At 71.5% G+C, this 57,671-nt stretch carries 38 protein-coding genes and 2 tRNA genes; 8 read left to right on the top strand and 32 right to left on the bottom strand.

Annotation, left to right across the window (positions count from 1 at the left end):
• Positions 1-286 precede the first annotated feature (286 nt).
• The 5 genes from wecB to ACIHAR_RS03360 all read left to right on the top strand — a co-directional run bounded on the left by wecB (position 287) and on the right by ACIHAR_RS03360 (position 7,111).
• Positions 287-1,363: a non-hydrolyzing UDP-N-acetylglucosamine 2-epimerase gene (gene wecB / locus ACIHAR_RS03380; protein ID WP_365454095.1), complete on the top strand. Its 1,077-nt coding sequence runs from the start codon at positions 287-289 to the stop codon at positions 1,361-1,363.
• Positions 1,364-1,510: 147 nt separating this feature from the next.
• The gene (locus ACIHAR_RS03375) at positions 1,511-2,836 is read left to right on the top strand and encodes a glycosyltransferase (RefSeq protein ID WP_365454092.1); all 1,326 of its coding nucleotides are present in this window, start codon (positions 1,511-1,513) and stop codon (positions 2,834-2,836) included.
• A complete protein-coding gene (locus tag ACIHAR_RS03370) occupies positions 2,833-4,494 on the top strand; it encodes a hypothetical protein (RefSeq protein WP_365454089.1) in 1,662 nt (553 codons plus the stop codon). Before ACIHAR_RS03375 ends, ACIHAR_RS03370 begins: the two co-directional genes overlap by 4 nt.
• A 20-nt stretch (positions 4,495-4,514) precedes the next feature.
• Positions 4,515-5,636 (top strand): acyltransferase family protein, encoded by a 1,122-nt coding sequence (locus tag ACIHAR_RS03365; RefSeq protein WP_400016945.1) that lies wholly within the window; start codon positions 4,515-4,517, stop codon positions 5,634-5,636.
• Positions 5,637-5,908: 272 nt separating this feature from the next.
• On the top strand, positions 5,909-7,111 hold the full coding sequence (locus tag ACIHAR_RS03360) for an IS110 family transposase (protein WP_400016510.1): 1,203 nt from the start codon (positions 5,909-5,911) through the stop codon (positions 7,109-7,111).
• A gap of 96 nt (positions 7,112-7,207) precedes the next feature.
• Here the strand turns inward: ACIHAR_RS03360 and ACIHAR_RS03355 are convergent, their stop codons facing one another.
• From ACIHAR_RS03355 to ACIHAR_RS03270, 18 genes are all read right to left on the bottom strand, one after another.
• Positions 7,208-8,491 (bottom strand): nucleotide sugar dehydrogenase, encoded by a 1,284-nt coding sequence (locus tag ACIHAR_RS03355; RefSeq protein ID WP_365471872.1) that lies wholly within the window; start codon positions 8,489-8,491, stop codon positions 7,208-7,210.
• 9 nt (positions 8,492-8,500) lie between these two features.
• Positions 8,501-10,213 (bottom strand): glycosyltransferase, encoded by a 1,713-nt coding sequence (locus ACIHAR_RS03350; protein ID WP_400016505.1) that lies wholly within the window; start codon positions 10,211-10,213, stop codon positions 8,501-8,503.
• Between the two features lie 110 nt (positions 10,214-10,323).
• Positions 10,324-11,343 (bottom strand): Gfo/Idh/MocA family oxidoreductase, encoded by a 1,020-nt coding sequence (locus tag ACIHAR_RS03345; RefSeq protein WP_365471878.1) that lies wholly within the window; start codon positions 11,341-11,343, stop codon positions 10,324-10,326.
• Positions 11,340-12,455, bottom strand: coding sequence for a DegT/DnrJ/EryC1/StrS family aminotransferase (locus tag ACIHAR_RS03340; protein WP_365471881.1), 1,116 nt, complete (start codon positions 12,453-12,455; stop codon positions 11,340-11,342). Before ACIHAR_RS03340 ends, ACIHAR_RS03345 begins: the two co-directional genes overlap by 4 nt.
• Positions 12,456-12,905: 450 nt before the next feature.
• A complete protein-coding gene (locus tag ACIHAR_RS03335; protein ID WP_400016502.1) occupies positions 12,906-17,138 on the bottom strand; it encodes a ribonuclease E/G in 4,233 nt (1,410 codons plus the stop codon).
• 272 nt (positions 17,139-17,410) lie between these two features.
• Positions 17,411-18,175 carry a TIGR03936 family radical SAM-associated protein gene (locus tag ACIHAR_RS03330; RefSeq protein WP_400016500.1) on the bottom strand — a complete coding sequence of 255 codons (765 nt, stop codon included), beginning with the start codon at positions 18,173-18,175 and terminating at the stop codon, positions 17,411-17,413.
• Positions 18,176-18,223: 48 nt separating this feature from the next.
• A complete protein-coding gene (locus ACIHAR_RS03325; RefSeq protein WP_400016497.1) occupies positions 18,224-19,324 on the bottom strand; it encodes a hypothetical protein in 1,101 nt (366 codons plus the stop codon).
• Between the two features lie 131 nt (positions 19,325-19,455).
• Positions 19,456-21,405 carry a TIGR03960 family B12-binding radical SAM protein gene (locus tag ACIHAR_RS03320; protein WP_365471892.1) on the bottom strand — a complete coding sequence of 650 codons (1,950 nt, stop codon included), beginning with the start codon at positions 21,403-21,405 and terminating at the stop codon, positions 19,456-19,458.
• 90 nt (positions 21,406-21,495) lie between these two features.
• Positions 21,496-23,205, bottom strand: a complete 1,710-nt coding sequence (locus ACIHAR_RS03315) for a CHAD domain-containing protein (protein ID WP_400016494.1) — start codon at positions 23,203-23,205, stop codon at positions 21,496-21,498.
• A gap of 64 nt (positions 23,206-23,269) precedes the next feature.
• Entirely contained in the window at positions 23,270-24,469 is a 1,200-nt protein-coding gene (gene rodA, locus ACIHAR_RS03310) for a rod shape-determining protein RodA (RefSeq protein ID WP_400016491.1), read from the bottom strand.
• Positions 24,466-26,727 carry a penicillin-binding protein 2 gene (gene mrdA, locus ACIHAR_RS03305; protein WP_365471901.1) on the bottom strand — a complete coding sequence of 754 codons (2,262 nt, stop codon included), beginning with the start codon at positions 26,725-26,727 and terminating at the stop codon, positions 24,466-24,468. The genes rodA and mrdA overlap by 4 nt, the downstream gene beginning before the upstream one ends.
• A 155-nt stretch (positions 26,728-26,882) precedes the next feature.
• Entirely contained in the window at positions 26,883-27,551 is a 669-nt protein-coding gene (mreD, locus tag ACIHAR_RS03300; RefSeq protein WP_365471904.1) for a rod shape-determining protein MreD, read from the bottom strand.
• Positions 27,552-27,564: 13 nt separating this feature from the next.
• Positions 27,565-28,506, bottom strand: a complete 942-nt coding sequence (gene mreC, locus ACIHAR_RS03295) for a rod shape-determining protein MreC (protein ID WP_365471906.1) — start codon at positions 28,504-28,506, stop codon at positions 27,565-27,567.
• A 163-nt stretch (positions 28,507-28,669) separates the two neighbouring features.
• The gene (locus ACIHAR_RS03290; RefSeq protein ID WP_030779466.1) at positions 28,670-29,689 is read right to left on the bottom strand and encodes a rod shape-determining protein; all 1,020 of its coding nucleotides are present in this window, start codon (positions 29,687-29,689) and stop codon (positions 28,670-28,672) included.
• Between the two features lie 1,931 nt (positions 29,690-31,620).
• Positions 31,621-32,034, bottom strand: a complete 414-nt coding sequence (gene ndk / locus ACIHAR_RS03285) for a nucleoside-diphosphate kinase (RefSeq protein WP_365471594.1) — start codon at positions 32,032-32,034, stop codon at positions 31,621-31,623.
• Between the two features lie 63 nt (positions 32,035-32,097).
• Complete coding sequence (locus ACIHAR_RS03280) at positions 32,098-32,463, bottom strand: DUF4233 domain-containing protein (protein ID WP_365471591.1); 366 nt, start codon at positions 32,461-32,463, stop codon at positions 32,098-32,100.
• Positions 32,464-32,471: 8 nt separating this feature from the next.
• The gene (locus ACIHAR_RS03275) at positions 32,472-33,992 is read right to left on the bottom strand and encodes a folylpolyglutamate synthase/dihydrofolate synthase family protein (RefSeq protein ID WP_365471588.1); all 1,521 of its coding nucleotides are present in this window, start codon (positions 33,990-33,992) and stop codon (positions 32,472-32,474) included.
• Positions 33,993-34,160: 168 nt separating this feature from the next.
• Complete coding sequence (locus tag ACIHAR_RS03270) at positions 34,161-36,785, bottom strand: valine--tRNA ligase (protein WP_400016482.1); 2,625 nt, start codon at positions 36,783-36,785, stop codon at positions 34,161-34,163.
• A 136-nt stretch (positions 36,786-36,921) separates the two neighbouring features.
• On the opposite strand from ACIHAR_RS03270, the gene ACIHAR_RS03265 reads away from it, so the two are divergent.
• Positions 36,922-37,908, top strand: a complete 987-nt coding sequence (locus ACIHAR_RS03265; RefSeq protein ID WP_400016477.1) for a hypothetical protein — start codon at positions 36,922-36,924, stop codon at positions 37,906-37,908.
• Positions 37,909-38,455: 547 nt separating this feature from the next.
• Here the strand turns inward: ACIHAR_RS03265 and clpX are convergent.
• From clpX to ACIHAR_RS03240, 5 genes are all read right to left on the bottom strand, one after another.
• The gene (gene clpX, locus ACIHAR_RS03260; protein WP_150949225.1) at positions 38,456-39,745 is read right to left on the bottom strand and encodes an ATP-dependent Clp protease ATP-binding subunit ClpX; all 1,290 of its coding nucleotides are present in this window, start codon (positions 39,743-39,745) and stop codon (positions 38,456-38,458) included.
• A gap of 192 nt (positions 39,746-39,937) precedes the next feature.
• Positions 39,938-40,618 carry an ATP-dependent Clp protease proteolytic subunit gene (locus tag ACIHAR_RS03255; protein WP_365471578.1) on the bottom strand — a complete coding sequence of 227 codons (681 nt, stop codon included), beginning with the start codon at positions 40,616-40,618 and terminating at the stop codon, positions 39,938-39,940.
• 50 nt (positions 40,619-40,668) lie between these two features.
• Entirely contained in the window at positions 40,669-41,274 is a 606-nt protein-coding gene (locus ACIHAR_RS03250; RefSeq protein WP_031476850.1) for an ATP-dependent Clp protease proteolytic subunit, read from the bottom strand.
• 370 nt (positions 41,275-41,644) lie between these two features.
• Positions 41,645-43,021, bottom strand: a complete 1,377-nt coding sequence (gene tig, locus ACIHAR_RS03245; RefSeq protein WP_365471575.1) for a trigger factor — start codon at positions 43,019-43,021, stop codon at positions 41,645-41,647.
• A 187-nt stretch (positions 43,022-43,208) separates the two neighbouring features.
• A tRNA-Pro gene (locus ACIHAR_RS03240) sits at positions 43,209-43,285 on the bottom strand.
• A gap of 167 nt (positions 43,286-43,452) precedes the next feature.
• Between ACIHAR_RS03240 and ACIHAR_RS03235 the strand changes: the two genes are divergently transcribed.
• Positions 43,453-43,526: transfer RNA gene (locus tag ACIHAR_RS03235), tRNA-Gly, on the top strand.
• Positions 43,527-44,111: 585 nt separating this feature from the next.
• Here the strand turns inward: ACIHAR_RS03235 and ACIHAR_RS03230 are convergent.
• Positions 44,112-44,306, bottom strand: a complete 195-nt coding sequence (locus ACIHAR_RS03230) for a hypothetical protein (RefSeq protein ID WP_073491582.1) — start codon at positions 44,304-44,306, stop codon at positions 44,112-44,114.
• A 407-nt stretch (positions 44,307-44,713) separates the two neighbouring features.
• Here ACIHAR_RS03230 and ACIHAR_RS03225 point away from each other — a divergent pair, with 407 nt between their 5' ends.
• The gene (locus tag ACIHAR_RS03225; protein ID WP_365471572.1) at positions 44,714-45,859 is read left to right on the top strand and encodes an acyltransferase family protein; all 1,146 of its coding nucleotides are present in this window, start codon (positions 44,714-44,716) and stop codon (positions 45,857-45,859) included.
• A 73-nt stretch (positions 45,860-45,932) separates the two neighbouring features.
• Here the strand turns inward: ACIHAR_RS03225 and ACIHAR_RS03220 are convergent, their stop codons facing one another.
• From ACIHAR_RS03220 to ACIHAR_RS03185, 8 genes are all read right to left on the bottom strand, one after another.
• Complete coding sequence (locus ACIHAR_RS03220) at positions 45,933-47,363, bottom strand: DUF6177 family protein (protein ID WP_400016471.1); 1,431 nt, start codon at positions 47,361-47,363, stop codon at positions 45,933-45,935.
• Between the two features lie 4 nt (positions 47,364-47,367).
• Positions 47,368-51,345, bottom strand: coding sequence for a type VII secretion protein EccCa (gene eccCa / locus ACIHAR_RS03215; RefSeq protein ID WP_400016468.1), 3,978 nt, complete (start codon positions 51,343-51,345; stop codon positions 47,368-47,370).
• A 34-nt stretch (positions 51,346-51,379) separates the two neighbouring features.
• On the bottom strand, positions 51,380-52,978 hold the full coding sequence (locus ACIHAR_RS03210; protein WP_400016465.1) for a hypothetical protein: 1,599 nt from the start codon (positions 52,976-52,978) through the stop codon (positions 51,380-51,382).
• A gap of 60 nt (positions 52,979-53,038) precedes the next feature.
• Entirely contained in the window at positions 53,039-54,394 is a 1,356-nt protein-coding gene (gene eccD / locus ACIHAR_RS03205; RefSeq protein WP_365471561.1) for a type VII secretion integral membrane protein EccD, read from the bottom strand.
• Between the two features lie 76 nt (positions 54,395-54,470).
• Positions 54,471-54,776, bottom strand: coding sequence for a hypothetical protein (locus tag ACIHAR_RS03200; RefSeq protein ID WP_365471558.1), 306 nt, complete (start codon positions 54,774-54,776; stop codon positions 54,471-54,473).
• Positions 54,777-54,871: 95 nt separating this feature from the next.
• Positions 54,872-55,315 (bottom strand): HD domain-containing protein, encoded by a 444-nt coding sequence (locus tag ACIHAR_RS03195; protein ID WP_384652645.1) that lies wholly within the window; start codon positions 55,313-55,315, stop codon positions 54,872-54,874.
• Between the two features lie 300 nt (positions 55,316-55,615).
• A complete protein-coding gene (locus tag ACIHAR_RS03190) occupies positions 55,616-55,987 on the bottom strand; it encodes a toxin-antitoxin system YwqK family antitoxin (protein WP_400016460.1) in 372 nt (123 codons plus the stop codon).
• Positions 55,987-57,585, bottom strand: a complete 1,599-nt coding sequence (locus tag ACIHAR_RS03185) for a YwqJ-related putative deaminase (protein WP_400016458.1) — start codon at positions 57,583-57,585, stop codon at positions 55,987-55,989. The genes ACIHAR_RS03190 and ACIHAR_RS03185 overlap by 1 nt, the downstream gene beginning before the upstream one ends.
• Between the last annotated feature and the right edge of the window lie 86 nt (positions 57,586-57,671).

The raw sequence follows: 57,671 nt of genomic DNA, 5'->3' as shown, positions 1-57,671 counted from the left end.
ATATATACGTGTGCCTTTCGTGATCTGAAGCTTCTGGCACGTTGCAGGAGCCCGCACGGAGGATCGAGCTCGCACACCAGTTCCGTTCAAAGCGGGCGTCTCGTGCATTGCACTTGCGCGCAGACGGCACGGCCACATAACCCGGCCCGCATCAAAGCATACCGTCAGTGAGCCACAGCCCCCCGGTGCGGGCCGCTACCCGCCATGGCCACGGGCCGTCAATCGCCGACACGCCCGTATGATCGGGGTCCGGCCGTCAGTCGCTAATTTGGCAGGAGCAGTACACGTGAAGGTCATCAGCGTCGTGGGCGCACGCCCTCAACTGGTCAAGCTCGCCCCCATCGCGGCGGCTTTCGCCGACACGCCCCACCAGCACGTCATCGTGCACACCGGCCAGCACTACGACGCCAACCTCTCCGACGTCTTCTTCTCCGGCCTGGGCATCCCGGACCCCGACGTGCACCTCGGCGTGGGCTCCGGCAGCCACGGCGCCCAGACCGGCGCGGTGCTCGCCGCCATGGACAAGGTGCTCGAGGCCGAGAAGCCCGACTGGGTGCTCGTGTACGGCGACACGAACTCGACCGTGGCCGGCGCGCTCTCCGCGGTGAAGCTGCACTACCGCGTCGCCCACCTGGAGGCCGGCCTGCGCTCCTTCAACCGGCGGATGCCCGAGGAGCACAACCGCGTCCTCACCGACCACGCCGCCGACCTGCTGCTCGCCCCGACCGAGGAGGCCATGCGCCACCTCGCCAACGAGGGTCTGGCCGAACGCTCCACGCTCGTCGGCGACGTCATGGTGGACGTGTGCCTGCGCATCCGCGACGCCGTCCTCGCCGGTGAGCACCCCCGCCCGGCGCTGCCCGAGGGCATCGACGCCGACGCCCCCTACCTCGTGGCGACGCTGCACCGCCCGGACAACACCGACGACCCCGAGCGGCTCGCCGCCATCATCGACTCGCTGGCCGCCCTGCCCGTCCCGGTGGCGCTGCTGGCGCACCCGCGCCTGGTGGCCCGCGCCGAGCAGCACGGCCTCAAGCTCGACCAGGGTGCGGTGAAGGTCGGCAGCCCGCTCCCCTACGCCGGCCTCGTGGGCGCCGTCCTCGGCTCCGCGGGTGTCGTCACCGACTCCGGCGGCCTGCAGAAGGAGGCCTTCCTGCTGGGCCGCGCCTGCACCACGATCCGTCCGGAGACCGAGTGGGTCGAGACCCTCGAGGGCGGCTGGAACGTGCTGGTGCCGGACCCGCACGAGAGGCCCGACTTCACCGAGCTCGCCACGCGCCCCGCGCCCGAGGCCGAGCGCGGCACGCCGTACGGTGACGGCAACGCCGCGGTGCGGGCCGTACAGGCGATCGTCGAGGGCTGATCCGCCGCCCGTACCGTCACCGTTCCATCAGTCTCTCGGAGCACTCCTTTGCGAAACGTGATCAAGCGCCTCAGCCCGCCGGCTCCGGGTGCGATCCCGTCCGGCACCCGGACGACGGGGCCGCGGCCCGACGGAGTCCGACCGCACATGATCTACCTCGCCATCGGCTTCCCGCCGGCGGCGAAGAGCTGTGCGTACCGGATGCGCGAGACGGCGAACAAGTTCGTCGAGCTCGGCTGGGACGTCACCGTGCTCACCATCGCGGAGGAGTCCTGGGAGCGCGAGTACGGTCTCGACCACACGCTCTCCGACCCGGTGGACCCGCGGGTGCGGATCGTCGAACTCCCCCTGGCCCGTGAGGACCTGGAGACCGACATCCGGCTGTTCACCGAGGACCGGGCGCTGAACCCGATCCGCTGGATGCAGCGGGAGCGGGAGCGGCACCTGGAGCACTTCCCCGAGCCGGTGTTCGGCGGCTGGCGCGCGGCCCTGGAGCAGGGCGTCCTGGACATCCACCGGGAGTTCCCGGCCGACCTGCTGCTGGCGAGCTGCGCCCCGTACGTCAACCTGGCCGCCGCGTGGAAGCTGTGGGAGGTCCACAAGGTCCCCTACGCGATCGACTTCCGTGACGGCTGGTCGGTCGACGTCATCGGCGGCGGGGAGGCCTTCACGCGTGACTCCGTGGCGGGCGTCTGGGAGGACCGCGTCCTGTCGGAGGCCGTCGCGATCTGGTGCGTGAACGATCCGATCGCGGACTTCTATCGGGAGCGCTACCCCGAGCTCGCCGACCGGGTCCACGTCGTGCGCAACGGTTTCGACCCGGACAGCGTCCCGGAGGTGCACGGCGAGCCGGACCCGGAGGAGGGCCTGACCTTCGGCTACCTGGGGTCGGTCAACTTCAAGCCCGCCTTCCTGGCCACCGTCCTGGACGGCTGGCGGGCGGCCCGGGAACGCGACCCGCTCCTCGCCCGCTCCCGGTTCGAGATCCGCGGGCACATCGGCGCGGGCGCCAGCCGTGAGGCCAACGCCCACATGACGCTGATCCGTCAGGCCGAGTCCGACGGGGTGCTCTTCGGCGGCCCCGTGCCGAAGGCGGAGGTCGCCTCGACCTACGGCCGTTGGGACGCGCTGGTCCTGATGCTCGTCGGCGGCCGTTTCGTCACCTCCGGCAAGGTCTACGAGTTCATGGCCTCCGGGCTGCCGGTGGTCTCGTGCCACGAGGTGGACCACGACGCCTCCCACGTGCTCGCGGGACACCCGCTGTGGACCGGCGCCGTCGGCCTGGACGCGGAGGGCATCGCGGAGTCGTTCGTGAAGGCGGCCCGGATGGCCGTGGAGGCCACCCCGGAGCAGCGGGCCGAGGCCCGTGCCCACGCCAACAGGTTCACGCGCGGCGAGCTGATGGCCCCGGCCGCCCGGCAGCTGACCCAGGCCGTCCGCCCCGCGCTCCTCGCGGAGGGTTCGTCGGCATGACGACGGTCAAGCGGCGGGTGCTGGGGTTGCCCGCAGCGGTGGCCCGGGGGACCCTGCACCCGAAGGTACTGCGGACCGGCGCGGGTGCCCGTGCCTGGCGGCTCGTGGTGACCGCGCCCGGTCTGAGCGACTCCGTGCGCTCCCGGCTCGCCCGCCGGGTGGGTGGCGGCCTCGACAGGGCCAACCGGCCCGAGGGCGCGGTCCTCACCCTCAGCTCCGCCGCACGCCGTACCACCGGGGCGCGCCACCGGGCCGACCTGCTCGGCGAGGCCGCCCGGATCGAGCTGGCCCGCGGCCGGGTCCCGCGCGCCCTGACGGCCGCGGTCACCGCCGAACTCGCCTGCGGGGACGCGCGGTTGGCCGCCGGTGACACGAAGGCGGCCGCGGCCTCCGTGATCAGGGCCTTGCGGCTCGCCTTCCACCGGGTGCTGCACTTCGACCGGACGACCTCACCGCTCGCCGACGACCCCCGGGCGTACACGGCGCCGCTGCGGGGCAGCGCGACCGTCCGCGCGCTGTCGGAGGGAGCGGGCCGGGCCACCGAACCCGCCGCCGCCCCGGCCGGCCGGCCGATGCGCCTGCTGTTCGTCACCCGGGGCAACGCGAACTTCCTCCAGCAGATCCGCGACCACTACGAGGCGCACCCCGGTGTCGAGGTCCGGTCCCTGGACCTGAAGGACGAGCCGGAGCTCGACGGGCTGGCCACCTCACTGGCCCGCATCGCCGCCCACCGCCTCGGCGGAGACGCCGAGTTCGGCCGGCAGGCCGAGGAACTCCTGCGTCCCCACCTGGACTGGGCGGACACCGTCTTCGTCGACTGGTGCGTCGGCCCCGCCGCGATCTTCACCTCGGTCGATCCGGGGGACACGCGGATCGTGGTGCGGCTGCACAGCGCGGAGACCTTCAGCCTCTGGCCGTTCCTGGTCGACTTCTCCCGCGTCGACGACCTCGTCTTCGTCGGCGCCCACCTGCGCGACCTGACGGTCGCGACGGTGCCGCAGCTGTCGTCGGAGCGCGTACCGAGGCTGCACGTCATCGCCAACGCCATGGACCTGGCGAGCCATGTCCGCCCGAAGTCGGACGACGCCCGCTTCACCCTCGGCCTGACGGGCATCTCGTCGGTGGCCAAGGATCCCCGGTGGGCGATCGAGGTGCTGCGGATCCTGCGCGCCGAGGACTCCCGCTACCGGCTCTTCCTGCTGGGCGAGGACGTGGACGGGAAGCTCAGCGCCGCGGCCCGCTCCTACGCCCGGCAGTACCGCCGTGACGTGGCCGAGCTGGAGCCCTCGGGGGCCGTCCGGAGGCTGGGCCAACTGGATGACGTCCCCGCCGCGCTGACCGACGTCGGCGTCATCCTCAGCGCCTCCGTGCGGGAGAGCTTCCACTGCGGGTTCGTCGAGGGCGCCGCGAGCGGCGCCGTACCGGTGGGCCGGGACTGGCCGTTCTTCGCGGGCAAGGCCAACGGCGCCCGCACGCTGTTCCCGGCCGACTGGGTCGTCGGTACGGCCCAGGAGGCGGCCGACCGGATTTTGGAGGTCACCGCGACCCCGGAGCGCTGGCTGAAAGCGGGTCAGGCGGCGTCCGCGCACGCGCTGGCGGCCTGGGACTGGCCGGTCGTCCGCGAGGAGTTCGACCGCCTCCTGCTCCCCGACCACTGAAGGATCACACCTTGACCTCCGTGCCGGCGCCCGGTCGCGACCGCCTGCCCTCGCTGACCGGGCTCCGCTTCTGGGCTGCCCTGCTGGTCGTCCTGTACCACCTGTCCCGTCAGGTCGGGGCCGTCCCCGGCCTGAGCGAGACGGTCTGGTACGGCCGCAGTGGTGTAACGTTTTTCTTCGTTCTGTCCGGAGTCGTCCTCGCCTGGACGTACGACGGCGCGCGCGTGCCCACCCGGGTCTTCCTGTGGCGGCGCTTCGCCCGCATCTGGCCCCTGCTCGCGGTCAGCGTCGCCCTTTCGGTCGCCGTGTGGGCCCTCATGGACCGCGCCGTGTCGCTCAAGGCGGTGGCCGCCACCCTGCTGCTGGTGCACGCTTGGTTCCCGCAACCGGTCATGTTCACCGGCGGCAACCCGGCCGCCTGGTCGCTCACCGACGAGGCGTTCTTCTACCTGACCTTCCCCGTCCTGCTGGCACTGCTCGCCGGCCGCCGCGCCCGGGTGTGGCTGTGGACGGCGGTCGCCGTCACCTGCGCCGCTCTGGTCCTGTGGCCCGCCCTGTCCGGCCTGCCCCCCACCACCCGCAGCTGGGCCCTCGATTACCTGCCGCTGACCCGATCCCTCCAGTTCGTGCTGGGCGTGGTGGCCGGGCTCGCGCTCAAGCGCGGCTGGCGGCCGCCGGTCTCCCTGCCGGTGGCGATCGGGCTGGTCATCGCCTGGCACCTGGTGCTGATCCCCTGGTCCGACGCGGTACCGGACGCCCTCTGGTACAGCCCCTACACCGCCTCCCAGTGGCTCTCCGGACCCCTGTTCGCCGCCCTGATCTGCGCGGCCGCCCGCGCCGACCTGGACGGCCGGCGCACCGGACTGGGCGGGGCCTGGATGATCCGGCTGGGGCACTGGTCGTTCGCCTGGTACCTGCTGCACGAGATCGTGATCCGCGCCGCCGTCTTCCACTGGGGCAAGCCCGCCGCGGGCACCGGGACGCTCGTGTTCTGGGCGGGCGTGCTGGTGGTCAGCCTGGCCGCCTCGGCCGCCGCCTACCACTGGGTGGAGCACCCCGCCGAGCGGTGGCTGCGCCGCCTCGGACCGTCCGTGCGCCGGGCCCCGCTGCCCGAGACCCCGCCGGCCGTGGGCGCACGCTAGCCCCCCTTCCCCCGTTATCTTTTTCGCGGTCCTGCAAGAGGGCCGCTGGCCTCCGGGCCCGGCATGACTGTTGCCCCCTGTCGATGGGATGACCTGGGGGGTGGTGTCACCGGGTCCGAGGGGTGCCGTCGGAGACGCTGATCAGAGGTCCGGCCGCTGCCCGGCCCGGCGCAATGCCGGGCAGCTCGCGGGCGGCAGGTCTGCATAACGTGGATGCGCGCGAACGGCCCCACCGCCGAGGCCGGCACAGCATCGACGCATGTGGGGGCACGGTGATCGACATCGACGAGACGGGCGTCTTCCTCGGCCTGGACGTCGGCAAGAGCAACCACCACGGCCACGGACTCACCCCGGCCGGGAAGAGGGTCTTCGACAAGGCCCTGCCGAACGGCGAACCCCAGTTGCGGGCCGTCTTCGACAAGCTCAAGGCCAAGTTCGGCACTGTCCTGGTGGTTGTGGACCAGCCCGCCTCCATCGGTGCCCTGCCGCTGACCGTCGCCCGCGACGTCGGCTGCAAGGTCGCCTACCTGCCCGGACTCGCGATGCGCCGGATCGCCGACCTCTACCCGGGTGAGGCCAAGACCGACGCACGCGACGCGGCCGTCATCGCAGACGCCGCCCGCACCATGCCCCACACCCTGCGCTCCCTGGAACTCGCCGACGAGATCACCGCCGAACTGACCATGCTGGTCGGCTTCGACCAGGACCTGGCCGGCGAGGCCAACCGCACGTCCAACCGCATCCGCGGCCTGCTCACACAGTTCCACCCCAGCCTCGAACGCGTCCTGGGCCCCCGCCTGGACCACCCCGCCATCACCTGGCTGCTGGAGCGCTACGGATCTCCGGCCGCCCTGCGAAAGGCAGGCCGCCGCAAGCTCGTCGAGGTCGTCCGGCCCAAAGCGCCCCGCATGGCTCAGCGGCTCGTCGACGACATCTTCAACGCCCTCGACGAACAGACCGTGGTCGTTCCCGGCACCAACACCCTGGACGTGATCGTGCCGTCGCTGGCCAAGTCGCTGGCCGCCGTCCACGAACAACGCCGGGCACTGGAAGCCCGGATCGAGGCCCTGCTGGAGGCCCACCCTCTTTCCCAGGTCCTGACGTCGATGCCCGGCATCGGCGTCAGGACCGCCGCAGTCCTTCTGACCACCGTCGGCGACGGCAGCTCGTTCCCAAGCGCCGCCCACCTGGCCTCCTATGCCGGCCTTGCACCGGCCACCAAATCGTCGGGAACCTCGATCCACGGCGAACATGCTCCACGAGGCGGGAACCGACAGCTCAAACGCGCGATGTTCCTCTCTGCGTTCGCAGCCCTCCACGATCCCGCCTCCCGCAGCTACTACGACCGCTGCCGAGCCAGAGGCAAAACCCACACCCAGGCCCTCCTCCGCCTGGCCAGACAACGGATCAACGTGCTGTTCGCCATGCTTCGAGACGGAACCTTCTACGAACCCCGAACCCCACGCCTCGCTTGACGAAGGACATAGAGGCACCCCCCCCCCGCGAACGGCTCCGGCCCCCGCCCCGTACGGATACGGGGCGGGGGCCGGAGCCGTCTGCTATGCGGGTGTTCAGCCGCCGATGACGACGCGACGGACGCCCTTCCAGGCCTCCGGGTCGGTCGTACGGCGACCGTCGACCAGGACGGTGACGTCCGGCAGGTCGGCCGGGGTCAGCGTGCGGTACTCCGCGTGGTCGGCCTGGAGGATCGCGGCGGTGACCTTCTCACCGTTGTGCGGGGTGAGGCCGTGCGCCACGAGCTCGTCGTCCGTGTACATCGGGTCCGAGACGAACGGGACCGCGCCGCGCGCCTTGAGCGCCTCGACGGTCGGGAACACACCGGAGAACGCGGTCTCCTTGACGCCACCGCGGTAGGCGGCGCCCAGCACCAGCACGTTGACGCCGGTCAGGTCGCCGTAGGCGGCGGCCAGCAGGTCCACGGCGTACTCCGGCATCGCGGCGTTCGCCTCACGGGCGGAGCGCACGACGGTCGCGGCCGGGTCGTTCCACAGGTACATCCGCGGGTAGATCGGGATGCAGTGGCCGCCGACGGCGATGCCCGGCTGGTGGATGTGGCTGTAGGGCTGCGAGTTGCAGGCCTCGATGACCTTCTTGACGTCGATGTTGTTCTGGTCGGCGAAACGCGCGAACTGGTTCGCCAGGCCGATGTTGACGTCCCGGTAGGTGGTCTCGGCGAGCTTCGCCAGCTCGGAGGCCTCCGCGGTGCCCAGGTCCCACACGCCGTTGGGCTGCGGCAGGTCGGTGCGCTCGTCGAAGTCGAGGACCTGCTCGTAGAACTCCACACCGCGCTGCGTGGACGCCTCGTCGATGCCGCCGACGAGCTTCGGGTAGCGGCGCAGGTCGGCGAAGACCCGGCCGGTCAGAACGCGCTCCGGGGAGAACACCAGGTGGAAGTCCTCGCCCGCGGTGAGGCCCGAGCCCTCGGCCAGCATCGGCGCCCAACGGGTGCGCGTGGTGCCGACCGGCAGCGTGGTCTCGTACGACACGAGCGTGCCGGGCTTGAGGCCCTGGGCGATCGCCTTCGTCGCGGAGTCCATCCAGCCGAAGTCCGGGGTGCCCTCGGCATCGACGAACAGCGGGACGACCACGACGACGGCCTCGGACTCGGCGACCGCGGACGCGGTGTCCGTCGTCGCGCTCAGCAGCCCGGCGTCGACGGCCTGCTTCAGCTTGACGTCGAGGTCGTGCTCACCCGGGAAGGGCTCGACACCGGCGTTGACCAGCTCGACGACCTTCTCGTTGACGTCCGCGCCGATGACCCGGTGGCCCTTGGACGCGAACTGCACGGCCAGCGGAAGCCCGATCTTGCCGAGCGCTACTACACAGATGTTCATGGACGGTCGCTACTTCCTTTTCGAACCGTTCGGCTTCTTGAAACCGGCGGACTTCAACTTCCTGGCACCGATCGACCTCAAGCCGACGGCTCGGGACTTCACCTTCCCGGCGATGCCCTTCAGCACCCTGAGGACGAGCGCCCTCTTCGGCGGGTACATCCGGGCCGTGTCGATCACCACACGGCCCTTGTCGTTCACCACGGCCGACGCCCGGTACGGGTCCGCCTCCCGGCCCCAGCGCCGGGCCAGCGGCATGGGCAAGCCCTCACCGCGCACGGGAATCTCGTACGTCCGGCCGACGAGGTCCAGGTAGACCCGGACACCCCGCTTGGCGGTGACGTACGCGAGCGGGATCCGGGCGTGGAGCACGGTGGCAGCGCCGTCCTCGGTGGGCTCCACGCGCATCTCCCCCACCGGGGCCGGCAGGGTGTGGCCAGGCTTGAGGCGCCGCGCGCCGGGCTTGTCGGCCGACTTGGGCATGGCGCCGTCGACGAGCCGCAGCACGACCCCGGCCCGCCCGACGTCGCCGACGACCGGCACCCGCACGGACGCCGTGTAGGTGAGCCCGTCGCCCTCCTGCTCCCAGGCGGAGGCCAACAACTCGGTCCCTCGGGCGAGTTGCCCGGGGACCGACTCCTCCAGCAGCTGGAAGGTGCGGTCGGGCAGGCCGATGCGCGCGTCGCGGAAGCCAGGGTAACGGGCGAAGACGTGTTCGCCTTCGAGGACGAACGACGGGGCCCCGTGCTCCTGCTCGGAGGTGATCGCCCGGCACAGCTCGTCGATCGCGCCGGCGTGCGCCAGCGCGATCCGCACCCGGCGCTTGACGTCCATCGCGTCACGGATGCCGTCGGTGAAGTAGGTGTCGGCGAGCCGCGCGATGCCCGCGCAGATCTGCCGCTGAAGCTCGCGGTCCAGGCCGGGGAAGTCGGTCTGGACGAGCTTGGCCAGCTCCCAGGTGAAGTGCCGGCGCAGCACCGCGTCCCGCCGCGGGCCCGCCTCGATGAGGCCGGCCGCGAAGTCCATGATCTCCGCGGTGCACCGCAGCCGCGCCAGGTGGTCGGCGCGGTAGGTGATGTTGCTCGCGTCGCCGCGCTTGACGGCGAAGTAGCAGATGTAGTCGGCCACCACCGAGATCCTGCGCGCGCGGACGCACGCCTCGAGGGTGAACGGCTGGTCGCTGCCCACGGGCAGGTGCTCGGGGAAGCGCAGCTTGTGCTTCTCGACCAGCTCCCGCCGGAACAGCTTGGTGTTGGCCAGGGTGAACGGCAGCGCCGAGTCGTACAGGCTGACGTCCGGGTCGTTCTGCTTGAACAGCGCCTGGTGGACGTACCGGCCGTTGGTGCCGACCATCTTGCCGACGACCACGTCCGAGCCGTGCTTGTCGGCGTACTTCACCATGCGCTCCAGCGCTTCCTCGCCGAGGTAGTCGTCGGAGCCGATGAAGTACACGTACCGGCCCGTGGCCACCTCCAGCGCCCGGTTGCTGGGCGCGGCGGGGCCACCGGAGTTGGGCTGGTGAATCACCCTGACGGTGTCCGGGTACAGGGCCGCGAACCGGTCGAGTTCGCGGCCGCTGTCGTCGGTGGAGCCGTCGTCGACGGCGACGATCTCCAGCCGGTGCCGTCCGATGCTCTGCCCGAGGAGCGAGTTCAGGCACTCCGTCAGGTAGGGCATCGTGTTGTAGACGGCAACGATGACGCTGACGTCAGGCGCAGCACTCATTCTCCGGCTCCTGGTCTCCGACAGCCGACGGCCGGCTGGGTCCTGCGGGGAAGGTCTCACAGAACATAGGAGTCCCACCGAGCACGCACCGTTCCCCCGATGGGTGACGCTCAGCTGCCATGGACGGCCAGATCCTCCGGCTGCAGGGACACGCTGCGGTTGCTGGTGGCCGACTCCAGGACCGCGGCCGCGACCTCCACCGTGCGCATGCCCTGGCGCAGGGTGCAGATGTCGGCGGCCTTGCCGAGCACGGCGTCCCGGAAGAGCTCGTGCTCCACCAGGAGCGGCTCGCGCTTCGGGATGGCGTACCGGATCATGTCGCCCTCGGAGACACCGCGGAATGCCTGCAGGGCCTCCCACTCGGTGGTCACCGCCGCGTTGGAGTGGAACGTCAGGTCGGCGGTGAGGGTGTCGGCGATGAAGCAGCCGCGCTCACCGGTGACCGAGGTGAAGCGCTCCTTGAGCGGGCTCAGCCAGTTCACCAGGTGGTTCACCATGGTGCCGTCGTCGAGGCTGGCGACGGCGGAGACCATGTCCTCGTGCTCACGGCCGCTCTTGGAGACGGTGTGGGCGGCGATGGACACGTACTGGCGGCCCGTCACCCAGCCGGTGAGGTCGATGTCGTGCGTGGCCAGGTCCTTGACCACGCCGACGTCCGCGATGCGGTGCGGGAACGGCCCCTGACGGCGGGTGACGACCTGGTAGACGTCGCCCAGTTCGCCGGACTCCAGGCGGGCGCGCAGCGAGCGCAGCGCCGGGTTGCACCGCTCGATGTGGCCGACGCCGGCCACCAGGCCGCGCGACTCGAACGCGTCGACGAGCCGACGGGCGCCCTCGACGGTGTCGGCGACCGGCTTCTCGATCAGCGCGCAGACGCCGGCCTCGGCGAGCGCCAGGCCGACCTCCTCGTGCAGATGGGTCGGGCAGGCCACGACGGCGTAGTCGAGCCCGAGAGCGATGAGCTCCTGGACGGTGTTCAGGACGGGCGCGCCCTGCGCGGCACCGAACTTGTCACCCATCGGGTCGACGACACCGACCAGCTCGACGCCGTCCAGACCGGACAGCACACGGGCGTGGTGACGCCCCATCGAACCGAGGCCGACGAGTCCGGCCCGCAGCGGCTTGCTCACAGCTGCTCTCCCAGCGCGTTCACAGCGGTCACGATGCGCTCCAGGTCCTGCGCGGACAGGGCGGGGTGCACGGGCAGCGAGACGACCTCGGCGGCCGCGCGCTCCGTCTCCGGCAGGTCCCAGGAGCGGCCGGCCTTCTGGTCCGGCTCCCAGTACGGCTTCAGGCGGTGGATCGGGGTCGGGTAGTACACGGCGTTGCCGATGCCGGCCTCGGTCAGCTTGGCCATGGCGGCGTCCCGGTCACCCCGGATCCGCACGGTGTACTGGTGGTAGATGTGCCGCGCGCCCTCGGCGACCGTCGGCGTCACCACGTTCGCCGCGGTGATGTGCTCGGTGAGGTACGCGGCGTTGGCGATGCGCTGCTCGGTCCAGCCGGCCAGCTTGGCGCGCTGCACCCGGCCGATCGCGGCGGAGACGTCCGTCATCCGCACGTTGGCGCCGACGATCTCGTTGGCGTAGCGCTGCTCCATGCCCTGGTTGCGCAGCAGGCGCAGGGTCCGGGCGACCTCCGCGTCGGCCGTGCTGATCATGCCGCCCTCGAGGCTGTGCATGTTCTTCGTCGGGTAGAAGCTGAAGGTGCCCGCGGAGCCGAAGGCACCCACCGGGGTGCCGTGCAGCGCGGCCGCGTGGGCCTGGCAGGCGTCCTCGAGGACGGCCAGCCCGTGCTGCCCGGCGATCGCCATGATCCGGTCCATCGCGGCCGGGTGGCCGTACAGGTGGACCGGCATGATCGCCGCGGTGCGCGGGGTGATCGCCGCCTCGACGGCCGCCGGGTCCAGGCAGTAGGTGTCGGCCTCGATGTCGGCGAAGACGACGTCGGCGCCGACCAGCCGCACCGCGTTGGCGGAGGCCGCGAACGAGAACGACGGCACGATGACCTCGTCACCCGGGCCGATGCCGAGCGCCATCAGCGCCAGGTGCAGCGCGGAGGTGCCGGAGTTGACCGCGACGCAGTGGCGCCCGTCGACCAGCTCCGAGAACTCCTCCTCGAAGGCGGCCACCTCGGGACCCTGGACGACCCGGCCGCTGCGCAGCACGCGCACCGCGGCCTCGATCTCCTCCTCGTCGATCACAGGTTTGGCGGCCGGTATGAACTCATGGGCGTCGGTCATCGACATCCCCTCCTCTACGGCGACCTCGAAGGCGCGTCGTGCATGGTCGGGAAGGGGCCGCGTCGAACCCGGCTCGGCCGCATCCCTGGGTGTTCACCGCTGCCTGTGGGCGGGCGAACGGCTTGTACACAGGACCCCGCCCCCGAGGGTTCCTTGCGGGAAGACAGCCGTATCCGGGCTGGAGGACCGGACGTGCGGTTCGGCTGCAGTCACGGTGTGCATGGCTGTGGCCACCGAGACCGCAGTTCACGTTACCAGCATGGGCACGACGATTTTCCCCAGGGTTACCACAGTGAAACCCCCTCGGCGGGTGCGGTCCATCACAAGCGAAACACAGGGTAACCCGCCTGGTGACGCTGAGCGACGCGGCCGGCGGCGCGGGCCGCCCGGTGTTCGAACCGGGTGCCCCGCGCCGCCTACGCGACGCCCGTCCTGCGGACCGCGGGACGGTCAGTCCTCCGTCGTGGCCGAGACGGACGGGACGCTCTGCTGCGCCGCCGCCGTCTTCTTCGCCGTGGACTTCGCGGCCTTCTTGGCCGTCGTCTTCTTGGCCGCCGCCTTCTTCGCGACCGTCTTCTTGGCCGCGGTCTTCTTGGTGGCGGCCTTCTTGGCGGTGGCCTTCTTGGCCGTCTTGCGGGCGGCCGCCTTCTTCGCCGGAGCGGCCTCGGCCGGCTCCTCGCCCGCCTCGGCTTCCGCCGGGGTCTGCGCGGGAGCCTCCGCCGGGGTCTCGGCGGGGGCTTCGGCAGGGGCTTCGCTCTCCGCCGGGGCCTCCGCCGCGGCCGCCGGGACGACCACGACGGCCGTCTCCTCGGGCGCGGTGGGCGCGGTGGCCTTGCGCACGGCACGGCGGCGCGGACGGGCCGGAGCCGCACTCTCGACGACCGGCTCGGCGACCGCCTCGGCCTCGGCCTCGGTCGCGGCTTCGGCGGGCTGCTCCGCGAGCGCCTCCGCCGGCGCTACTTCGGGGACCGTCACCACGGCGGCCTCCGCCCCGGCGGGCGAACCGGCCGGCGCGGACACCTTGCGGGTGACCCGACGGCGCGTACGGCCCTTGGGCGCGGCCTCCTCGACGGCGGGAGCCTCGGCGGTCGGCGCCTCGGCGGCCGGCGCCTCGACGACCGGGTCCTCCACGGCGACCGGCTCGGCGTGCGCGGCGACGGCCTCCGCCGGCTGCACCGGACGCTCCACCTCTTCCTCGGCGGTGACGTCCTGCGCCGTGGGAGCCTGCGCCGGCACCTCGGAGACGACCTCCTGCCGCTTCGCGGCGCCCTTCGGCGAGCCCGCCGGAGCCGAGGCGCGACGGCTCGCCCGGCGACGGCCGCGACCACGGGTGGCGGCGGCCTCCGCCTCGGCGACGCTGCTGTACAGCTCCTCGTCGGGGGCGAAGTCGGGCGCCTCCAGCGCGACCGGCGCGGCCACCTCGGCGGCGACCTCGGCCTCGCTCTCGGCCTCCTCCGCGACGGCCACCACGGCCTCGGCGGTCTCGGCGGCCACGGCCTCGTGCTCGGGCACCTGCCCGTCCCCGCCGCGGCCGCGCTTGCGGCGCTTGCCGACGCCGGCGGCGGACGGCTGGTCGAGGTGGACGATGACGCCCCGGCCGTTGCAGTGCACGCAGGTCTCGGAGAAGGACTCCAGCAGCCCCTGGCCGACCCGCTTGCGGGTCATCTGCACGAGCCCCAGCGAGGTCACCTCGGCGACCTGGTGCTTCGTACGGTCACGGCCCAGGCACTCGAGGAGGCGCCGCAGGACGAGATCCCTGTTGGATTCCAGCACCATGTCGATGAAGTCGATGACGATGATGCCGCCGAGGTCGCGCAGCCGCAGCTGGCGCACGATCTCCTCGGCCGCCTCCAGGTTGTTCCTGGTGACCGTCTCCTCGAGGTTGCCGCCCTGACCGGTGAACTTGCCGGTGTTGACGTCGATGACGACCATCGCCTCGGTCCGGTCGATCACCAGCGAACCGCCGCTGGGCAGCCATACCTTGCGGTCCAGCGCCTTGGCGAGCTGCTCGTCGATCCGGTAGGTCGCGAACACGTCGACCTCGGAGGTCCACCGGGACAGCCGCTCGGCCAGGTCCGGCGCGACGTGCGCGACGTACCCGTGGATGGTGGACCAGGCGTCGTCACCGCTGACGACGACCTTGGAGAAGTCCTCGTTGAAGATGTCGCGCACGACCCGGACGGTCATGTCCGGCTCGCCGTACAGCAGCGTCGGGGCGTTGCCGCTCTTGGCCTTCTTCTGGATGTCCTCCCACTGCGCCTGCAGCCGCTCGACGTCACGGCGCAGCTCGTCCTCGCTCGCGCCCTCGGCGGCGGTGCGCACGATGACGCCCGCGTCCTCGGGGACGATCTTCTTGAGAATGGACTTCAGCCGGGTCCGCTCGGTGTCGGGCAGCTTGCGGCTGATGCCGGTCATCGAGCCCTCGGGCACGTACACCAGGTAGCGGCCGGGGAGGGAGACCTGGCTGGTCAGACGGGCGCCCTTGTGACCGATCGGGTCCTTGGTGACCTGCACGAGGACCGACTGGCCCGACTTCAGGGCGGACTCGATACGGCGCGGCCCGTTGGCCATGCCCAGCGCCTCGAAGTTGACCTCACCGGCGTACAGGACGGCGTTGCGCCCCTTGCCGATGTCGATGAAGGCGGCCTCCATCGACGGCAGCACGTTCTGGACCTTGCCCAGGTAGACGTTGCCGACGTAGGAGGTCGACTGCTCCTTGTTGACGTAGTGCTCGACGAGCACGCCGTCCTCCAGGACGCCGATCTGCGTACGGTCGCCGTTCTGCCGGACGACCATCACGCGCTCGACGGCCTCGCGGCGGGCCAGGAACTCGGCCTCGGTGATGATCGGGACGCGGCGGCGGCCCTGCTCACGGCCTTCCCGGCGGCGCTGCTTCTTGGCCTCCAGACGGGTCGAGCCCTTGATGGACTGCACCTCGTCGGACGGCTCGCTCGCCTTGCGGGGCTCACGCACCTTGACGACGGTGCGCTCCGGGTCGCCCTCGCCCGGCTCGGTGTCGACGGAGGTGTCCCCGGCACGGCGGCGACGGCGACGACGACGACGGCTGCCGGCGGTGGAGCCGCCGGCCTCGTCGCCGTGCTCGTCCTCGGCGTCCTCTTCCTCCTGCTCGGCGGTGTCCTCGGCGTCCTGCGCGGCCTGCTCGGCGGCGAGCTCCTCGGACTCGGCGTCACCGGCCTCGCCCTCAAGGGCCTCACCGCGACGGCGACGACGGCCGCCCCGGCGACGACGACGGCGCGAACCGCCCTCCTCGGCCTCGTCCTCGCCCTCGCCCTCGACGACGTCCTCGGCCGTCTCGTCGGCCTCCTCCGGCTCCGCCTCGTCCTCGAAGGCGGCGGGCTCGGCGGCGGCGGTCTGCACGGCCTCGGCGCTCTCCTCGCCCTGGGCCGCACCCCGGCGACGGCGGCGACGCCGCGACCCGGTCGGCTCCTCGGGGAACTCCTCGACGGCCTCGGGCTCCACGGCCTCCGGCTCGACGGTCTCCGCCTCGGCGGCGGCGGCCTCGGCGGCGGCGCGCTCCGGCGTCTGGAACCTCGGCTCGGTGAACACGGGCGCCTGGAACACGGCGACCGCGGGGCGCGCGGGGCGCCTCGGCGCCTCGGCGTCGTCACCGGCCGGGCGCGCGGGCTCGGAGAAACCGACCGCGGCCTTGCGGACGACACGCCGACGCGCGCGACGGGGAGCGGCCTCCTCCTCGGCCTGGGCGGCGGGAGCCTCGGCGGCCTGAGGGGCTGCGGGCGCCACCGGAACCTCGGCGGTCCGGGACGCCTCGACGGCCTTCGCCGGCTCGGCGGCGGGCACCTCGGCCTCGACGGTCTCGCTGACCTCGGCGGCCTCGGCGGCCTCGGCGGGCGCGGACACGCGCCGGGTGGCCCGGCGACGGGTGCGGCGCGGGGCCGCCTCCTCGGCGGCGGGGACCTCGGCGGGCTCGGCGGCGACCGGCGTCTCCGCCTCGGCGCCGGCGGTCGCCTCGGCGGCTTCCGCGGTCTCGGCGGCCCTGGGCTCGCCGGCGGGCGCGGAGACCCTGCGGCTGGCGCGACGGCGCGGGCGCGCGGGCGCGGCCTCGGCGGCCGGCTCTTCCACGGGCTCCACGGCGGGCTCCTCGGCGGCTTCGGCGACCGGCTCGGCGGCGGCGGTCACGGGCACCACGGTCTCGGCGACCTCGGCCGGCGCCGGAGCACCGGCGGGCGCGGACGCGCGCCGGGTGGCACGGCGACGGGGACGCGCGGGCTCCTCGGCGACGGCGGCGGTCTCCTCGGTGGGCGTGCCCTCCGCGACCGGCTCCGGCGCCTCGGCGGCGGGGGTCACGGGCAGCACGGTCTCGGCGACCTCGGCCGGCGCCGGAGCACCGGCGGGCGCGGACGCGCGCCGGGTGGCACGGCGACGGGGACGCGCGGGCGCCGGCTCCGCCTCCGCGGCGGTCTCGGCGGCCTCGACGGTCTCGTCCGTCTTCTCCTCGTCACTGTCGTCGGCGACGAGATCGGCGACGGAACCGGCGGCCGGTATGGCCGGCGCGACGGTCTCGGCCGGGGTGTCGGTGCCGGCGGCCGGCGGACCGGCCGGGCGGGAAGCGGCCCGGCGCCGACGACGCGGCGGCAGGGTGTCGCTGGGGGTGTTCGATTCGGAGTCCGTGACGGACTCGGTGGTTTCGATCGGCTCGAGCATGCGGGTGTGTCTCCCGTCAGGCTCCCGGGCGCCGCACCTGGTCCGGCTTCGACCTCGTCGAAGCCGTTGACGTCCGCGGCTCGCGCTGTGCGCGGTACCGCCGTCCGGGGCGCGGCCGCCGCACGGAAGCTCTCTGTGTCTTGTCTCGCCGGTTCCGTACGCCATGTTGCGTACGGCCTGGCGAAAGTCTTCTGGTCGGTGCGCTGCCCGACCCAGGTGGCTCCCGAGTACGAGGGCGGCGCTACGACGTCCGTCCCTGTGCGGGACCTTCCTTACGCCGGCGCCTTCGCGGCGGCAGTCGCATCGGCCGTCAAAGGGGCCTCGGCTGCCTCGCGGTCGGGCGCGAGCGGGTCGGTCACCGCGCCGGTCTCTTCATCGAACAGCCCCTGCGCCAGCCTGGTCACCGCTGCGGGGACCGGCGGCGCCAGGTCGGCCACGGCGCGGAGACCGGACAGGACGTCGTCGGGTCGTACGGCAGGCGTCACGTGCCGAACAACCAGCCGCAGTATCGCACAGGGCTGGTCGATAGGCCTATCAGCCTGTGGAGAGTGCGTTTCCAGCCGTACGACGGCGGAGCGGGCGTCGAAGGTACGGACGCCGTTCTTGGTGAGGCGTTGGACCTCGACGGTGTCGGCCGCGTTGAAGGCGGCCACCGCGCGGTCGGCGTCCGCGGGGTCCACGCCGTCCAGGCGCAGTTCCCACACGGAAGCCGTGAGCCGGTCGGCGAGCCCCGGGGTGCGGGCCTCGACCGCCTCGATGACGTCGAGCCCGGCGGGCAGCGACTCGTCGAGGAGCCTGCGCAGCTTCTGCGGATCACGCGCCTCGGTGAGCGCGATCTCCAGATACTCGGCCTCACTGCCCGTGCCGGTGGGTGCGGCATTGGCGTACGACACCTTCGGGTGCGGCGTGAACCCCGCCGAGTACGCCATCGGCACCTCGGCACGGCGCAACGCGCGCTCGAAGGCACGCTGGAAGTCACGGTGGCTGGTGAACCGGAGGCGGCCGCGCTTGGTGTAGCGCAGTCGGATGCGCTGCACCGCGGGTGCGGGCGGCGGGCCTTCGGGCTGTCGCTTGCCCAGTGTCGTTCAGTCCTTCGTGAGAGCGGTCGTACTGCTACCAAGAGTACGTGTCTCGCGGGCCGAAGGTTCCCTCCGGGCCACGGCCTCCCGCTCCCGCGGCTCCCCGAAGAGCATCCGCCGGAGGTCGGCGCGGGCCTGCCGTGCGGACTCCCGGGCCGCGGTCAGGGCCTGGCGGCCGGCCCGGCCCACGGCGCGGGCGGCCTCGGCGGCGGGGCGCAGGACGGTGTCGCGGACGACGTGCCCGAGGGGGGTCAGCACGGTGCGGTACACCCAGCGCACCGGCTCCACGAAGATCCACCGGAAGAGCGTCCCCAGGAAGCGCCCGACGGCGAGCGAGATGCGCCCCGCGATCCGCCAGGCATGCCCGAGGGCGTCCCCCACCTCCCGCCCGACGAGGGCGAGGAAGCGGCCGGCCGGCGCGAGGACCCAGCGCCACAGCGTGAGCGCGGGCAGGACGAGGAGGATCCGCGCGGTCCAGTACAGAGCCCAGCCGATTCCGGTGACGAGCAGCGCGAGGAGCGTCACCACGCCCCGCGCGCACCAGGCGATCGCCCGGCCGGCCGGCGCGAGGACCCACGTGTGGCACCAGCGGGCGGGGACGACGACCAGGTATCGCGCGAGCCAGGTCAGCGCCGTGAGGAAACCGACCCCCACGGGGGTCAGCACGCGCGCGTACAGCCAGGAGAAGACGGCGAAAGTGCCACCGGCCAGCCAGGCGAGGACGGCGAGGGCGCCGCGGGCCAGCCAGGCGAAGGCGTGGCCGACGGGGGTGAGGACGTGCCGGTAGCACCATGCCAGGGGGACGACGACCAGCACCTTCCCGAGCCAGGCGAGCGCCCTGCCGGTGGGGGCGACGACGTACCGCCACAGGCCGACCAGGGGCCACACGAGCAGGACCTCGCCCAGCCACAGCAGGGCCCGGCCGAGGGGCCTCAGCACCGTGTCCTTCAGGAGGCGGCCGGCGACGACCAGGGCGTCCCACGCCATCCGCACCGGTACGACCAGCACGAGCACGACGATCCGCACGGGCAGCCGGATCGCGACCACGAGACACCCCTCGGGCGGCTCCTGCGCGGGCTGCCGGGCGGCCGGCTTGTCGAGGTCCATGTACACGTAGACGCCACGGCCACCCGGCCGGATCCCGCATCCGCGCGCTTTCGACGCCCGACACGACGAAGGGGTGTCCCGAAGGCCCGCCCACCGGCCCGGGACACCCCTCACGTGTCGTCACCGCGGGGTCAGTGGCTGTGCCCGCTCCCCGCAGGCTGCTTCACCGACAGCGGGAGCAGCTTCTTGCCCGTCGGGCCGATCTGGATGTGGGTGTCCATGGCCGGGCAGACACCGCAGTCGAAGCACGGCGTCCAGCGGCAGTCCTCGACCTCCGTCTCGTCGAGGGCGTCCTGCCAGTCCTCCCAGAGCCAGTCCTTGTCCAGGCCGGAGTCGAGGTGGTCCCAGGGCAGGACCTCCTCGTAACCGCGCTCACGGGTGGTGTACCAGTCGACGTCCACGCCGAAGTCGGCCAGCGCCTTGTCGGCGCAGCTCATCCAGCGGTCGTACGAGAAGTGCTCGCGCCAGCCGTCGAAGCGGCCGCCGTCCTCGTAGACCGCACGGATGACGGCGCCGATGCGGCGGTCGCCGCGGGAGAGCAGGCCCTCGACGATGCCGGGCTTGCCGTCGTGGTAGCGGAAGCCGATCGAGCGGCCGTACTTCTTGTCGCCGCGGATCTTGTCCCGGAGCTTCTCGAGACGGGCGTCCGTCTCCTCGGCGCTCAGCTGCGGCGCCCACTGGAACGGGGTGTGGGGCTTGGGCACGAAACCGCCGATCGACACCGTGCAGCGGATGTCGTTCGAGCCGGAGACCTCGCGGCCCTTCTGGATGACGCGCGTCGCCATGTCGGCGATCTGGAGGACGTCCTCGTCGGTCTCCGTCGGCAGGCCGCACATGAAGTACAGCTTCACCTGGCGCCAGCCGTTGCCGTAGGCGGTGGCGACCGTGCGGATCAGGTCCTCCTCCGAGACCATCTTGTTGATGACCTTGCGCATGCGCTCGGAGCCGCCTTCGGGGGCGAAGGTGAGACCGGAGCGACGGCCGTTGCGGGTCAGCTCGTTGGCCAGGTCGACGTTGAACGCGTCCACCCGGGTGGAGGGCAGGGAGAGGCCGATCTTGTCGTCCTCGTAGCGGTCCGCCAGGCCCTTGGCGACCTCGCCGATCTCGCTGTGGTCGGCGCTGGACAGGGACAGCAGGCCGACCTCCTCGAAACCGGTCGCCTTCAGGCCCTTCTCGACCATGTCGCCGATGCCCGTGATGGAGCGCTCGCGCACCGGGCGGGTGATCATGCCGGCCTGGCAGAAGCGGCAGCCGCGGGTGCAGCCGCGGAAGATCTCCACGGACATGCGCTCGTGGACCGTCTCGGCCAGCGGGACCAGCGGCTGCTTGGGGTACGGCCACTCGTCGAGGTCCATGACGGTGTGCTTGGACACGCGCCACGGGACACCCGACCTGTTCGGCACGACTCGCGCGATCCGGCCGTCCGGGAGGTACTCGACGTCGTAGAACGCCGGGACGTACACCCCGCCCGTCCTCGCCAGGCGGAAGAGGACCTCCTCGCGGCCGCCGGGGCGGCCCTCCGCCTTCCACTCGCGGATGATCCTCGTCATGTCGAGCACGGCCTGCTCGCCGTCGCCGATGACCGCCGCGTCGATGAAGTCGGCGATCGGCTCCGGGTTGAAGGCCGCGTGGCCGCCCGCGAGGACGATCGGGTCGTCGATCGTGCGGTGCCGGGACTCCAGCGGGATGCCGGCCAGGTCCAGGGCGGTCAGCATGTTCGTGTAGCCCAGCTCCGTGGAGAAGGACAGGCCGAGCACGTCGAACGCCTTCACCGGACGGTGGCTGTCCACCGTGAACTGCGGGACGCCGTGCTCCCGCATCAGGGCCTCCAGGTCCGGCCACACGCTGTACGTGCGCTCGGCGAGGACGCCCTCCTGCTCGTTCAGGACCTCGTAGAGGATCATGACGCCCTGGTTGGGCAGACCGACCTCGTACGCGTCCGGGTACATCAGCGCCCAGCGGACGTCACAGTCGTCCCAGGGCTTGACGGTGGAGTTCAGCTCGCCGCCCACGTACTGGATCGGCTTCTGCACATGCGGGAGCAGGGCTTCGAGCTGCGGGAACACCGACTCGACAGACATCGGGGGAACTTTCGTGAGCTGACTGGGGATACCCCCGGCCGGAGGCTGGGGGGAGGGTGACCATCAAGCCTAACCCGGTCGGAGGTGCTCTCAGACCTCCATCGCCCCGCTGACCGTCGCCCACGCCTCCGGCAGCGCCGCCTCCGCCAGCTCCGCCCGCCGTTCCTCACGGCCGTACAGCAGCCCGTAGGTGAACGCGCTCTCCCCCGCCGCGTGCGCCTGGGCCGCCAGGTCGCACAGGGCCTCGCGCGTCATCACGCTGTCCTGGTGGTCGCCGAGCAGGCTCTGCAGGGACTTCATCATCCGGACGAGGCCGACGGCCGGTTCGCCGAGCGCCGGTGCCGCGGCCTCCGCCGAGTAACGGGTCCGCTTGGCCTTCTTGCGGGCCTCGTGCAGCGCCACGTCCCGTTCGGTCCCGGGCGGCCGCCCGAGCGCTTCCTCGACGAGCGCGGCCACCTGACCGAAGTCCTTGCGGACGGCCTTGGCGATCACCTTCGACGGCTCGCCCGCGGCCGCCTCGAGCAGGGGCGGGTCGTCCACCAGCCGGTCCAGCGTGTCCAGCAGGGCCAGATACCGGCTGCCGTCCAGTACGGCGAGCAGTCGTCGGCGCGAGCCGCCGCCGCGCGCCCGTGACCAGGTGCGCAGGCGGTTGCGGACCGGGCCGGTGACCAGCGGGCGCGGGAGTTCCTCCAGGGCGGCGGTCAGCCGTTCGGTGAGCACCTCCTGGTCCCGGTCCACGCCCAGCTCCCCCGCGAGCCACTTCAGTTCCTCGCCGATGGGGTCGGTGACGGTGCGGTCGAGGACCTTGGCGAAGGAGCGGAAGGCACTGCGGGCCCGGCGGGTGGCGACGCGCATCCGGTGCACGGCGTCGGGGAGGTCCCGGCGGACGGCCGGATCGAGCTCGACGAGGGCGTCACGCTGGGCGCGCAGATACATGAGGACGTGGTCCCCGGCGGTCAGGGGCGCCACGGCGGACGGCTCCCGCACCGACTGGACCGCCGGCCCCGCTTGTCCCGCCGGCACCGCTGCCGCCGCTTTCCCGGCCTTCGCGGTCTTGCCGGGCTTGCCGGGCTTCGTGGTCTTGCCGGGCTTCGCGTTCTTGCCGGGCTTCGCGTTCTTGCCGGGCTTCGCGTTCTTGTCGGCCTTCGCGGTCTTCCCGGCCTTCGTCGTCTTCCCGGCCTTCTCCGCTCTTCGCTCCTTCTTCGGCCGCGTCTCCTCCAGCGCCCGCGCCAGCTTCGACGCCGAGGCGGAGGGCCGTACGCCCGCCGTACGCAGCTGTTCTTCCACCGTGTCGAGGAAGGCCGGGTCACCGCCGTCGGCGAGCTCGACCTCGATCTCGGTCCACCGCGCGGAGCCGCCGCGCCCGGTCAGCCGGTCGGCCCGTACGGCGTCGAGGCTGACCTCGGCCAACAGCCGGCCCTCCCCGTCGACGAGGTCACGGACGTCGCGGGCCGAGCGCAGCCGGACCACCGGCACCAGCTCGGCGCCCCGGACCCGGGAGCGAACGAGCCCGGCGAGGGAGCGCGGGACGGTGTCGGACAGCGGGGCGCGGATCTCGTCGCGGACGCCCGGGGCCACCGGGAACTTCAGGTGCCAGCCCGCGTCGGAGCCGCCGGTGCGGCGGCGCAGGGTGAGGGAGGCGGCGGCGAGTCGTTCGTCGGCGGTGTCGTAGTAGGTGGCGTCGAGTTCGGCGACGCCCTTGTCGAGGACGGCCGCGACCCCGGCGACGCCGGTCAGGTCGGGCAGTGCGCTGTCGTCGGATTCGTACTTGCGCTCGATCTCGCGTTTCGTCTCCGCCATGAACCGAATCTAGTGGCAGTCGGGGCCGGAGGGCAGTGCCGACCGGCCCCGAATACCGCACCGCTCAGGCGGACATGGGCCGCTGGACGCGGATCGACTGCAACAGCCCCACCGCCACCCACACGGCGAACATCGACGAGCCTCCGTAGGACACGAACGGCAGGGGCAGGCCGGTGACCGGCATGATGCCGAGGGTCATGCCGATGTTCTCGAAGGACTGGAAGGCGAACCAGGCGACGATCCCGGCGGCGACGATCGTGCCGTACAGCTCGGTCGTCTCGCGGGCGATGCGGCAGGCCCGCCACAGGACGATGCCCAGCAGGACGATGATCAGGCCGCCGCCGACGAAGCCGAGTTCCTCGCCCGCCACGGTGAAGACGAAGTCCGTCTGCTGTTCCGGGACGAACTGACCCGTCGTCTGCGAGCCCTGGAACAGTCCGGCGCCGGTCAGTCCGCCCGAACCGATCGCGATGCGGGCCTGGTTGGTGTTGTAGCCGACGCCCGCCGGGTCGAGGCTGGGGTTGGCGAAGGCCGCGAAGCGGGCGATCTGGTAGTCGTCCAGGATGTGCAGCTGCCACACCGCGACGGCGCCGATCGCGCCCGCGCCGAGCAGGCCGAAGACCCAGCGGTTGGAGGCGCCGGAGGCCAGCAGCACACCCAGCACGATGATGACCATGACCATGACCGACCCCAGGTCGGGCATGAGCATCACGATCAGCATCGGCACGGTGGCGAGACCCAGCGCCTGCACCACCGTGCGGTGGTCGGGGTAGGGCTTGTCGCCCGCGTCGACCCGGGCCGCCAGCAGCATCGCCATGCCCAGGATGATCGTGATCTTCACGAACTCCGAGGGCTGCAGGGAGAAGCCGCCGCCGAGCACGATCCAGGAGTGCGCGCCGTTCACCGTGGAGCCGAGCGGGGTGAGCACCAGCAGGATCAGCAGCACCGACAGTCCGTAGAGGATCGGCACCGCGTTGCGCAGGGTGCGGTGGCCGAGCCAGACGGTGCCGACCATCAGGGCGAGCCCGATGCCGGTGTTCATGAGGTGCCGTACCAGGAAGAAGTACGGGTCGCCCTGGTTGATCTCCGTGCGGTTGCGGGTCGCCGAGTACACCAGCAGGGAGCCGATCAGCGACAGGGCCGTCGCCGACAGCAGTATCGGCCAGTCCAGGCGCCGGGCCATCGAGTCGCGGGCGAAGAGCCGCGTCCAGCCGCCCCGCTCCGGCCCGTACCCGGAGACGGAGAAGCTGTTCGCGCCGGTCATGTGCACGTCCTCCGGCTTCCTCGCCCGCGCCGTCGCCGGCGCCGGGTGTCACGGTTCTCCGCCTCGGGCGAGGCCACGGTCGCCGCGGGCTGCGTCCCGTCGGCCGAGGGCTCGCCCTCCTCGGTGGCCTTCTGGAAACCCTGCTGCTCCTTGGCCGGGTCCTTGGAGATCTTCGGGGACGCGATGGTGCCGTCCGTCTTCACCTTCGGCAGGCCCTGCTGCGGGGTGGGCAGCAGCGCGTTCTTCTCGGTGATCGTGCCGTCGTCGGAGACCCCGTACAGCGCGTCGTAGATGTTGCGCACGGCCGGACCCGAGGCACCGGAACCCGTACCACCCTGGGAGATCGTCATGACGATCGCGTAGTCCTTGGTGTACGTGGCGAACCAGGAGGTCGTCTGCTTGCCGTAGACCTCCGCGGTACCGGTCTTGGCGTGCATCGGGATCTCGTCCTGCGGCCAGCCGCCGAAGCGCCAGGCGGCCGTGCCCCGGGTGGCCACGCCCTCGAGGGCGTCGTCCATCTGGGCCAGCGTCTTCTTGCTGACGGGCAGCTTGCCGTGCGACCGGGGCTTGATCTCGGTGACCTGCTTGCCGTCGGCGCTGACGATCGCCTTGCCGACGGTCGGGTCGTACAGGGTGCCGCCGTTGGAGATGGCCGCGTAGATGGTGGCCATCTGGATGGGGGTCACGAGGGTGTCGCCCTGGCCGATGGAGTAGTTGATCTCGTCACCGGCGCGCATCTTGTTGCCCTCGAGGCAGTTCTCGTACGCGATCTTCTCGACGTAACTGCCGTCCTTCTTACCGGACTTGCACCAGGCGTCCTTGTTGGCCTCCCAGTACGACTGCTTCCACTCGCGGTCGGGGACGCGGCCGGCGACCTCGTTGGGCAGGTCGATGCCGGTCTCCTTGCCGAGACCGAACTGGTGGGCGGCCTTGTAGAAGTAGTCCTTCGGCTTGCCCTTGGGGTTGATGCCGCCGTCCTTCTGCCACTGGGCGTGCGCCAGCCGGTAGTAGACGGTGTCGCAGGAGACCTCCAGGGCGCGGCCGAGGTTGATGGCGCCGTGGTTCTGGGACTCGAAGTTCTTGAAGACCTGACCGCCGACCGAGTACGAGCTGGAGCACTCGTAGCGGCCGTCGAAGTCGTAGCCGGCCTGGACCGCGGCGGCCGTGGAGACCACCTTGAAGATCGAGCCGGGAGCCGCCTGCCCCTGTATGGCCCTGTTGAGCAGCGGGTAGTTGGAGGACTTCCCGGTCAGCTTCTTGTAGTCCTTGGCGGAGATGCCGCCGACCCACGCGTTCGGGTCGTAGGTCGGGTTGGACGCCATGGCGACGATGCGGCCGGTCTTGGCCTCCATCACGACGACCGCGCCGGCGTCGGCCTTGTAGTTGGTCCCGGTGTTGCGGTCGTGCTGCCTGCGGGCTTCCTTCATCGCCTCGTTCAGCTCGTACTCGGCGACCCGCTGGACGCGGGCGTCGATGCTGGTGACGAGGTTGGAGCCGGGCTCGGCCGGGGTGGCCTCGGCCTGGCCGATGACACGGCCGAGGTTGTCGACCTCGTAGCGGGTGACGCCGGCCTTGCCGCGCAGCTCCTTGTCGTACTGGCGTTCCAGGCCGCTGCGGCCGACCTGGTCGGAGCGCAGGAAGGGCGAGTCGGTGTCCTGGGCCTTGGTGATCTCCTCGTCGGTGACCGGGGAGAGGTAGCCGAGGACCTGGGCGGTGTTGGCCTTGCCGGGGCTCGCGTAGCGGCGTACGGCCTCGGGCTCGGCGGTGATGCCGGGGAAGTCCTCGGCGCGCTCACGGATCTGCAGGGCCTGCTTGGGCGTGGCCTCGTCGGTGATGGGGATGGGCTGGTAGGGCGAGCCGTTCCAGCAGGGCTGGGGGGTTTCCGCGTCGCACAGCCGGACCTTCTGCATGACCTCTTCGGGGGTCATGCCGAGGACGCCCGCGAGCTTGGTCAGGACGGCCTTGCCGTCGTCCTTCTGCTTCAGCAGCTCGGTGCGGGAGGCGGAGACGACGAGCCGTGTCTCGTTGTCCGCGAGGGCCACCCCGCGCGCGTCCAGGATCGAGCCGCGTACGGCCGGCTCGACGACCTGCTGGACGTGGTTGCCGGAGGCCTCCTTGGCGTACTCAGCGCCCTCGCGGATCTGGAGGTACCACAGGCGGCCGCCGAGGGTGCCGAGGAGGGAGAGGACGAGGATCTGGATCACGACGAGCCGGATCTGGACCCTTGGGGTCCGCCCCGTCTCGGGAATGTTGGTCACTGCGGCTGCCTCCCCCTCTCAGTACGCGGACGTGTGTGCGCGGACGTGTGTGCGTGCGAATGATGAACGACGGGACTGTGCGGCCCCGTTCCGGCGGGACCTCACCCGTTCGGGTGCTCTGTCCACTGGCGCGCTCCGCGCGCGGGCGCCCGCGGTCACAGCCGCTTGACCCCCTTGATACGGCCGGCGCGGGCGACCCGGGAGCGGGCCGCCCTCAGCTTCAGGCCACCCCGCTGGCCGCCGATCCTCAGGCCGGTGCCGGAGGAGAGCCAGCCGGAGGAGATGTCGGCCGCCTTGGCGGAGTTGGTCTCGGCGAGCGGGTCGTTCTCCGAGCGCCGGGCCAGGAACATGACGACCGGGACGACGAAGGGGGCGAGCAGCAGGTCGTACAGGGCCGCCGAGAACAGCAGGCCGGTGAGGCCGACGTGGCGGGCGGCGGTGTCGCCTACGAGGGCGCCGACGCCCGCGTACAGCAGGGTGGAGCCGACCGCGGCGGCGACGACCACGACCATCGGGCCGGTGGCCGATTTGATCTGCCCGGTCTCCGGTTTGACGAGCCCGGCCAGGTAGCCGATCACGCACAGCACCAGCGCGTAGCGCCCGGCGGCGTGGTCGGCGGGCGGGGCGAGGTCGGCGAGCAGTCCGGCGCCGAAGCCGATGAGGGCGCCGCCGACATGGCCGTAGACCATGGCGAGGCCCAGGACGGTGAGGAGGAGCAGGTCGGGGACGGCGCCCGGGAGGTGGAGGCGGGCGAGGACGCTCACCTGGATCACCAGGGCGACGACGACCAGCGGGACGGAGAGCAGGATCCGGTTGACGCGCATGGTTAGGCAGCTCCTACTGCTCGTCCTGGCCGTCGGCGGGTTCGTTCGCGTTCGGGGTGACCGTGACGGTCACCGTCGGCGTGGGGACCGGCTTGGGCTTGGTGGGCAGCACGGTGTCGCGCGGGTCCTTCTTCGGGGCCTCGACGACGACACCGACGATGTCCAGCTTGGTGAAGCTGACGTACGGCGTGACGTAGAGGGTGCGGGTCAGGTCGCCGCCGGAGGGGTCGACGCGGGAGACCACGCCGACGGGGACGCCGGGCACGAACGGCTTGTCGGCCTGGGAGCCGAAGGTGACGAGCCGGTCGCCCTTCTTCACCTCCGCCTTGCCGTTGAGGAGTTCGACGCGCAGCGGGCGGTCGCCCTGCCCGGAGGCGAAGCCGAGCTCGTCGCTGGCCTCCATCCGGGTGCCGACGGTGAAGTCGGGGTCGCTGGCGAGGAGGACGGTGGCGGTGTTCGGGCCCACGGTCGTCACGCGCCCCACGAGACCGTCCCCGTTGAGGACGGTCATGTCGCGCCTGATGCCGTCGTTGGCGCCGACGTCGATGGTGACGGTCCAGGAGAAGCCCTGGGCCGCTCCGATCGCGATGACCTCCGCGCCCTTGATGCCGTACTGGCCGGCGCCCGCCGTCTTCAGCATCTTGTCGAGCTGAGCCAGCCGGCTGCGGTTGCGGTCGTCGCTGCCGAGTTTCGCCTTGAGGGCCGCGTTCTCCTTCTCCAGCGCCGCGAGCCGGTCGTGCCGCTCACCGGACTCGCGGACCGCGGAGACGGCGTTGCCGACCGGGTCGACCGCTGAGGAGACCCCGTCCTCGATCGGACCGAAGACCGCGGCCGCGGCCTGTCGGGCACCGTCGACCGGGGAGTCCTCGCCGCCGCGGATGTCCACCGTGATCAGCGCGAACGCGACGGCGATCAGCAGCACCAGGAGCAGCCGGCTCTCTCGTGTGTCCCTCACGTGCGGCGGCCGTGCCCTTCCTCATAGGAATTCGGGTAGCCCCTGGGAAACCCGAGGGGCGTGGTATGGGGTGCTTCGAGGCTCTTGTGGATCTTATGCCTCTATATCAACGATCCGCCGCACGAGAGGAGGTCATCTCGTACGGCGGAATCGAAGCGTTACGTCATCTGCGGGGTGCCGCGTCCAGGACCTGCTGGAGCGCCTCGAACTCCTCGACGCACTTGCCGGATCCGAGCGCCACGCTGTCCAGCGGGTCCTCGGCGATGTGGATCGGCATCCCGGTCTCGCGGCGCAGCCTCTCGTCGAGCCCGCGCAGCAGGGCGCCGCCGCCGGTCAGAACGATTCCGCGGTCCATGATGTCGCCGGACAGCTCGGGCGGGCACTTGTCGAGGGTCGTCTTCACGGCGTCGACGATGGCGTTGACGGGCTCCTCGATCGCCTTGCGCACTTCGGCGGCGGAGATCACCACGGTCTTGGGCAGCCCGGAGACGAGGTCCCGGCCGCGGATCTCGGTGTGCTCGTCGGAGTCGAGGTCGTACGCCGAGCCGATGGTGATCTTGATCTGCTCGGCCGTCCGCTCACCGAGGAGGAGGGAGTACTCCTTCTTGATGTGCTGGATGATCGCGTTGTCCAGCTCGTCGCCCGCGACGCGGATGGACTGGGCGGTGACGATGCCGCCGAGCGAGATGACCGCCACCTCCGTGGTGCCGCCACCGATGTCCACCACCATGTTGCCCGTGGCCTCGTGGACCGGCAGGCCGGAGCCGATGGCCGCGGCCATGGGCTCCTCGATGATGTGCACCTGCCGCGCGCCCGCCTGGGTCGACGCCTCGATGACGGCACGGCGCTCGACGCCGGTGATGCCGGAGGGCACACAGACGACGACGCGCGGCCGGGCGAGGTAGCGCCGCTTGTGGATCTTGAGGATGAAGTAGCGGAGCATCCGCTCGGTGATCTCGAAGTCGGCGATGACGCCGTCCTTCAGCGGACGCACGGCGACGATGTTGCCAGGGGTCCGCCCGATCATCTTCTTGGCTTCGGCGCCGACCGCGAGGATGCCACCGGTGTTGGTGTTGATCGCGACGACCGACGGCTCGTTGAGTACGATCCCGCGACCCCTGACGTACACCAGCGTGTTGGCGGTCCCGAGGTCGACAGCCATGTCACGGCCGATGAACGACATAGAGTTCCCCATCAGGATTCGACTGGCCTTCCCATGAGCTTTTGAGGGCTTTTCAGGTCGGCGAGGTGGGTGCTGTGACGTGAAGGCTTACATCGTAAACGCGCCTGCACGAACACTGCGCGAGGGTCTTCGCCATTGTCAGCAGATGCCGCGGCGCCTCGCTTGTGGAGACGGTCCATCGGGGGCACGCGTTCCCCCGATCGGCACGCATATGCCAAGCGAGGGCCGAAAAGGTACCGCTGTTCCTGGTCAGCTGTGGGGCCTTCCTGACACCCAGTCAGAAAATTTTTCCGAAACCTTCGCACCGACGCGGCCTGCGGGCCTCGGGAGAACCACACCGGCCGGGTCGCGCGAGTCGGGGCCGGTGCCGGTGCCGGTGCCCGGCGAGGCTGCGGCGCGGGTTGCGCGAGCCGGGGCCGGGGCCGGCTGCGCCTTGCACGGGCCGGGGCGGCGCGACGGGGTGGGCGGGGCCCGGGAGGCTGAGCGATACGCGGGGCACGGGCCAGGGGGTCAGGCGGCCAGGGAATGCGGCGTCCGTCCGGCCGACGCGGGCGGCCAGACCGGGGAACGGGTGACGCGCCCCGGAGGGTACCTATCGGGGGCCAGGACATTCGAGCGCCCGTCCTGCGGTCGCAGGCAACCAGACCTGAGACGGGTGCGCCCGGAGGGACCTGGCCAGGGGGCCAGGGGCACCGAGCGCCCATCCCGCGGGGCTTACGTGGAGCCGCCAGGGCGCGGTGACGACTCGGAAGGCGTCGGGGGAAGCCGACGTGCCCGGTTTGGAAGGCCTGAGAAGGGCAGGGGCGGTGGAACCGGAAACGGACGGGGAGACCCCGGACGAAGCCGCGGGCTCCGCCCACCCTGCCCGGCGACCAACTTCCCTGTGCCGCAGGACAGTTGAAGAGACCGGCCTCGCAACGGACCACGAGTCCTCGGGGGAGCGGGCGCACGGGCCCGCCCGGCAGTGGGCCGCCATGACTACCAGACAACCGGCGCACCCCGCCCGGAACTACTCCGGATGGAGGAGGAGGTGGAGAGGCCCGCGACGAGCCAGGCCCTCGCAACGAGCCGAGGAGCCTCCTAGGCGTGCCGGGGGAATTCGCGCCGGGCCGGAAAGGGCCCGCGGCGGGCCGCGCGCCGTTGTGGGCCGGGAGCCGCGGCAGGTCCGCGTATGTCCGCGACGGGCTGGGTGCCGAGGGAAACCGACGCATCGTACCCACCCGCCACCGCACCACGAAGCCGACGCACCTTGTCCCGAAAGCTCGGGGGGCTGGCCGTGGCCGGGATCGGCTGCCGGGCGAGGCCGACCTGCGTGGCGATCGGGTCAGCCGGTGGCCCCGTCCAGCCCGGCGGGCCAGTCAGTCGGCGACTCCGTCCAGCCCGGTCGGCCAGCCCGCCCGTTGCAGTTGGGTCCAGCCTCGTCGGCCAGCCAGCCCGCTGCAGATGGGTCCAGCCTCGTCGGCCAGCCAGCCCACTCGGTCCGGGTGCGGCCTGGTCGGCCAGTTGGCCCGGCGGGCCCAGTAGCCCGCCCGCTAGGTCCGCCCAGGCCGATTGTCATCGGCCCGGCAGGTCAGGCAAGCCCTGTGGGGCCGCTGGGACCATCGAATCGCGGCAGTGGCAACCCGCCAGCTTCACTAGGGCCGACGGGCCAGTCACCCCGGCAGGTCAGGCAAGCCCTGTGGGCCCGCTGGGACCATCGCACCCGGAGGCGGCGACCCGCCAGATCCACCCAGGCCGACGGGCCAGTCACCCCGGCAGTCCCAAGCCCAAACCCGGCGGGCCCGGCAGGCCACTCACCCCTGCGGCCCGGCAGGCCCGCTCACCCCGGCGAACCCACCGAGCCCGGCGTTTCCGGCGAATCCGCCGAGCCCGGCGTCCGGCAAGGCCCGTCAAGTCCGGCGTCCGGTAAGACCCGCCGACCCCGCGGAGGACTACGCCTGGCCCGGGAAGAAGATCTTGACCTCGCGCTCCGCCGACTCCTCCGAGTCGGAGGCGTGGATGAGGTTCTCGCGGACGATGACGCCGTAGTCGCCGCGGATCGAGCCGGGGGCGGCGGCGATCGGGTCGGTCGGGCCGGCCAGGGCGCGGACGCCCTCGATGACGCGCTCGCCCTCGACGATCATGGCCACGACCGGGCCGGAGGACATGAACTCCACCAGCGGCTCGTAGAAGGGCTTGCCCTTGTGCTCGCCGTAGTGCTGCTCCAGCGTGTCCTGCTCCAGCGTGCGCAGCTCCAGCGCGGTGATCTGCCAGCCGGCCTTGCGCTCGATACGGCTGATGATCTCGCCGGTCAGGCCACGACGGACGGCGTCGGGCTTGAGGAGGACGAGGGTGCGCTGGCTCACGAAAGGCTCCTTCAACTGCCGGTGTGCGGTGGGACGAGATTACAGGGCGTGTCCGGCCCCCTGTCACACAGCGTCAGCGGTATCCGTGGAGGCGGCGTCGGCCTGGGCCGCGAACCGGGCCTTCGCCTCGTCGATCTTGCGCCCGTAGTGCACGGACGCCCACCACAGGCCCGCGAAGAGCAAGCCCAGCACGAACATCATCGGGACGAAGAAGCCGGAGGCGACGAGGGCGATCTGCAGGGCCCAGCCGAGGGCCACTCCCCCGGGCCGCGTCACCATGCCACAGAGCAGCACGCTCAACAGCATCGCGACACCGCACACCGTCCACACCGTGGACACGGACAGGTCGGGGTCCTTCATCGCGACCAGACCGGCGAAGCCGATGATGAAGAACTCGCCGATCAGCGTCGAGGAACAGAGCGTACGCATGGGTGACCTCAGCCCTTCCCCAGGAGCAGCCGGGCTTCGCCGACGGTGATGACGGATCCCGTGACCAGCACGCCGCCGCCCGCGAACTCGCCCTCCTCCTCGGCGAGCGTGATCGCCGCCTCCAGGGCGTCGGGCAGTCGCGGCTCGACCTGGACCCGCTCCTCGCCGAACACCTCGACGGCGATGGCGGCCAGTTCGTCCGCGTCCATCGCGCGGTGGCTGGAGTTCTGGGTGACGACGATCTCCGCGAAGATCGGCTCGAAGGCCTCGAGCAGCCCGCGGACGTTCTTGTCGCCGCTGGCCCCGACCACGCCGATCAGCCGGCTGAAGTCGAAGGCCTCGCCGATCGCCTCGGCGGTGGCGCGGGCGCCCGCCGGGTTGTGGGCGGCGTCCAGGACGACGGTGGGCGAGCGCCGTACGACCTCCAGGCGGCCCGGCGAGGACACGGACGCGAAGGCCTTGCGGACGGTGTCGATGTCCAGCGGCTCGGGCCGCTGGGAGCCGACGCCGAAGAACGCCTCGACGGCGGCGAGGGCGACGGCCGCGTTGTGGGCCTGGTAGGCGCCGTGCAGCGGGACGTACACCTCGCTGTACTCGCCGCCCAGCCCCCGCAGGGTCAGCAGCTGCCCTCCGACGGCCACCTGCCGGGCCACGACCCCGAACTCCAGCCCTTCCCGGGCCACGGTCGCGTCGACCTCGACGGCCTTCTTCAGCAGGACCTGCGCGGCGTCGACGGGCTGCTGGGCCAGGATGACCGTCGCGTCCTGCTTGACGATGCCGGCCTTCTCGGCGGCGATCGCGGCGTGCGTCTCGCCGAGCCGGTCGGTGTGGTCGAGGTCGATCGGGGTGACGACGGCGACGTCCCCGTCGATGACGTTGGTCGCGTCCCAGGAGCCGCCCATGCCGACCTCGACGACGGCCACGTCGACGGGCGCGTCGGCGAAGGCGGCGTACGCCATGCCGGTGAGCACCTCGAAGAAGGAGAGCCGGTACTCCTGCTGTGCGTCGACCATCTCGACGTACGGCTTGATGTCGTTGTACGTCTCGATGAACCGCTCGGCGGAGATGGGCGCCCCGTCGAGGCTGATCCGCTCGGTGATCGACTGGACGTGGGGGGACGTGTACCGGCCGGTCCGCAGTTCGAAGGCGCCCAGCAGGGCCTCGATCATGCGGGCGGTGGAGGTCTTGCCGTTGGTCCCCGTGATGTGGACCGACGGGTACGACCGCTGAGGCTCCCCCAGGACGTCCATCAGCGCGGCGATGCGGCTGACGGACGGCTCCAGCTTGGTCTCGCCCCAGCGGGTGGCCAGCTCAGCCTCGACCTCCCGCAGGGCCTTGTCGACCTCGGGGTCCTCGGGCCGCCCCGGCACGTCGGCCTGCAGCGGACCGCCCTGCGTGCGCAGGGTGCGGCTGCCGGCCTCGATCACCGCGAGGTCGGGGTCGCGGTCGGTCTCGGCCGCGATGAGTTCCTCGAAGGCGTCGAGGGGGTCGGGCGTGTCGTTGGGGCCGTTGCCGGGGTGGTCGCTCACGAGGCCAGTCTACGGAGGGGAGGTGACAGAGGTGGGCGAAGGCCCCCGGAACCGTATGTTCCGAGGGCCTTCGGTGCTGTACCGGTGCTGTCCGCCCGCGCGGCGGGCGCCGCCCGCGCTCACCCGTGCCGCCCCAAGGCCGCACGCATGCTCGCGGGCCGCGCGTCGTCACGCCTGCGGCAGCCGCTCCAGCTGCGCCTGGATGCGGGAGATGTCCTCCTCCGCCTTGGCCAGACGCGTACGGATCTTGTCCACCACGTGGTCCGGCGCCTTGGACAGGAACGCCTCGTTGCCGAGCTTGGCGTTCGCCTGCGCCTTCTCCTTCTCGGCGGCGGCGAGGTCCTTGGCCAGCCGCTTGCGCTCCGCCGCCACGTCGATCGTGCCGGACAGGTCCAGCGCGACGGTGGCCCCCGCGACCGGCAGGGTCGCCGTGGCGGAGAAGCCCTCGCCCTCCGGCTGGAGCCGCAGCAGCTGGCGGATGGCCGCCTCGTGGGGCGCCAGCGCCGTACCGTCCAGGGTCAGCCTGGCCGGGACCCGCTGGCCCGGCTGGAGGCCCTGGTCGGCGCGGAAGCGGCGGACCTCGGTGATGACGGACTGGAGGCTCTCGATCTCGCGTTCGGCGCCCTGGTCGCGGAACCCGCTGTCCGTCGGCCACTCGGCGACGACGACCGACTCACCGCCCGTGAGGGTGGTCCACAGCGTCTCCGTGACGAACGGGACGACCGGGTGGAGCAGCTTCAGCGTGACGTCGAGGACCTCGCCGAGGACCCGCTTGCTGACCTCGGCCGCGTCGCCGCCCGCGGCGAACGTCGTCTTGGACAGCTCGACGTACCAGTCGAAGACCTCGTCCCACGCGAAGTGGAACAGGGCGTCCGACAGCTTGGCGAACTGGAAGTCGTCGTAGTACGCGTCGACTTCGGCGACCACCGAGTTCAGCCGGGAGAGGATCCAGCGGTCCGTCGACGACATGGCCGACGGGTCCGGCAGCGGCCCCTCCACCGTCGCGCCGTTCATCAGCGCGAAGCGCGTGGCGTTCCAGATCTTGTTGGCGAAGTTGCGGGAGCCCTGGACCCAGTCCTCGCCGATCGGGACGTCGACACCGGGGTTGGCGCCGCGGGCCAGGGTGAACCGGAGCGCGTCGGAGCCGTACTTGTCCATCCAGTCCAGCGGGTTGACCGCGTTGCCGAAGGACTTCGACATCTTCTTGCCGAACTGGTCGCGGACCATGCCGTGCAGGGCGATGGTGTGGAACGGCGGGGTGCCGTCCATCGCGTACAGGCCGAACATCATCATCCGGGCGACCCAGAAGAAGAGGATGTCGTAGCCGGTAACCAGGACGGAGTTCGGGTAGAACTTCGCGAGCGACTCGGTCTGCTCGGGCCAGCCGAGCGTGGAGAACGGCCACAGGCCGGAGGAGAACCAGGTGTCGAGGACGTCGGTGTCCTGACGCCAGCCCTCGCCGCTCGGCGGCTCCTCGTCCGGTCCGACGCAGACGACCTCGCCCTCGGGGCCGTACCAGACCGGGATGCGGTGGCCCCACCACAACTGCCGCGAGATGCACCAGTCGTGGAGGTTGTCGACCCAGTCGAAGTAGCGCTTCTCCATCTCCTGGGGGTGGATCTTGACGCGTCCGTCGCGGACGGCGTCACCGGCGGCCTTCGCCAGCGGGCCGACCTTGACCCACCACTGCAGGGACAGGCGCGGCTCGATCGTCGTCTTGCACCGCGAGCAGTGGCCGACGGAGTGGACGTACGGCCGCTTCTCGGCGACGATCCGGCCCTCGGCGCGCAGCGCGGCGACGATCGCGGAGCGGGCCTCGAGACGGTCCAGGCCCTGGAAGGGGCCGTGGGCGGTGATGACGGCGTGCTCGTCCATGATCGTGATGGACGGCAGGTCGTGCCGCTGGCCGATCTCGAAGTCGTTCGGGTCGTGGGCCGGGGTGACCTTGACGGCGCCGGTGCCGAACTCGGGGTCGACGTGCGTGTCGGCGACGACCGGGATCGAGCGCTCGGTCAACGGCAGCTTGATGAGCTTGCCGATCAGGTGCTTGTACCGCTCGTCGTCCGGGTGGACGGCGACGGCCGTGTCGCCGAGCATCGTCTCGGCGCGGGTGGTGGCGACGACGATCGTGTCGTCCCCGTCGCCGTACGTCATGGAGACGAGCTCGCCGTCGTCGTCCTGGTACTCGACCTCGATGTCCGAGATGGCGGTCAGACAGCGCGGGCACCAGTTGATGATGCGCTCGGCACGGTAGATCAGCTCGTCGTCGTAGAGACGCTTGAAGATGGTCTGGACGGCCTGGGAGAGGCCCTCGTCCATGGTGAAGCGCTCGCGCGACCAGGCGACGCCGTCGCCGAGGCGGCGCATCTGCCCGCTGATCTGTCCGCCGGACTCGGCCTTCCACCGCCAGACGCGCTCGACGAACGCCTCGCGGCCCAGGTCGTGCCGGGACTTGCCCTCCTTGCCGAGCTCGCGCTCGACGACGTTCTGGGTGGCGATGCCGGCGTGGTCCATGCCGGGCTGCCACAACGTCTCGTAGCCCTGCATGCGCTTGCGGCGCGTGAGGGCGTCGATCAGGGTGTGCTCGAAGGCGTGCCCGAGGTGCAGGCTGCCCGTGACGTTCGGCGGCGGGATGACGATGGTGTACGGAGGCTTGTCGCTCTTGGCGTCCGCCTCGAAGTAACCGCGCTCTACCCAGCGCTCGTACAGCGGCCCCTCTACGTCGGCCGGCGCGTACTGGGTCGGCAGTTCGGTCGTGGGCGCTGGTGGCTGCTGCTGAGCGTTCTCGGTCACGGGCTCAGTTTAGAGGTGTCACGACGCGGTCCCGAAACGCGTTTGTTCTGTAACGGTGAGGGCCCCGCCGCTTTGGCCGGACGGGGGCTGAGCCAGGATGTGAAAACCACATAAGCGTCTGGAGGGGAACCCAGAAATGAGCTACAACCAGCCGGGCCCGTACGGCGGGCAGCAGCCTCAGCAGCCCGGCCCGTACGGCCAGCCGGGTCCGTACGGCCAGCAGCCGCAGGCCCCCCAGCCCGGCTACGGCTACCCCCAGCAGCCCCCGCAGGGCGTCCCGCCCCAGACCCCGCCGTACGGCCAGCAGCCGGGCCCGTACGGCCAGCAGCCGCCCACCCCGCCCTACGCCCAGGCCCCTTACGGCCAGCAGCCTCCGTACGGCCAGGCCCCCTACGGCGTCCCCCAGCCGCCGGCCCCGAGCGGCAGCGGGAAGAAGGTCGGCATCATCATCGGCGCCGTCGCGGTCGTGGCGGCGATCGGCGTAGGCGCGTACTTCGTGATCGGCGGGGGCGGCGGCGCAGGCGGCCTCGAGGACGACGGCGCGCACAAGCTGACAACGCCGGCAACGGTGCTCAGCGATTACAAGAGGGCTTCCGACGACGGGGCGACCGCGGGCGACGACTCGGCTACGGAGCTGGAGAAGAGCGGCGTCAAGAACGGCAAGACCGTCATCGGCGTCTACTCGACGGCGGACCTCGCCGGTTACGACCCCGAGGACCCGAGCACACTGCCCGACGAGACCGAACTCGCCACCGCCAAGGGCATCACCTTCGCCGGCGCCTACGGCGAGATCGCCGACCCCGAGAAGGCGTTGGACACGTTCTTCACCAACTTCAAGAAGTCGTCCGAGGAGGACTCCTCCGACAGTAGCTCCACGGGCACCCAGACCGAGCTGATCGGCGAGCCCGAGGAGGCCGATCTAGACGGCGCGGTCATGAAGTGCCAGGCGGCCAAGGGCACGGACCCGACCACCAAGCAGGAGAAGACCGACTGGTTCTGCGCGTGGGCCGACTACAGCACCATCGCCATGGTCTCGCCGGGTGACGCCACGAAGGGCATCACCAAGGACGTGGCGATGGACATCACCACGAAGCTCCGCCAGGAAGTCCGCGTCAAGGCTTGACGCTTCCGCGCTCGGCCAGAGCCTCGGTCGATTGACGACCGGGGCTCCTCTGTTGCACCCCGAACAATGCGTTGCTCAGTGCTCACCGACATGGACGACGCCAACGGCAAGCCTTCGCCGCAGGCATTCTTGCCACATGCCAAGTTCGACATGACCACAACAATCGAACAGGGGGATTGTCATGCGTAAGCGCATGGCTGGGCTGCTCATGGCGGCAGCAGTCGCCGCGACTGGCAAGGCAGGCTACTTGAGACCGTGACGGTGCGACCCGCGCCGAGCACTGCGGTGCCAGCGGCCGGGACCGTCGCAAGGGGCAGCATCGTCTGTATCTACAGCTCCTCTGGGTCCGGCAGCTATACAGCGTGCGGCGAACGCTCAAGCCACTGGGGGCGCATCTCGTCCACTTTTCATATCCCCCCGAAGTGGGTTGTTGGACCTGCGTTCGCTACCTGTCATGCAGCATCAGACAAGTTCATGGGCGAGCGACAGGCCGAAGGGGGCGCCCGGCAGATACGCCGGGCGCCCCCTTCGGCGTTCCAGGGACCGCTTACGCCGTCTTCTGCTCGCCCGGGCCGCGTCCGTTGCGGGCGTCGCGCGGGATCAGGGTCGGGTTGACGTTGGAGTGGACGACGTCGGCGGTGATGACGACGCGGGCCACGTCCTTGCGGGACGGGACCTCGTACATCACCGACATGAGGACCTCCTCCATGATGGCGCGCAGGCCGCGCGCGCCGGTCTGGCGGAGGATCGCCTGGTCGGCGATGGCCTCGAGGGCCTCGCGCTCGAAGTCCAGCTCCACGCCGTCGAGTTCGAAGAGGCGCTGGTACTGCTTGACGAGCGCGTTGCGCGGCTCCACGAGGATCTGGAGCAGGGCCTCGCGGTCCAGGTTGTGGACCGAGGTGATGACCGGCAGGCGGCCGATGAACTCGGGGATCATGCCGAACTTGACCAGGTCCTCGGGCATGACGTCCTCGAACTGGTCCTTGGCCTCCAGCTCCCGCTTGGAGCGGATCGTCGCGCCGAAGCCGATGCCCTTGGCGCCGGCCCGAGACTCGATGATCTTCTCCAGGCCCGCGAAGGCACCGCCCACGATGAACAGCACGTTCGTCGTGTCGATCTGGATGAACTCCTGGTGCGGGTGCTTGCGGCCGCCCTGCGGGGGGACGGAGGCCGTGGTGCCCTCGAGGATCTTCAGCAGGGCCTGCTGGACGCCCTCGCCCGACACGTCCCGCGTGATCGACGGGTTCTCGCTCTTCCGGGCGACCTTGTCGATCTCGTCGATGTAGATGATCCCGGTCTCGGCCTTCTTGACGTCGTAGTCGGCGGCCTGGATCAGCTTCAGCAGGATGTTCTCGACGTCCTCGCCGACGTACCCGGCCTCGGTGAGCGCCGTGGCGTCGGCGATCGCGAACGGCACGTTCAGCATGCGCGCGAGGGTCTGCGCGAGGAGGGTCTTGCCGGAGCCCGTGGGGCCCAGCAGGAGGATGTTGGACTTCGCCAACTCGATGGCGTCGTCGCGGCCTTGGGCGCCGCCGTTCTCGCCGGCCTGGACGCGCTTGTAGTGGTTGTACACCGCGACCGACAGTGCCTTCTTGGCGGCCTCCTGGCCGACCACGTAGCCCTCGAGGAACTCGTAGATCTCCCGCGGCTTCGGGAGTTCCTCCCAGCGGACCTCACTGGTCTCCGCGAGCTCTTCCTCGATGATCTCGTTGCAGAGATCGATGCACTCGTCGCAGATGTACACACCGGGCCCTGCGATGAGCTTCTTGACCTGCTTCTGGCTCTTGCCGCAGAACGAGCACTTGAGCAGATCGCCGCCGTCACCGATGCGTGCCACGGTGTGCTTCCCCTTCGCCTGGGAGACGCCTGGACGCTATGAGTCCAGCGGCTCCTGGTGCTGCCTTATGTCGACGGTACCTTGCCGGGCCCCCCGTTCGGGCCCCCCTTGGCACGGTTGACGTCCACGCGCTTGCGCGCGGACCGTGTCGCACGGTGCCAAGGGGCGGCAGACGATACTCCTGCTCGCCCGCTAGCGCAGCGAGGTGTTGTTCATCTTCCGGGTCGAGATGATCTGGTCGATCAGCCCGTACGACAGCGCGTCCTCGGCCGTGAGGATCTTGTCGCGCTCGATGTCCTCGCGGATCTTCTCGATCGGCGTGGTGGAGTGCTTGGCCAGCATCTCCTCCAGCTGCGCGCGCATCCGGAGGATCTCGTTCGCGGCGATCTCCAGGTCGGAGACCTGACCGCGGCCGGTCTCGCTGTACGGCTGGTGGATCAGCACGCGCGCGTTCGGCAGCGCCATGCGCTTGCCGGGCGTACCGGCGGCCAGCAGGATCGCAGCGGCGGAGGCCGCCTGGCCCATGCAGACCGTCTGGATGTCCGGCTTCACGAACTGCATCGTGTCGTAGATCGCCGTCAGCGCCGTGAAGGAGCCGCCGGGGCTGTTGATGTAGACCGAGATGTCCCGGTCGGGGTCCATCGACTCCAGGCACAGCAGCTGGGCCATGACGTCGTTGGCGGAGGCGTCGTCGATCTGGACGCCCAGGAAGATCACCCGCTCCTCGAAGAGCTTCGCGTACGGGTCGTACTCGCGGATGCCCTGCGAGGTGCGCTCGACGAAGCGCGGGATGACGTAGCGGGACTCGGCGACGGGGCCCGCGTACTCGGCGCGCGTGCGGTCGTACAGGCCGCTGCCGGGGAAGTCGTTCACTGTCTGTCTCCTAGGGGCTGAGGCGGTCGGCTGGGGGCTCTGCTGGGGCCTCAGGCCCCGGTGCCGCCGCCGCCCGGCATGCCGGCGGCCGTGGCGATCACGTCGTCGATGAGGCCGTACTCCTTGGCCTCGAAGGCGTCGAACCAGCGGTCGCGGTCCGAGTCACGGGTGATCTGCTCGACCGACTGGCCGGTGTGCTGGGACGTGAGCTCGGCCATGCGCTTCTTGGTGTGCAGCAGCCGCTCGGCGTGGATCTTGATGTCCGAGGCCGAACCCGCCAGGCCGGCGGAGGGCTGGTGGATCAGGATCTCGGCGTTCGGCAGGGCGAAGCGCTTTCCGGGCGTACCCGCGCTGAGCAGGAACTGGCCCATCGAGGCGGCGAGGCCCATGGCGATCGTCACCACGTCGTTCTTGATGTACTGCATGGTGTCGTAGATCGCCATGCCGGCCGTGATCGAACCGCCCGGGCTGTTGATGTAGAGGTAGATGTCCTTGTCCGGGTCGGCGGCAAGGAGCAGCAGCTGTGCGGTGATCTTGTTCGCGATGTCGTCGTCGACCGGCTGGCCGAGGAAGATGATCCGCTCGTTGAGCAGCCGGTTGTAGACATGGTCGCCGAGGCCTCCGCCGATGGAAGGCTCGCCGGCGGCGGAGGGCATCAGATTCGTCACGTATCCACCTGCTCGTCTTACGACGGCGCCGGGCCGTCTCACGTGTTCTGCCGGGGCTAGGAGCCGTCCGGCGGTTCGGCGACTCCCCTGCCCTCGTATTCATGGACCCTAACGCGCGGGTCCCGTCGGGGAATCCCGGAGAGTGGGGTGTTCGCCGGGGGCGTAGCGACGGGCCCCGGCGGGGGGGGCGGTTCCGGACCGTGGCGGCCGCACGCGGTCGGTGTCCGGTCGCGCCCGCGCGGCGGACGTCGTACGGCGACACGGCGCGTCCCCGCGGACGGGGCCGGGCCGCTATGACAGGGAGGCCCCGGAGCTCGCGCCCCGGGGCCTCCCGCGTCGGTCAGAGGTGGCTCGAGGCTCAGGCCTCGGGCTTCTCCTCGGAGGTCTCCGCCTCGGCGGTGGCCTCCTCGGTCTCCTCGTCCTCGTCGTCCAGGTCGATGATCTCGCCGTTGGTGTCCTTGACCGTGGCGGACTCGACGACCAGGGCCAGGGCCTTGCCGCGGGCGACCTCGCCGACCAGGAGCGGAACCTGGCCGCCCTCGACGACCGCCTGGGCGAACTGGTCGGGCGACATGCCGGAGGAGGCGGCACGGCGCATGAGGTGCTCGGTGAGCTCCTCCTGGTTGACGTTGAGCTTCTCGCGCTTGACGAGCTCGTCCAGGACGAACTGGGTCTTGATGCCCTTGACCGCGGCCTCGCGGGTCTCGGTCTCGAACTCCTCGGCGGTCTTGCCCTGGATCTCCAGGTACTTGTCGAGGGTCAGGCCCATCTGGCCGAGCTGGTGGTGCTCCAGGTTGTGCTTGCGGGTGTTGATCTCGTCCTCGAGCAGCTTCTCGGGGACGGGTACCTCGACGAGCTCCAGCAGCTTCTCCAGGACGCGCTCCTGGGCCTGCGTGGCCTGGTCGTACTGCTTCATGTTCGTGAGGCGCTTGCGGCTGTCCGCCTTGAGCTCCTCGAGGGTGTCGAACTCGGAGGCGAGCTGCGCGAAGTCGTCGTCCAGCTCGGGCAGTTCGCGCGCGGCGACCTGGGTGACCTTGACGCTGACCTCGGCCTCCTTGCCGGCCGCGGAGCCGCCCCTGAGCTCGGAGGTGAAGGTGGCCTCGCCACCGGCCTCCAGGCCCTTCACGGCGTCGTCGATGCCGTCGAGGAGCTCGCCGGAGCCGATCGTGTAGGAGACGCCGTCGGCGACGCCGTCCTCGAGGACCTCGCCGTCGACCTTGGCCCGCAGGTCCACGGTCACGACGTCGCCGTCCTCGGCGGCACGCTCGACCGGGGAGGTGGAGGCGAAGCGCTCGCGGAGCTGCTCGACCGACTTCTCGACGTCCTCGTCCGTCACCTCGACGGCGTCGACCTCGACCTCGATGGAGGAGAAGTCCTCGGGGAGCTCCAGGGCGGGGCGGACGTCGACCTCGGCGGTGAAGTTCAGCGTCTCGCCGTCCTTCAGCTCGGTGATGTCGACCTCGGGCTGGCCCAGGACGTCGATCTCGGCCTCGTTGACCGCCTCCGTGTAGAACTTCGGCAGCGCGTCGTTGACGGCCTCCTCCAGCACGGCACCACGGCCGAACCGCTGGTCGATGACCCGGGCGGGGATCTTGCCCTTGCGGAAGCCCTTCACCGTGACCTGCTGGTTGATCTTCTTGTACGCCGCGTCGAGGCTGTCCTTGAGCTCCTCGAAGGGCACCTCGACAGTGAGCCGAACCCGGGTCGGGTTCAGGGTCTCCACGGCGCTCTTCACGGTTCGGTCTCCTTGTGGCTGACTTCTTGGGTTTCGCCGGAGCCAGAGAGGCCCGGCGATCGCCGCCCGGGAGAGTTCGTAGGCCGAGTGGGCCGGGACACACGGGCGCGCAGCTTGCATAGTAACCGCAGCAGATGAACGGCCCAAAAGACGATCACCGGCGAGGCGCCCGGCATGATCGCGCAGGTGGTCGGGGTGGCGGGATTTGAACCCACGGCCTTCCGCTCCCAAAGCGGACGCGCTACCAAGCTGCGCCACACCCCGTCTGGTGCGACACGTAGGGTACATGCCCGCAGGCCCGCTGACCGCAGCATTTGCGGCAGTGCCCGGGCACACACAGGCGCGCCTCGGAAACGGGGTGTGCGTGCGAGGGGGCCGACCCGCTACGATGCCTGCAGTGCCGCGGTCACCTGACCTGCGGCGCGTCCTGTGCGGGCGTAGCTCAATGGTAGAGCCCCAGTCTTCCAAACTGGCTACGCGGGTTCGATTCCCGTCGCCCGCTCCAGCACGGCTCAGGCCCAGGTGCGAGGGTGTTTCCCCGCGTCCTGGGCCTCAGTCGTCTCCTGGCCGGATCAGCCGCCTCGGCCGGGGCGGCGGCCGCCTGCTCCACTTTCTCCGGCGGCCGGCAGTCGGCAGCCGCTTCGCCGGCCTTCTCGGGCACACGTGATCGTCGGCCTGCCCGGCGCGCCATACCGTTCGCATCACGGACGCCATGACGTCGTGCGTCCCCTGTGCCCCACGGCCGTGGGTCAGGCGACGCTTGCCGCCGTCACTTCGCCGCAAACTGACCGCGCGGCGACCGGTGGGTTTCGCGTGGGGGCCACTGCGATGCGGCTCTCCGCGCCCCCGTCGCGCGACTTCAGGACGTTCTGACCGGCGTGATCGCGCTGTCGGCGGTCCTGGTCCGCGGGTCCGTGGTCTGGGCGGTTTCTCGCCCAGCCGCCCCCGGAGCGTTCGGGGCCCAGCGCACGCGGGCGGGTTCCATCCCGCCGGCCGCTCTGTTCGGCCCGGGGCCGGGTGGAAGGTCGCCTTTCCGTCCGGCCCCTGCTGTTCTCCGGGACCGGGGTGCTCCTCGCCGTGGGTCCTGCCGTCAGAAGCTGATCGAGTTGATCGTTTCCGCGAGCGAGTTGAGGAAGCGGTTGATCGACGGGGCCATGCCCGTCGAGGCGAGGAAGAAACCGAAGAGGATCGCGACTATGGCGGGGCCGGCCTTGATCGACCCACCCCGGATGAGCACGACCAGAACGATCGCCAACAGCAGCACCACTGACAGTGAAATGGCCACAACTGATCACACCCTCGGTCGGTCCGCACTCCCGGCCCGGGGACGCAACCCCGCGCACCCCGCCAGAGACCATCGTGCCACCAACGCGGCCTCCCTATGCGGCCGCTGACGCATCCTCGGCGGCAACTCGCGGTCCGCGGCAGTGCGGGACTCCCCCGAAACCCTGCCGCACAACAATTCGAGGGCGCGGTCCGGAAGAAATTCACAACGGGTGCGCAGGTAATTCGAATTGCGGTCACAGCCGCTCCAACAACAGCCACACAACCGGCGTTATGCACCTTTTAGTCGGGATGAATCGCGACATACGGGGCACCGAAGCGTGGTTCACCTGCGTCGAATTGAGGAATGACATCGCGATGACGTGGCACGTTTTACGTATTGCCACAGTCGACGCTAGGGTGCCTCAGATGTTCCACGCCGCTACGTCTCTCGTGCCGAGTCCGCGCTCACCCCAGAGCGAGAAAGATCAGCACCACCAGTCACCCGACAGACGGTCCAAGCAGCGTGACGCGTTCTTCGACAACGCCAAGTACCTGGCCATCGTGCTGGTGGCCGTCGCCCACGCCTGGGAGCCGCTGAAAGGCGGCAGCCGGGTGCTGCAGGCCGCGTACATGCTGGTGTACGCGTTCCACATGCCGGCGTTCATCGTCATCTCCGGCTTCTTCTCGCGCAGTTTCGACGCGAGCCCCGGCAAGCTGAAGCGGCTGGTGACCGGCGTCGCCGTGCCGTACATCGTCTTCGAGACCGCCTACCCGCTCTTCGTGGGGTACGCCAGCGGCACCCACCAGGACATCACCCTCCTCGACCCCTACTACCTGACCTGGTTCCTGTGCGCGCTGTTCATCTGGCGGCTGACCACCCCCCTGTGGAAGCTGGTCCGCCACCCGCTGCCGCTCGCCATGGGCATCGCCATGCTGGCCTCCGTCAGCCCGGGCATCGACGACGACCTCGACATCCAGCGCGTCCTGCAGTTCCTGCCGTTCTTCGTGCTGGGTCTGTACCTGAAGCCGGAGCACTTCCGGCTGGTGCGCCGGCGGTCGGTGCGGATCGCGGCCGTGCCGGTGTTCGCCTTCGCCCTGGCCTTCTCCTGGTGGGCGGTGCCGCGGATGGACACGGCGTGGCTCTACCACCGCGACTCCGCGCAGGAACTTGGCGTCCCCTGGTGGGTCGGCCCGATCATGCAGCTCGCCCTGTTCGGCTGCTCGCTGCTGCTGACCGCCTGCTTCCTGTCCTGGGTGCCCGGCCGCACGATGTGGTGCACGGCGCTCGGCGCGGGCACTCTCTACGGCTACCTGCTGCACGGCTTCCTGATCAAGGGCGCCGACTACCGCGGCTGGTTCGACCAGCCGTGGCTGCACCGCCCCCTCGGGGAGATCGCCGTCAGCGCCGTCATGGCCGTCGCCGTCACCCTGTTGTGCACCGCGCCCGTGCGGCGGGCGTTGCGGTTCGTCGTGGAACCGAAGATGGAGTGGGCGTTCAGGACGGATCCCGTACGGATCGCCCGGGAACGCGAGCGGGAACCGGAGCGGGCACGGGAGAAGGCGTCCGTCTGAGCCTGTGCCGGGAACCGCGCGCTCACGGGCGCGTGCCGTCCGTGGCTCGTCCCGCGCGGTTCCCCCGGCCCCCTCAGGAAGGGCCGCCCTTCAGGTGGGTCATCAGTTCCTCGAAGTCCTTCCAGCCCGACAGGTCGGACGGGTCGCCCGGCAGGGGGTAGTACAGGGCCGGGCGGGTCTTCGGGCCCAGGTCGCGGGGCTTCTCGCGCAACGGGGTGCGCCTCGCCCGGTCGCCCGGCATCGTGCGGACCTCCTCCGCGCCCAGCACGAAGGCGTACGGCACTCCCGGACCCTCGAAGCGCGGCGGGACGGAGAGATCGCGGCGTGCCCTGCGGACCTGGACGAGCATCGACTGGAGGTCGTGGCGGGTGGCCAACGCCTCCGCCGCCGCCATGACCGCCGCCTCCCCGGGAACCTCCTCACCGGGGCCGTAGCCGAACGCCAGGGTGACGTCCTCCTCCACGCCCGCCTTCGTCCGGGTGATCCGGACCGTCGCGAGACCCGGGCGCTCCGGGGCCCCGACGACCACGAGCCAGGTCGGTTCCGGCGAGCGCTCGAACGCCACGTCCGTCACCTGCCGCAGCGACCAGGGCAGGTTGGCCGGTTCCTCGGTGCCCCAGCCGGCCGGCGGCTCGCCGGTGATCTCCTGCCAGACCGACTCCAGGGCGCCGCCGAGGACCAGCCGGTCGTCCGCCGGGTGGACGCAGCGGAAGGAGATCGCCAGCTGGCGCTCGCCGGTGTCCGCGATCCGCCCGCCGTAGGCCCCGGCGACCGGGGTACGCGGGTCCTCGGCGGTCGCCTCCGCCGGCTCGACCGTCACGAACAGGCCGTTCGCCCAGCGCAGGACGGCGCCGGACAGTCCGTCGTAGTAGCCGCACTCCTCGTCCTGCACCACCCAGCGCGAGGGCCAGCCGGGCAGCGCGGCCCGGACCGCCGGGGAGAGCCGGGTGCCGGCCGGTGTGACGATCTGCAGGCCCAGCTGGGCCTGTGCCGCCGCCCGGAAGGTGTCCGCGAGCCAGGCGGTCATCGCGATCACCGGGCGGTCCTGGATCACCACGGCGACCTTGTCGGTGAGCACGTCGATGGCGGGCTGCGCGGCGGCCGGCACCGGCACGGCGGTCATCCCGTCGGTGTTCACCACGGCCAGCGAGGTCGCGGCCTCGCGCGGCCAGGCGGTGCCGCCGGCCAGCGTGGCGACACGGGCGGCGAAGGTCCCGGCGAGTGCCTCGGCCTCCCGCACGCCGGTGGTGGCGCGGGCCTCGGTCCACCAGTACGGGACCTCCGGCTCGTCCGCGCCGAGCAGCCGCCGGGCCTCTCCCCTGACCTGCACCAGCAGCGGGGCCTCCACGGACAGCAGCGGGCGGCCCTGCTCGTCGTGGAGCCGGACCAGCGCGCCGTCCGCCTCCGCGCCCACCAGCTTGTCGGGGCCGCCGGAGAGCAGGCCCGCGATCACGCTCAGCGGGTCGGGCATCTTCTTCGTGAGCGCGACGACGTCCTTCGTCATGGGTTCACCTCGTCCCCGCGTAGACGGTCTGGATCAGCCGGTTCGGTTCGCCTCTTCGGACCAGCAGGCCGCGGCCGGGCGGCTGCTGGGAGGCGTACACCCCGGAGAAGAGCTGGCCCTCGCTGCGGTCGCCCGCCATCACCAGCGCCGCGGCGCCGGACTCGCGCAGGCCCATCAGCAGCGGCTCGTACAGACCGCGTGAGGCGCCGGCGACGCGCCGGGTGAGGACGAAGTGCAGCCCGATGTCCTGGGCCGAGGGGATGTACGGCAGGAAGGGCGCGAGCGGCTGCTGGCCGGCCGTGGTGAGGACGTCGTAGTCGTCGACCAGGATCACGATCCGTGGGCCCGAGAAGCTGCCCGGCTCCAGGTCGGAGCCGTCCGCGCTCTCGTCGGGCAGCCGCTTGTCCAGTTCCGTGGCGATGCCCGCCGCGAGCCCGCCGGCCAGCTTGGCGTTGTAGGCGTAGCCGCCCCGGTACTCCTCCGGGACGGCGCCGCGCAGGCCGCGGCGCGGGTCCATGATGCCGAAGACCAGCTCCTCGTCGCCGTAGCGCTCGATGAGGCCCTGGGCGACCACCTTGAGCAGGTTGGTCTTGCCGCACTCGCTGTCGCCCATGACCAGCAGGTGCTGGTCGTGGTGGAACAGGTCGAGCATGACCGGTGCCAGGTGCGTCTGGTCCAGGCCGATCGGGACGCGGCGCGGCTCCGCGGCCGGGCCGGGCAGCAGCCGCGGCTCCAGCACGTGCGGCAGGACCCGGACGGGCTGGGCGACCTCGCCGGTCCAGGTGGCGCGGACCGTGCGGGCGGTGCGTTCCAGGACCGCGCCGAGGTCGGCGACGTCGGCGCGGCCGTCCGTGCGGGGCAGGGCGACCTGTGCGAACAGCTTGCCGTCGGTGAGGACGCGGCCCTTCTCCTCGGGCGAGAGGGTCTGCGCGAGCTTGCGGTCGATGCTGGACTCGCTCGGGTCGTTCAGGCGCAGCTCGACCCGGGTGCCGAACTGGGACTGGGTGGCGATGCGCACGTCGTTCCAGCGCAGCATGCCCGCGACGACGTGGATGCCGTAGCCGCTGCCGCGCTTGAGGATGTCGACGACCGCGTCGTCCAGTTCCGCGAAGTCGTCGCGCAGGGCGCCGAAGCCGTCGATCAGCAGCACGATCTCCGTGGAGGCCAGCTCGGGCAGGCGGCCGGCCGCGCGCAGGGTGCGCAGCTGCTCCAGGGAGTCGATGGTGTGGACGCGGAAGAGTTCCTCGCGCTGGTCGAGCATGCCGCGCACCGAGTCGATGGTGCGGGCGGCGCGTTCGCGGTCGGCGCGGCCGGCGACCCCGCCGACGTGCGGCAGGCCGGACAGCGCCTGGAGGCCGCCGCCGACCAGGTCGAGGCCGTAGACGCCGACCTCCTGCGGGGTGTGCGTCAGCGCCAGGGACAGGGCGAGGGTGCGCAGCAGGGTGGTCTTGCCGGACTGCGGGCCGCCGATGACCGCGGCGTGGCCGCCCGCCACCGTGAGGTTCAGGTACCACCGGCCCTGCCACTGCCTGGTGGGGTCGTCGAGGACGCCCAGGGGCACCTGGAGCGGTCCGGACCGTTCGGCGAGTTGCATGCCGCGCGCACCGACCTCCACGGGCCCCGCGACCTTGTCGAGGGCGATCGCCTCGGGCAGCGGGGGCAGCCAGATCTGGCGTACGGGGCGGGCGCCGGCGTTCTCGAGCTGCTCGACCATGACGCCCATCTCGGTGGGCCCGGTCTCCCGGCGCCGCATCTTCGGCTCCTCGGCGGCCGCCGTGTCGTCCTGGCCGAGGGTGTTGTACGCCTCGTACTCCAGGGCCAGCGGCCCGGTGTCCTCCTCCTCGCGCCGCACCGGGCCGTGGTAGGCGCCGGAGACGTAGCCGGCCTTGAACCGCTCGTAGTGGCTGGTGTCGACCTTGAGGTAGCCGAAGCCGGGCAGCGGCGGCAGGTGGAAGGCGTCGGTGGTGTCCAGGACCGTGCGGGACTCGTCGGCGGAGAAGGTGCGCAGGCCGAGCCGGTACGACAGGTAGGTGTCCAGGCCCTTCAGCTTGCCGCCCTCGATGCGCTGGCTGGACAGCAGCAGGTGCACGCCGATGGAGCGGCCGATGCGGCCTATGGACAGGAACAGGTCGATGAAGTCGGGCTTGGCGGTGAGGAGTTCGCCGAACTCGTCGATCACCACGAAGAGGTGGGGCAGGGGCTCCAGGTCGGGGCGCTTCTCGGCGCGCAGGGCGGCGTAGTGGCCGATGTCGGCGACGTTGCCCGCGTCCTTGAGGACCTGCTGGCGGCGCTTGACCTCGCCGGCCAGCGACGCGTGGACGCGTTCGACGAGACCGGCCTGGTTCTCCAGGTTGGTGATCACGCCGGCCACGTGCGGGAGGGCGGCGAAGGGGGCGAAGGTGGCGCCGCCCTTGTAGTCGACGAGGACCATGGCGAGGTCCTCCGGCGGGTGGGTGGCGACCAGGGCGAGGACGAGGGTGCGCAGCAGCTCGGACTTGCCGGAGCCGGTGGCGCCGACGCACAGGCCGTGCGGGCCCATGCCCAGTTCGGAGGACTCCTTCAGGTCGAGCAGAACGGGCTCGCGGGAGTCGCTGACGCCGATCGGCACGCGCAGGAAGGCCCGCTCGCCGCGCGGCGCCCACAGCCGGCGCAGGTCGAGGTCGGCCACGTCGTCGATGCCGAGGAGGTCGGCGAAGTCCACGGGTCCGCTGAGCGGGGCGTCCGCGGTCATCGAGTCCGCGGACAGCCGCAGCGGGGCGAGCATCCGGGCGAGGCCCTCGGCGAAGGGGGCGCCGACCTCGTCGACGGTGCCGTGGGCGCCGATCGGCTCCTCCTCGCGCAGGTCCTCGATGGCGATGCGCTCGCCGTCGACGGTGATGCGCACGCCCACGCTGCCCGGCTCCTGCACCCGTTCGTCGAGCAGGTGCAGCACGGTGACGCCCATCTCCCGCAGCCCGACGGCGTCGTCGGGGCGGGGCAGGTCGACGGCGTCGTCGCCGTGCGCGTCGGCGACGACGAGGAGGCGGGAGGTCATCGCGAGGGCGTCCCTGCCGGACAGGCCGCGGCGCACCTCGGCCGCGTAGGAGGCGCGGCGGCGCAGCTCGGGGCCGATCTGCCGGGCCAGTCGGGGCACGGAGGGCGCGATGCGGCGGGCGGCCACGGGGCCGTCGAACTGCTCGGAGTCGAGCAGGTGGGGCAGCCACTTGGCCCACTCCCAGTCGGCGATCCGGTCGCCGGGGGCGGCGAGCGCGAGCGCCACGTCGTCGGGGGCGTGCAGGGCGGCGGCCTGGACGAGCAGCGCGCGGGCGATGCGGAGGGTGTCCTCCCGGCGGCCGATGACGCTGACGTTGCCGACGCGGTCGAGCGCAACGGTCAGCGGGAGGTCGGTGCCCGTGCGGAACCGGGCCATCAGCGCGGACGCCTCGTTCAGCATGAACTCGTCCGGCGGGGTGAGCACGGACGAGCCCTGCTGACCGACCTTCAGGTCCCGCACGGGCATCTCTCCGGTGCCGACCCGCACCCGCAGGAAGTCGCCGTCCAGGCGCCGGCGCTCCCACAGCCGGGCGGGGTCGCGGACGATGTCGTACAGCGCGTCCGGCGGCGGGTTGAGCACCTGGGCGGTCTCCGAGCGCCGCCGCTCCTCCGCGGACAGTTCCTCGCGCAGGTCCTCCAGGTAGGCGAGGTAGGCCTCGCGCTGGGTGCGGCGCGTGCGCTGGGCCTTGCCGCGCTGGGAGAGGACCAGGACGAGGGAGCCGACGACGGTGACGACGAGGATGATCGCGCCGAGCGCGGCGAACTGGCTGTTGCGCACCACCGTCATCATCACGACGGAGGACATCACGCCGGCGACGGGCAGCAGCGACGTGGCGACGGAACCCGCCTTGCCCTCGGGCAGGTTGGGCGGCGCCTCTATCGTGCGCGGCTCGGAGGCGGCCGGCGGCCGGGTGGTCCGCGCCGGGCGATGGATCAGTCGGGTACTCATCGTCCTTGCCCCTGTGGGGTCCCTTCGACGTGGGTCAGCGGCGCTTCTGGGACAGTTCGAAGACCTCGGCGGCCAGCCGGGTGACGGCCTGACGGGTCGCCCGGGCCAGCAGGTCGGTGCGGATGGCGCCACCGGCCGCGAGGTGACGGTCGTACGGCAGGACGCGCACGCTCGCCCCGGTCGACCTCAGCTGCTCGGCGGCCTTGTCGAGGTCGAGACCGGGGTGCGGGGCCGTCTCGGTGAGGGCGACGACGGTCGAGGTGGTGATGTCCCGGGGCAGGCCGCGCATCCACTCCAGCACCGAGCGGGTGCTGGCGATGCCCTCCAGGGTCGCGTTCACGGTGAGCACCCGGGCCTGCGCGGCGGACAGCGCGGTGCGGGCCACCTCGGCGGGCAGGGTCTCGCAGTCGACGACGGTCACCCCGAAGTAGCGGCGCAGCGACACCATGACCCGCTCGTAGCCCCTGGTGTCGAGCATCGCCCCGACCTGCCCCTGGCTGCCGGGCAGCAGCCAGGCGTTCTCGGGGAGTTGAACCAGGTATCCGGTGACGTCGAGCAGCGACATCTGCGGCTCGACGAGGGTGGCGAGGTCGCCGGTGGTCCAGCGCAGGCTCTCCGCGCCGAGCCTGAGCGGCAGCGAGCCGAGCGCCGGGTCCGCCTCGACGATGAGGACCGGGTCCTGGCGGTAGTGGGCGTAGGCGGTGCCGAGCAGGGCGGCGACCGTGGTCTTGCCGGAGCCGCCGCGGATGGAGGTCACGGCGATCTGACGGCCGGTGGTGACCGGCCGCTGCAGCACCTCGGCGGTCGCCGTCGTCTCGGCGACCTCGCGCGCGGCCGAGGAGGACACGGTGCGGCGTACAACCCTCAGGGCACGGGCGGCGAACGGCTCGCCGCGACGGGGCTTGAGACCGACGGCGGCGAGCCGCTTGTCGACGACGGGACGGCTGTCGGGGGTGGTGCGGCGGGGGTTCCCCTGCGGGGTGGGGTGGGGGGTCGCCCGGTGCGCCGGCTGCGGGGTCCCTTGCGCGGCCGGGTGGGCGGCGGGCGGCTGCCCGGGGTGCTGGGCGGCCTGGTCCGCATGCGGCTGCCGGGGATGGCCGTAGGGGGGCGCGGGCTGCTGCGGGGAGCCGGGCGCGGGGGTCTGCGCCGGTGCGCTCGGCGCGGGCGGGTTGGGTGCCGGTGGGTTGGCTGCGGGTGGGTTGGGTGGCGGTGGGTTGGGTGCCGGTGAGGGCTGTGCGGGAACACCCTGGGGCTGCGGGTTCTGCGCGGGAACGCCCTGGGGCTGCGGGTTCTGCGCGGGAACGCTCTCGGGCTGCGGGTTCTGCGCGGGAACGCCCTCGGGCTGCGGGTCCTGCCCGGGAACACCCTGGGGCTGCGGGTTCTGCGCGGGAACGCCCTCGGGCTGCGGGTTCTGCGCGGGAGAACCCTGCGCCTGCGGGGTGTGGGCGGGAGAACCCTGCGCCTGCGGGGTGTGGGCGGGCGCGTCCGGCCGCGGTGCCTGATGCGGTGCGGGGGTGCCCTGTGGAGCCGCGGGCTGCTGGGCCGGCGGCTGCCCGGGCGCGGGCTGCTGAGGCGCCGCGCCGCCTCTCAGGTCGCGCAGCACATCGTTCTGCCAGTTCTCACCACTCGGCATGTCGCCCTTCTCCTTTTGTCGTCCTCCCGCTCGGAGTGCCGACGCGTCGTCCCTCAGACCTCAGAACCTGTCGAGCAGCTGCCCGTAGGTGCCGAACACACCGACGGCCAGCGGGAACAGCGCGATGACCCCGAGGGACTCGACGAGATCGGCGAGCCGACGCAGCCGGACCCGCATGTGCTCGGGCGGCTCGGTCGCGAGGACCAGCAGCGGCAGCAGCGCGGCGGCGCCCAGCACGGCCAGCGCACCGGCGCCCCCGCCGTGGTCCAGCCACAGCACCACCAGGCGGACGACGAGTACGCCCGCCGCCCCGAACAGCGCCACCACCTCGGCGACCAGCGGGAAGGCGCGGGCCCGCGAGAGCAGCACGACGGCGGTGAGCGACGCGAGGGTCACCGTCCACCAGGTCGGCTTCCCGGCGGTGGTCAGCAGCCAGCCGCCGGCGGCGGCCGAGGCGGCGGCGACCACGGTGGCCAGGGCGAGCCCGCGGTGCGTGGCCGCGAGCGCGTTGGAGACCTGGTGCCGACTCACCGACACGCCCGAGGACCGCCGGTCGTCGAGGCCGGTGAGCCCGGAGGCCATCAGTGCCAGCCTCGGCAGCAGCCCGAGCAGCACCACGGAGAACACGGCCATCACCGCGCCGAGCCGGTCCGGACGGTCCTGTACGGCGGCGACGCCCTCCCAGACGGCGGCCACGGCGACGGCCGCCCCCGCCCCGATGAGTCCGCCGCGGCCGAGCGGCGAGAAGTAGGCGAGCAGCACCAGGGAGAGCACCAGAGCGCCGACGACGCCGGCCAGCCGGGCCTCGCCCGGCCAGTCGTAGGCGTCGGCGGCGGTCCAGGCGGCGAGCAGGCCGAGGCCGCCGGAGGCGAACAGCAGGGCGGTGGCGAGACCGAGGTTGCGCCCGCCGATCCTCGCGACGACCGCGCCGGACAGCAGGAACAGGACGGTGGTGACCGCGAGCGCGGTGGCGACGGACTCCAGCGCGAACTCGCGCCGGGCCAGCACGGCCGCGGCCACGGCGAACGCGACGGTGGCGACGCCGGCACTCACCCGGCGCGCGGCCGGGCGCCAGCGCCAGGCGCGCAGGTCCAGGTCGTCGGCGACCTGGTCGGTCACGTCGTGCACGACCGGCGCGGGCGGCGCGGCGTGCGCCCGCACGAGTTGGAGGACCGCGCCGTCGGCGACCTCGGCCGAGGCAAGGGTGGCGTCGTTCGGCAGCACGGAGCCGTCGGAGGTGACCAGTTGCCGCGTGGTGGGCCGCGAGGCGACCCGGTCGTCGAGCAACCGCAGGATGTCGGGGAGCAGTTGGCCGATCGGAGTGTCCGACGGCAGGACCAGGTCGGCGCGTCGCCGTTCACCGATCAGGGTGATGCGGCTGAGCTGGGTCCGAGACGTCGTTGCAGGGCTCACCACTCACCCGAACCTATCATCGCGTCAGTTCCGGCACGGGCCTCGCTTGAAATGAACGCGTCACCCATGCTCGTCCGCTTCACCGCTCCTCCCCACGCGCACCGCCGGCGGACGGAGTCGCGCTCGCGGGGGCGTACAACTGCTCCTGCTGCTGCCGCTGCCTCTCCTGCTCGGCCTTCTGCTTCGCCAGGGTGGCCTGGAGGAACGACCAGCCGACGCAGCCGGCGCACAGTACGGCCGCGATCGCGATGCCCGCGAACACCTTGCCGAGGCGCTCGTCCAGCGTGCGGCGGGCGCGCTGGGGGCCGAACAACAGGGCGTCGCGCATCCGCCGGCGCCGCACCGCCACCGATTCCAGCAGCTGGCTGTCGTAGTCCCGTGCCATTCAGTCGTCGTCCTGTGCTGGGTGCCGTCAGTTGTCAGTTGCCGGTCGAAGGGGTGCCGGTCGACGCTTGCCGGTTGCCGGTTGCCGGTTGCCGGTCAGTCGTCGGGGGTGAGGCCGAGGTACTGCCGCATGGCGGCGTACTTCCGCGCCAGGCGCCCCGCGGTGGCCTCGTCGAGTACGGCGAGCCGGGCCGGGTCCGCGTTGTGCGCGAGGTCGGCCGTCTTGACCAGCCGGGCGCCCGGCGTGGCGAGGATCCGCCGCGCGTACGCCTCGGGCGCTTCGCCGGACCTCTTGGTCACGGCCCGTACGACGTCCTTGGTCCGCCGGTCGAGGTCGGCTGTCTCCAGCCACTCCTCGCTCAGCACACCGTCCTCCACGGCGTCGTGCAGCCAGGCCGCGGCGATCAGTTCCTCGCCCCCGCCGCGGGCGCGCACGCCCTCGGCGACGGCCCGCAGATGCTCGACGTACGGCCGGCCGGCCTTGTCGGTCTGCTCGGCGTGCGCGGCGCGCGCGAGGGCCTCGACCTCGGCGAGGCTCATGGTCACGGCGCGCACCTTCCGTGGTGCCCGTGGTACGGCATGCAAGCTCCCCCTTACTTTGCCTGTGCAACATAGGACACGGGAGGACGGGGAGTACACCCGGGGTTCGTCACGCTCCTGTGTCCGTCGCGACGGTTCAGGCGGTCACACCGTTCCCTCCCGGGTGGACTCAACCACACGAGGGCTCATGTTTCGGACGGTCGATTCGCCTCGTTGGTGTGCATGCCTCAGCCCTGCGGAGCAGGGTTCTGCCCGCCCCGCGTCGGACGGCTCGGGCGGATCGGCGTCACAGGGCCGGGTTCAGTCGTCCTCCTTGCGCCACACCTCTGTCGGCTGGCCCTGCTCATCCCACTCCCGGCTGGACAGGAAAATCCCGTTGTCCTCGGAGAAGCTGCGCTCGGAGGCGAGCACGCCGTTCTGGTGCCATCTCCGGGCGATCCCGACAGCGCGCCCCTTCCGGACTGTTACCTCGGCCCTCAGCGTGCCGTCGTTGTACCACTCCCAGCTCGGTCCGTCCGGCAGACCGTCGACATAGGTTTCCAGGGAGACACGGGCGTCGCCCAGGTACTCCTCAACCTCGCCGGTGAAGGGTTCCCCGCGGTACAGCAGGCGCTGCCCCATGTCCATGTCGACCTCGGGGTCATCGATATTGATCCGCTTCACCTCAGTCATCACGGCTTCCAATTGTCGTCAACGGGCTCTCCGGTGAACCTGCCGTGAAGGCTGTCCACCCCGTCCAACATGTGGTTGCAGTTGGCGCAGAAGGGTGCCGGGCGCCCTGGCAGTCCGGTCTGCATGTGATCGTAGTAGGGGAACTCCATGGCTGCGCGAAGCTCCGCCAGGGCCTCTTCTCCGTCCGGCAGACCCAACTTTCTCCGTTCCCAGAGCAATGCGTTGGCCGCCTTGACTTCGGCATGCCTTAGCGGTTGGTCGGGGGCGGGCCAGGGCTCGGGGAGATTGTCGAGCCTGGCGGCAATCGTGGGGTGCACGTTCTTGATCAGGTCGTCCGGCCGGCCGTTCATGGCCTCGATGATGTTCCCCGTCCTCAGGTCCATCACCTGGCCGGCGCAGGGGCCCACAGCTCTTCTCGACAGAAGACCCTGTTCCTTGGCCTCCCTGAAGGCCACACCGCGCTGGTAGGAGAGGTCCTTGAGGAAGTGCTCGAAGTTGCGGCCGTCGACGTGAGTGATCAGCCCGTCGGCGTCACGCTGCACCCGGCTCTCCGGCACGTGGCCCAGCGAGTTTTCGCCCGCGGCAGGTGGCGGTATCGGCTGGTCACCGAGCTGAATGGGGTCGGCCGCCCGTCGCGCGGCGTCGTCCGCGACCGAGCCCCTGGGGTCACGCGCGTCCCGATCCGCCTGCGGTCCGTCCTGGCCGACGTGATCGTGTGAGGAGCCTCCAGCGTCGCTTCCTTGACCCTGCCCATCGCCCCCGCGCGCTGCGCCGTCGTTGTGGCCACTGGGGTGGGCCGTGTCACCATGCCCGCCCGAGGGGACCTCGCGGCTGTCGCCGGTCGTATGACCGTCATGCCCGCCGCCCGTACCGTCGCTCTGACCGCCGGTGTGACCACGCGGCAGCTCGTGACTCGCAGAGGGCCCAGGGCCGTGCTCGTGGGCGCCGCCGCCGGGGAGGTGGGTGCCCGCGCCGGTGCCGGGCAGGTCGGTGCCGGCGTGGACGGTGGGCAGGTCGCCGCCCGCGTGGACGGCGGGCGTGCCGGTCGCGTCGTCGCCGACGCGGCCGACGTCGCCCAGGTCGCTGTTGCCCAGGATGACGTGCCGGGCGGCGTTGTCGGCGGTGTTCGGGGCCGCGCCGACCAGGGCCGGTTCCCGCACCGGGGAATCGACGCGGGACACGTCCGCACCGGCCGGCGGGGGCGTGTCCCCGGTGGCCGGGCGGTCGACGACATCGGCCGGGCCCTGCCTGCCCGCGTCCAGCAGCACGGTGCCGTGCTCGTCGATGATGTTGCCCGCGCGGTCCGCGAACAGCATCGGCTCGCCCTCGCGCGTCAGCCGCTCCGCACCCTCCGGCAGCACCGGCCTGTCGCCGGGCAGCCTGATACTGCCGTCCGCGAGCCGTGTCGCCCCCGCCGGCACCGCCGCCCCCTCCGGCAGACGGACCGTACCGTCGGCCAGCTTCACCGTGCCCTCCGGCAAAGTGATCGCATTGTCCGGCAGCCTGGGGATCTCGACGTTCCCCACGCCCTTCAACGCCGCCGTGATGTCCCCGATCCTCGACAGCCCCGCACCCGCGCCCTTGGCGATGTAGGTCATCGGGTCGATGACCCGGCCCGCCTTCCCCGCCGCCGACAGCACCTTCGCCACCGCCCCCGCCTTGCCCGCACCCGCCACCGCACCAC

Source organism: Streptomyces sp. NPDC052016, from assembly GCF_044548445.1.
Classification (GTDB): Bacteria; Actinomycetota; Actinomycetes; order Streptomycetales; family Streptomycetaceae; genus Streptomyces.
Note: the sequence above shows the minus strand (reverse complement) of the source record. Positions and strands in the feature narration are given on the sequence as shown.

Bases quoted from the DNA above. Each gene is read 5' to 3' on its own strand.
- ACIHAR_RS03375 (WP_365454092.1), top strand. From the start codon at position 1,511: ATGATCTACCTCGCCATCGGCTTCCCGCCGGCGGCGAAGAGCTGTGCG.
- ACIHAR_RS03370 (WP_365454089.1), top strand. From the start codon at position 2,833: ATGACGACGGTCAAGCGGCGGGTGCTGGGGTTGCCCGCAGCGGTGGCC.
- ACIHAR_RS03355 (WP_365471872.1), bottom strand. From the start codon at position 8,491: ATGAACATCTGTGTAGTAGCGCTCGGCAAGATCGGGCTTCCGCTGGCC.
- ACIHAR_RS03350 (WP_400016505.1), bottom strand. From the start codon at position 10,213: ATGAGTGCTGCGCCTGACGTCAGCGTCATCGTTGCCGTCTACAACACG.
- ACIHAR_RS03340 (WP_365471881.1), bottom strand. From the start codon at position 12,455: ATGACCGACGCCCATGAGTTCATACCGGCCGCCAAACCTGTGATCGAC.
- ACIHAR_RS03335 (WP_400016502.1), bottom strand. From the start codon at position 17,138: ATGCTCGAGCCGATCGAAACCACCGAGTCCGTCACGGACTCCGAATCG.
- ACIHAR_RS03325 (WP_400016497.1), bottom strand. From the start codon at position 19,324: ATGGACCTCGACAAGCCGGCCGCCCGGCAGCCCGCGCAGGAGCCGCCC.
- ACIHAR_RS03320 (WP_365471892.1), bottom strand. From the start codon at position 21,405: ATGTCTGTCGAGTCGGTGTTCCCGCAGCTCGAAGCCCTGCTCCCGCAT.
- ACIHAR_RS03315 (WP_400016494.1), bottom strand. From the start codon at position 23,205: ATGGCGGAGACGAAACGCGAGATCGAGCGCAAGTACGAATCCGACGAC.
- rodA (WP_400016491.1), bottom strand. From the start codon at position 24,469: ATGACCGGCGCGAACAGCTTCTCCGTCTCCGGGTACGGGCCGGAGCGG.
- mreD (WP_365471904.1), bottom strand. From the start codon at position 27,551: ATGCGCGTCAACCGGATCCTGCTCTCCGTCCCGCTGGTCGTCGTCGCC.
- ACIHAR_RS03290 (WP_030779466.1), bottom strand. From the start codon at position 29,689: ATGTCGTTCATCGGCCGTGACATGGCTGTCGACCTCGGGACCGCCAAC.
- ACIHAR_RS03280 (WP_365471591.1), bottom strand. From the start codon at position 32,463: ATGCGTACGCTCTGTTCCTCGACGCTGATCGGCGAGTTCTTCATCATC.
- ACIHAR_RS03265 (WP_400016477.1), top strand. From the start codon at position 36,922: ATGAGCTACAACCAGCCGGGCCCGTACGGCGGGCAGCAGCCTCAGCAG.
- ACIHAR_RS03250 (WP_031476850.1), bottom strand. From the start codon at position 41,274: ATGCCCTCCGCCGCCGGCGAGCCTTCCATCGGCGGAGGCCTCGGCGAC.
- ACIHAR_RS03225 (WP_365471572.1), top strand. From the start codon at position 44,714: ATGTTCCACGCCGCTACGTCTCTCGTGCCGAGTCCGCGCTCACCCCAG.
- ACIHAR_RS03220 (WP_400016471.1), bottom strand. From the start codon at position 47,363: ATGACGAAGGACGTCGTCGCGCTCACGAAGAAGATGCCCGACCCGCTG.
- eccCa (WP_400016468.1), bottom strand. From the start codon at position 51,345: ATGAGTACCCGACTGATCCATCGCCCGGCGCGGACCACCCGGCCGCCG.
- ACIHAR_RS03210 (WP_400016465.1), bottom strand. From the start codon at position 52,978: ATGCCGAGTGGTGAGAACTGGCAGAACGATGTGCTGCGCGACCTGAGA.
- ACIHAR_RS03200 (WP_365471558.1), bottom strand. From the start codon at position 54,776: ATGGCACGGGACTACGACAGCCAGCTGCTGGAATCGGTGGCGGTGCGG.
- ACIHAR_RS03195 (WP_384652645.1), bottom strand. From the start codon at position 55,315: ATGAGCCTCGCCGAGGTCGAGGCCCTCGCGCGCGCCGCGCACGCCGAG.
- ACIHAR_RS03190 (WP_400016460.1), bottom strand. From the start codon at position 55,987: ATGACTGAGGTGAAGCGGATCAATATCGATGACCCCGAGGTCGACATG.
- ACIHAR_RS03185 (WP_400016458.1), bottom strand. From the start codon at position 57,585: ATGACCTACATCGCCAAGGGCGCGGGTGCGGGGCTGTCGAGGATCGGG.